General features: G+C 41.2%; 35 protein-coding genes, 5 tRNA genes and 4 pseudogenes. 21 read left to right on the plus strand and 23 right to left on the minus strand.

The window, feature by feature from the left end; translation table 11 throughout:
- The first annotated feature begins 305 nt into the window (after positions 1-305).
- The 3 genes from ubiH to CF596_RS08695 all read left to right on the plus strand — a co-directional run bounded on the left by ubiH (position 306) and on the right by CF596_RS08695 (position 3,186).
- The gene (ubiH, locus tag CF596_RS08685) at positions 306-1,514 is read left to right on the plus strand and encodes a 2-octaprenyl-6-methoxyphenyl hydroxylase (protein WP_096902155.1); all 1,209 of its coding nucleotides are present in this window, start codon (positions 306-308) and stop codon (positions 1,512-1,514) included.
- Positions 1,511-2,761 (plus strand): FAD-dependent monooxygenase, encoded by a 1,251-nt coding sequence (locus tag CF596_RS08690; protein ID WP_096902157.1) that lies wholly within the window; start codon positions 1,511-1,513, stop codon positions 2,759-2,761. Before ubiH ends, CF596_RS08690 begins: the two co-directional genes overlap by 4 nt.
- A 176-nt stretch (positions 2,762-2,937) precedes the next feature.
- Positions 2,938-3,186, plus strand: a complete 249-nt coding sequence (locus CF596_RS08695) for a hypothetical protein (protein ID WP_096902159.1) — start codon at positions 2,938-2,940, stop codon at positions 3,184-3,186.
- Between the two features lie 191 nt (positions 3,187-3,377).
- Here the strand turns inward: CF596_RS08695 and rsmI are convergent, their stop codons facing one another.
- Positions 3,378-4,220, minus strand: coding sequence for a 16S rRNA (cytidine(1402)-2'-O)-methyltransferase (gene rsmI, locus CF596_RS08700; protein WP_096902162.1), 843 nt, complete (start codon positions 4,218-4,220; stop codon positions 3,378-3,380).
- A gap of 202 nt (positions 4,221-4,422) precedes the next feature.
- Here rsmI and CF596_RS08705 point away from each other — a divergent pair, with 202 nt between their 5' ends.
- From CF596_RS08705 to CF596_RS08715, 3 genes are all read left to right on the plus strand, one after another.
- Positions 4,423-4,851 carry a YraN family protein gene (locus CF596_RS08705; RefSeq protein WP_096902164.1) on the plus strand — a complete coding sequence of 143 codons (429 nt, stop codon included), beginning with the start codon at positions 4,423-4,425 and terminating at the stop codon, positions 4,849-4,851.
- Between the two features lie 110 nt (positions 4,852-4,961).
- Positions 4,962-5,639, plus strand: a complete 678-nt coding sequence (locus CF596_RS08710; protein WP_096902166.1) for a BON domain-containing protein — start codon at positions 4,962-4,964, stop codon at positions 5,637-5,639.
- Positions 5,629-6,516 carry an alpha/beta hydrolase gene (locus CF596_RS08715; RefSeq protein ID WP_096902167.1) on the plus strand — a complete coding sequence of 296 codons (888 nt, stop codon included), beginning with the start codon at positions 5,629-5,631 and terminating at the stop codon, positions 6,514-6,516. Before CF596_RS08710 ends, CF596_RS08715 begins: the two co-directional genes overlap by 11 nt.
- A gap of 94 nt (positions 6,517-6,610) precedes the next feature.
- On the opposite strand, the gene nudC is transcribed toward CF596_RS08715, so the two are convergent.
- The 3 genes from nudC to dnaQ form a co-directional block, all read right to left on the minus strand.
- Positions 6,611-7,384: an NAD(+) diphosphatase gene (gene nudC / locus CF596_RS08720; protein ID WP_096902169.1), complete on the minus strand. Its 774-nt coding sequence runs from the start codon at positions 7,382-7,384 to the stop codon at positions 6,611-6,613.
- The gene (locus CF596_RS08725) at positions 7,384-9,027 is read right to left on the minus strand and encodes a chemotaxis protein (protein WP_096902171.1); all 1,644 of its coding nucleotides are present in this window, start codon (positions 9,025-9,027) and stop codon (positions 7,384-7,386) included. Before CF596_RS08725 ends, nudC begins: the two co-directional genes overlap by 1 nt.
- 128 nt (positions 9,028-9,155) lie before the next feature.
- Positions 9,156-10,658, minus strand: coding sequence for a DNA polymerase III subunit epsilon (gene dnaQ / locus CF596_RS08730; protein WP_096902173.1), 1,503 nt, complete (start codon positions 10,656-10,658; stop codon positions 9,156-9,158).
- Positions 10,659-10,870: 212 nt separating this feature from the next.
- Here dnaQ and CF596_RS08735 point away from each other — a divergent pair, with 212 nt between their 5' ends.
- The 6 genes from CF596_RS08735 (at position 10,871) to CF596_RS08760 (ending at position 21,164) form a co-directional block, all read left to right on the plus strand.
- Positions 10,871-14,140: a LysM peptidoglycan-binding domain-containing protein gene (locus CF596_RS08735; protein ID WP_096902174.1), complete on the plus strand. Its 3,270-nt coding sequence runs from the start codon at positions 10,871-10,873 to the stop codon at positions 14,138-14,140.
- Positions 14,141-14,206: 66 nt separating this feature from the next.
- Complete coding sequence (locus CF596_RS08740; protein ID WP_004972660.1) at positions 14,207-16,054, plus strand: extracellular solute-binding protein; 1,848 nt, start codon at positions 14,207-14,209, stop codon at positions 16,052-16,054.
- A gap of 64 nt (positions 16,055-16,118) precedes the next feature.
- Positions 16,119-17,189, plus strand: coding sequence for a microcin C ABC transporter permease YejB (gene yejB / locus CF596_RS08745; protein WP_096902176.1), 1,071 nt, complete (start codon positions 16,119-16,121; stop codon positions 17,187-17,189).
- On the plus strand, positions 17,189-18,199 hold the full coding sequence (locus CF596_RS08750; RefSeq protein ID WP_096902177.1) for an ABC transporter permease: 1,011 nt from the start codon (positions 17,189-17,191) through the stop codon (positions 18,197-18,199). The genes yejB and CF596_RS08750 overlap by 1 nt, the downstream gene beginning before the upstream one ends.
- Complete coding sequence (locus CF596_RS08755; RefSeq protein WP_096902179.1) at positions 18,177-19,778, plus strand: dipeptide ABC transporter ATP-binding protein; 1,602 nt, start codon at positions 18,177-18,179, stop codon at positions 19,776-19,778. Before CF596_RS08750 ends, CF596_RS08755 begins: the two co-directional genes overlap by 23 nt.
- A gap of 141 nt (positions 19,779-19,919) precedes the next feature.
- The gene (locus CF596_RS08760) at positions 19,920-21,164 is read left to right on the plus strand and encodes an NADH:flavin oxidoreductase/NADH oxidase family protein (protein ID WP_004972669.1); all 1,245 of its coding nucleotides are present in this window, start codon (positions 19,920-19,922) and stop codon (positions 21,162-21,164) included.
- Positions 21,165-21,320: 156 nt separating this feature from the next.
- Here the strand turns inward: CF596_RS08760 and CF596_RS08765 are convergent.
- From CF596_RS08765 to pyrC, 8 genes are all read right to left on the minus strand, one after another.
- A tRNA-Glu gene (locus tag CF596_RS08765) sits at positions 21,321-21,396 on the minus strand.
- A 55-nt stretch (positions 21,397-21,451) separates the two neighbouring features.
- A tRNA-Glu gene (locus CF596_RS08770) sits at positions 21,452-21,527 on the minus strand.
- A gap of 25 nt (positions 21,528-21,552) precedes the next feature.
- A tRNA-Glu gene (locus CF596_RS08775) sits at positions 21,553-21,628 on the minus strand.
- Positions 21,629-21,915: 287 nt separating this feature from the next.
- On the minus strand, positions 21,916-23,334 hold the full coding sequence (locus CF596_RS08780; RefSeq protein WP_026438458.1) for an amino acid permease: 1,419 nt from the start codon (positions 23,332-23,334) through the stop codon (positions 21,916-21,918).
- 110 nt (positions 23,335-23,444) lie between these two features.
- A tRNA-Glu gene (locus CF596_RS08785) sits at positions 23,445-23,520 on the minus strand.
- A 149-nt stretch (positions 23,521-23,669) separates the two neighbouring features.
- On the minus strand, positions 23,670-23,828 hold the full coding sequence (locus CF596_RS14740; RefSeq protein ID WP_171324943.1) for a hypothetical protein: 159 nt from the start codon (positions 23,826-23,828) through the stop codon (positions 23,670-23,672).
- A 215-nt stretch (positions 23,829-24,043) separates the two neighbouring features.
- Entirely contained in the window at positions 24,044-24,706 is a 663-nt protein-coding gene (gene rnt, locus CF596_RS08790) for a ribonuclease T (RefSeq protein WP_096902181.1), read from the minus strand.
- Positions 24,691-25,725, minus strand: coding sequence for a dihydroorotase (gene pyrC / locus CF596_RS08795; protein WP_004972678.1), 1,035 nt, complete (start codon positions 25,723-25,725; stop codon positions 24,691-24,693). Before pyrC ends, rnt begins: the two co-directional genes overlap by 16 nt.
- A 197-nt stretch (positions 25,726-25,922) precedes the next feature.
- On the opposite strand from pyrC, the gene CF596_RS08800 reads away from it, so the two are divergent.
- Complete coding sequence (locus CF596_RS08800; protein WP_096902183.1) at positions 25,923-27,182, plus strand: GGDEF domain-containing protein; 1,260 nt, start codon at positions 25,923-25,925, stop codon at positions 27,180-27,182.
- A gap of 67 nt (positions 27,183-27,249) precedes the next feature.
- Here the strand turns inward: CF596_RS08800 and tnpA are convergent, their stop codons facing one another.
- Positions 27,250-27,648 (minus strand): IS200/IS605 family transposase, encoded by a 399-nt coding sequence (tnpA, locus tag CF596_RS08805; RefSeq protein ID WP_004970281.1) that lies wholly within the window; start codon positions 27,646-27,648, stop codon positions 27,250-27,252.
- A 59-nt stretch (positions 27,649-27,707) separates the two neighbouring features.
- Here tnpA and CF596_RS08810 point away from each other — a divergent pair, with 59 nt between their 5' ends.
- Positions 27,708-29,015, plus strand: coding sequence for an RNA-guided endonuclease TnpB family protein (locus tag CF596_RS08810; protein WP_096902184.1), 1,308 nt, complete (start codon positions 27,708-27,710; stop codon positions 29,013-29,015).
- A gap of 165 nt (positions 29,016-29,180) precedes the next feature.
- Here the strand turns inward: CF596_RS08810 and argG are convergent, their stop codons facing one another.
- Positions 29,181-30,524, minus strand: a complete 1,344-nt coding sequence (gene argG / locus CF596_RS08815; protein ID WP_096902186.1) for an argininosuccinate synthase — start codon at positions 30,522-30,524, stop codon at positions 29,181-29,183.
- 675 nt (positions 30,525-31,199) lie between these two features.
- Between argG and CF596_RS08820 the strand changes: the two genes are divergently transcribed.
- From CF596_RS08820 to CF596_RS08830, 3 genes and pseudogenes are all read left to right on the plus strand, one after another.
- Complete coding sequence (locus CF596_RS08820) at positions 31,200-33,233, plus strand: NADPH-dependent 2,4-dienoyl-CoA reductase (protein WP_004972684.1); 2,034 nt, start codon at positions 31,200-31,202, stop codon at positions 33,231-33,233.
- Positions 33,234-33,362: 129 nt separating this feature from the next.
- A tRNA-Ser gene (locus tag CF596_RS08825) sits at positions 33,363-33,452 on the plus strand.
- A gap of 168 nt (positions 33,453-33,620) precedes the next feature.
- Positions 33,621-34,364: pseudogene (locus CF596_RS08830) on the plus strand (integrase arm-type DNA-binding domain-containing protein); the annotation flags it as partial.
- 36 nt (positions 34,365-34,400) lie between these two features.
- Here the strand turns inward: CF596_RS08830 and CF596_RS08835 are convergent.
- A pseudogene (locus tag CF596_RS08835) lies at positions 34,401-34,913 on the minus strand (IS3 family transposase); the annotation flags it as partial.
- A 218-nt stretch (positions 34,914-35,131) separates the two neighbouring features.
- Here CF596_RS08835 and ppk1 point away from each other — a divergent pair.
- Together ppk1 and CF596_RS08845 are read left to right on the plus strand one after the other, a co-directional pair.
- Positions 35,132-37,213 (plus strand): polyphosphate kinase 1, encoded by a 2,082-nt coding sequence (ppk1, locus tag CF596_RS08840; protein WP_096902188.1) that lies wholly within the window; start codon positions 35,132-35,134, stop codon positions 37,211-37,213.
- Between the two features lie 174 nt (positions 37,214-37,387).
- On the plus strand, positions 37,388-37,630 hold the full coding sequence (locus tag CF596_RS08845) for a hypothetical protein (protein WP_096902190.1): 243 nt from the start codon (positions 37,388-37,390) through the stop codon (positions 37,628-37,630).
- A gap of 43 nt (positions 37,631-37,673) precedes the next feature.
- Here CF596_RS08845 and CF596_RS14820 read toward each other — a convergent pair whose 3' ends face one another.
- Entirely contained in the window at positions 37,674-37,907 is a 234-nt protein-coding gene (locus CF596_RS14820) for a hypothetical protein (protein WP_096902192.1), read from the minus strand.
- A gap of 176 nt (positions 37,908-38,083) precedes the next feature.
- On the opposite strand from CF596_RS14820, the pseudogene CF596_RS08855 reads away from it, so the two are divergent.
- Positions 38,084-38,311, plus strand: a pseudogene (locus tag CF596_RS08855) (hydrolase or metal-binding protein); the annotation flags it as partial.
- 89 nt (positions 38,312-38,400) lie between these two features.
- Here the strand turns inward: CF596_RS08855 and CF596_RS08860 are convergent.
- The 6 genes from CF596_RS08860 to CF596_RS08880 are packed head-to-tail and all read right to left on the minus strand — an operon-like array spanning position 38,401 to position 40,839.
- Positions 38,401-38,934: a hypothetical protein gene (locus CF596_RS08860; protein ID WP_096902194.1), complete on the minus strand. Its 534-nt coding sequence runs from the start codon at positions 38,932-38,934 to the stop codon at positions 38,401-38,403.
- A 46-nt stretch (positions 38,935-38,980) separates the two neighbouring features.
- Positions 38,981-39,325: a hypothetical protein gene (locus tag CF596_RS08865; RefSeq protein ID WP_096902196.1), complete on the minus strand. Its 345-nt coding sequence runs from the start codon at positions 39,323-39,325 to the stop codon at positions 38,981-38,983.
- Positions 39,326-39,358: 33 nt separating this feature from the next.
- Positions 39,359-40,210 carry a hypothetical protein gene (locus CF596_RS08870; protein ID WP_096902198.1) on the minus strand — a complete coding sequence of 284 codons (852 nt, stop codon included), beginning with the start codon at positions 40,208-40,210 and terminating at the stop codon, positions 39,359-39,361.
- Between the two features lie 8 nt (positions 40,211-40,218).
- Positions 40,219-40,446 (minus strand): hypothetical protein, encoded by a 228-nt coding sequence (locus tag CF596_RS08875; protein ID WP_096902200.1) that lies wholly within the window; start codon positions 40,444-40,446, stop codon positions 40,219-40,221.
- Between the two features lie 3 nt (positions 40,447-40,449).
- Complete coding sequence (locus tag CF596_RS15010; protein WP_265736132.1) at positions 40,450-40,578, minus strand: hypothetical protein; 129 nt, start codon at positions 40,576-40,578, stop codon at positions 40,450-40,452.
- 3 nt (positions 40,579-40,581) lie between these two features.
- Complete coding sequence (locus CF596_RS08880) at positions 40,582-40,839, minus strand: hypothetical protein (RefSeq protein ID WP_096902202.1); 258 nt, start codon at positions 40,837-40,839, stop codon at positions 40,582-40,584.
- Between the two features lie 705 nt (positions 40,840-41,544).
- On the opposite strand from CF596_RS08880, the gene radA reads away from it, so the two are divergent.
- Positions 41,545-42,936, plus strand: coding sequence for a DNA repair protein RadA (radA, locus tag CF596_RS08885; protein WP_096902204.1), 1,392 nt, complete (start codon positions 41,545-41,547; stop codon positions 42,934-42,936).
- Positions 42,937-43,135: 199 nt separating this feature from the next.
- Here radA and CF596_RS08890 read toward each other — a convergent pair.
- Positions 43,136-43,656: pseudogene (locus CF596_RS08890) on the minus strand (transposase); the annotation flags it as partial.

The raw sequence follows: 43,656 nt of genomic DNA on the forward strand, positions 1-43,656 counted from the left end.
GGTTGTGTCGTAACTTTCTAAATGGCTCTAACTACCTTTTTTTCAAGGGCTTTTCTTATCCGTAATTCGGGTTAAGTATTGAATTTATCTTCTCTTGTGTCATACATGGCTCGGAGCAAGAAGATGAGGGACTAATAATTATAGTTTGAATTGGACATTTGCAAGAAGTCTAATCATCTTCCATAGCTTCAACACTAATTCATTATAAAAATAAATGACTTTGCGGTAAGATAAAATCCATTACAGATTATACGTATTTCGATTGAATCTTTTGAAGTCGAATACCTCATAAAAAGGATCAAGGCATGCAACAAGAAGTGATCATTGTAGGCGGTGGTATGGTCGGGCTAAGCTTAGCCTTGATGTTGGCTAAGTCAAACATTGCAGTAAAGTTGCTAGAAGCGATTCAATACCCCAATTATGACGATGCTAACCTTGCGCCGTATCATTCCAGTTTTGATGCACGTAACAGTGCCTTGTCGCGTCGCAGCGTACAAATTTACCAAGAGCTAGGTTTATGGGATGCCTTGCAAGAACATGCTACGCCTATTTTAGAAGTTCAAATTACCGAACAAGGTAGTTTTGGCAAGGCACGTTTATTGGCCGAACAAGAAAAAGTCGAAAGCTTTGGTCAGGTGATTGAAAATGCATGGTTAGGTCGGGTGTTACTGACCGAAGTGCGTAAACAACCTTTGATTGAATTGATTGATGGTGTGCAGGTCACCAGTCTTAAACAAGATGCAGATTTTGCCTATATTGAAGCGGTACGTGGTCAGGAACAATTACAGCTTGCTGCCAAACTACTGATTGCTGCCGATGGTCGTGATTCTTTCTGCCGTAAAGCCTTGGGCATTGGTGCATCGGAACATGATTATGACCAAGTAGCGATTGTGACCACAGTGCAAACCTCCAAGCCGCATGCGCATGTGGGTTTTGAGCGTTTTAGTCACTTAGGGCCTTTGGCGTTGCTGCCCCTGCCAGGTGAATATCGCCGTTCTGTGGTGTGGCCTGTGCCAAAAGGGACAGAACATGAATGGATTGGTGATGAAAATGATCAACACTTTTTAAATGCCTTGCAACAAGCCTATGGTGACCGTGCAGGGAAGTTTGAAAAAACAGGACGTCGTTTTAGTTTTCCATTGTCACAAGTTCTGGCAGAAAAACAGGCGGTTGGTCGCCTTGTACTGATGGGTAATGCAGCGCATACCATTCACCCAGTCGCAGGGCAGGGCTTTAACTTGTGTATGCGAGATGCTTACGTATTATTGCGTTATCTCACCGAACAGGCGGCACAGTCAGCAGATTTAGGCGATGCTGCAATGCTGCGTGACTATGAACAATCGCGTTTGAAAGATCAACAGCGAGTCATTAAATTCTGTGACAGCGTGGTACGTGGATTTAGCAATCAAAACCCAATCCTGAAATTTATGCGTAATACAGGCTTAGTCGCGTTTGATACCATTCCAGGCATTAAACCTTTGGTCGCCAATTATGCCATGGGGTTAAAAGCATGATCACAGCAAATCAACAAACGCAAGTGTTAGATGTCGTCATTATTGGTGGCGGCTTGGTGGGAGGCTTAACTGCACTTTTATTGGCAGAAGGGGGTGTGCAGGCTACAGTTTTAGATGCCGCACCTATTTTAGATGCAGAGAAAACCCTTGCAGTTGCCAATCCGCGTGTATTGGCTTTAAGTCAGGCCACCATCCACCTGTTAAAAACAGTCAATGTCTGGTCTAAACTGGCGCGACATATGCCGTATAGCGGCATGCAGGTTTGGAATAAAAATGGCTATGGCGAAATTAACTTTGGGGCAAGTAACGAACGTACACCCGCTATTGAGCAGGCTCTGGGTTCAATGGTCGAGCCAAGCATTTTAAATCTAGCGATTCAGCAGCAAATGTTGCAACAAGTGCAAGATTATCGAACGCAAGTCAAAGTGACCCGTTTAGAGCGTGGTGTTGGCGTTTGGCACATTTATTTGGCCGATGGTACACAATTACAGACTAAGCTAGTCATTGGCGCAGATGGTGCTAACTCCTTTGTGCGCGAACAAGCCTTTATTGATTTTGATGTGTTGGATTATCGTCAGGCAGGTCTAACCTGTGCAATTCGTACTGCGCAGCCGCATCAGTATGTTGCACGTCAAATTTTCTTAGAAACTGGCCCTTTGGCCTATTTACCGATGGCAAGTTTACACGCCGAGCAGGAAGGGCATTGGCAGTCGATTGTTTGGACTTTGCCTGATGATTATGCCGAAGAATATGCCAAACTGAATGATGACGACTTTACCCAACTTTTGACTCGTGAAAGTCATCACATGCTCGGGGAAGTCTTAGAGGCAACCCCACGTGCTATTTTCCCACTGAAAGCACGTGCAGCGCAGCGTTATGTGCAAGATGGTTTGGCACTTATTGGTGATGCCGCGCATGTAATTCATCCGCTTGCAGGGCAAGGTGTGAATATTGGTTGTCTCGATGCAGCCGTGCTGTGTGATGTATTGTTGCATGATTTCAAACGTGGCGTTTGGGCGCATGAGCAAACCCTAAAGCGTTACGAGCATCGTCGTAAAGGACAAAATGATGCCATGATGCATAGCATGTCTGCGATTGGCTGGATGGAAACCACCACTTTATTTCCTGTGGTGTGGGCACGTAACTTTGGTTTAAAACAGGTGGAACAACAGCCTGCGTTAAAAGATGCCTTTATGGCACAAGCCAATGGATTAAGCCTGCTTAAAGACACACGCTACGCGGTTTAAAGCAAAACAGTCGTTTTTTGTACGGTCATACATACCTGATTACGAATTTGGTTAAAAAAGATACGTTTTTTTTAATCTAGACTCTATGCGAAAGGCCAAGAGATTGCTAAATTTCATCGTAATTCATAACCAGTTTTCACTTGGACTAAATTGAAGTCATTTGTGGGGAGATTAAGATGACGGACATGAACGATTACGATGATGTAGAAGATTCAACTGTAGACGAAGATGAAGCGAAAGCGGCTGAAAAAGGTGCAGCAGATTCAGAAGAAGGTGCTGTAGATGGCGATCTTGCAGAAGCAGAAACTCTCACTGTAACTGCCAAACTGAAACAGCGTCAGGCATTGGAAGATGAAGTGGCTGCATTTTTGGCACGTGGCGGAAAAATTACCGAAGTACCGCCAGATGAATCTGCACGAGACTAATCTGTTGCATTTGCTTGCCGAACTTGTTGATTGAATTTATTCGTTGAACTGTTGAGTGAGTTGGGGCGGAGCACTTGCTAGGCAGACTGCTCTAATGCTTATACCTTCAACATAAAAAAGCATCATCTTGTATAAAGGGTGATGCTTTTTTCATGCGCGATGATCGTCATCACTGTTATTGCTCAATCGGCTTATTCAGCTGCTTGGCTTAATTCCAACGCACGTTGATAGGCAATTTTCTTTTTAATCCCTGTTAGATCAGCCGCCAATTGTGATGCTGCTTTTACCGATAAATCTTGCAACAAACGCTGCAATAATTGATCTAATTTTTCTTGTTCCATGTTTTTTTCTTCGCTCGCTCCCCCCACCACCAATACAATTTCACCTTTTTGTTGATGATGATCTGCTGCGATAAATTCAGCCAATTCACCTAAAGTCATTTTTTTAATGGTTTCAAAGGTTTTGGTGATTTCACGGGCAAAGCCAACAGGGCGATCTGCACCAAACACGGCAGCCATATCTTTGACTGAATCTAAAATTCGATGTGGTGCTTCATAAAAAATCAGGGTTTGGGTTTCATCTTTTAGCTTTTCAAGTTGTTGTAATCGCTGTGACTGTTTAGAAGCGAGAAATCCCTGAAAACTAAAGCGATCACTTGGTAAGCCAACCGCACTGAGCGCTGCAATGGCTGCACATGCACCCGGCACAGGAATCACACGAATACCATTGGCTTGTGCTGCACGAACCAGTTTAAAACCTGGGTCGCTAATCAGTGGTGTACCTGCATCGCTAATGAGCGCAATATCTTCGCCATTGAGTAATTTTTGGACTAAAATATCAATCTTGTTACTTTCGTTGTGTTCATGGCAGGCTGTAAGCGGAGTTGAAATATTAAAATGTTTCATTAATTGTGCAGAGGTGCGGGTATCTTCAGCAGCAATTAGGCTGACTGATTTGAGCACATCAATTGCACGGTAGCTCATATCATCTAAGTGACCAATTGGGGTAGCAACAACAAATAACTGGGCACTCATTGAGTTTTCTCCGTGGGAAATAACAAACTAAAATAAAAAAATCAAACACGAAACAACGGCAGTATTGGCTTGCGTCTGATGCAAGTTACAGACCAAGCGCTTATTCTACCTGAATTGCAGTCTGACGTGTGAAACTCGCGTCATCTCACCTCAGAGAATAATATGCCTGATCAGCACAACAAAATAAAAAATTGGATATAGCATGAATAAAAAAATACTGCAGCAAAGCATTGGCACATGGGCAGAGCAGACGGCTTGGCAATATTTACATCAACACGGTTGGCGTATGCTGGAGCAGAATTATCACAGTGTTTTTGGTGAAATAGATGGTATTTTTATTCAAGCAGAACAACTGATTTTTGTAGAAGTTAAAGCGCGTTCGCAAACTGGCTATGGCAAAGCCTACGAAGTGGTGTCTGCATCTAAGCAGCGTAAAATTATGAAAACCGCCATGCAGTTTTTAACAGAATATCCACACTATTCAGAATATTATTGTCGTTTTGATGTGATTTGCTTTGATTTTTCTCAGCAATTTGCAAAAACAGTACAGCAAGACTTTTCCAAATTCCCGTATGATTTGCAATGGATTGAAAATGCTTTTACTTTTGATGCAGACTTGATTAATCTTTGAGTGAAATTTAAAGCAAAAGCATCAGTCGGTGTATTGTTGATCGTGCAAATCTAAGGATGAAATGCACAGCACAAGCCAGAATTGAAAGAAAATAATAGGAGTCTTGCTGAGTGTTCAAGCGTATTGCAGTGACCTTGCTGTGTGTAGCAAGTTTATCGGGTTGTGCAAGTTTTATTTCAAGTGGCACAGGCACTGCGCCAGTGGGTACAGAAAGTGGTGCACGCTCACTTGGGCAAGTGTTTATAGATAACTCTATTGAACGTACTGCAAAAATTAATTTATATAAACTGGATTCACGTTTTAAACAATCACGTGTCAATATAGAAAGTTTTCATGGCAATGTGTTGTTGACAGGGCAAGTGCCTGACGCGCATTTAAAACAGTTGGCAGAAGACAATCTGCGTGCCATGAGTGATGTAAAAACCATCCACAATTATATTACAGTGGGTAATCAAATCAGCTATAGCACCATTATGCAGGACACCACGGTTACTGCAAATACCCGTGGTTTGATTATGAAAGCACCTGTGGTGTCAGACAGCAAAGTGCGTATTCATACCGAAGATGGTGTGTTGTATGTGATGGGACGTTTAAACAATGCAGAATTGCAGGATTTAAACCAAGTGCTACAACAAGTGGGCAATGTCACTAAAATTATTACCCTGATTGATAATATTGAGCTACAACCGAGCAACAATGCGAACTTTGTCAGCCCAATGGTTGCTCCAGAAACACAAACGCCAGTCGCGATTGACCCAGATCAGGTTGAACCGACACATGTTCAATAATGTGGAACACTGGTTTAAACAACTGAATAAAACTTTAGAACAGGCGAAACGTATTTATGAAGAATTTCGCCTGTATGATTTGGGCAGCTATGCGCTGAACCGTTTAACGCCACGTCAGGGTTATACCGTTCAAAGCAATATTGCTTATGGTTTACGCGCACGGCATCGTTTGGATTTGTACCGCACCATAACACCACGCCCGCAGCGTCCACTCATGGTGTTTGTGCATGGTGGGGCATGGTCACGTGGCGATAAGCAGGATTATCGTTTTGTGGGCGAAGCTTTTGCAAAAGAAGGCTTTGATGTTGCGGTGATGAACTATCAACTCGCGCCACAGCATATTTTTCCCACCTATATTGATGATTTAACTCTTGCACTGAATTACTTGACTCAGCAGCAACACAAACTGGGTATTTCTACGGCACAGGTGGTATTGATGGGACATTCGGCTGGGGCATTTAATGTGATGTCCTTGTTGTACCATCCCCAGCCCTATGCTTTAAGCTGTAAAGATCACATTCGTGCGATTATTGGTTTGGCAGGGCCTTATCATTTTGATTATAAGGATGATCCGCTATGTGCCGATGCCTTTGATCAAGAGGTGCCGTATCAGGATGTGATGCCGTATTATTTTGTGGAGCCGAATTCAGTCAAACACTATTTATTGGTGGCAGAAAAAGATCAAATTGTGGGGGCAAGTAATGCCACAGACTTCGACCACGTATTAAAGAAATATGGCAATCATAGTGAAATTATTGTCATTCCAAAAACAGGGCATGTCAGTGTTATGGCATCGGTGTCGAGTTTGTTTAGTCGTTTCTTTGCGACCAAACGCCAAATTATGCGTGCTTTAGATCAGGCACTTAAAGATGCGTGATGTTGATTGATCTTCTGTGGAAAATGGTAATTAAAAAAACCGTTGCAGCTTATGGGGTGCAACGGTTTTTTAAATGCAAGATTGCGAATTAGACTTATAGCCAAGCTTTGGTGTCATCTGCCACAGGCGTGCCTTGGGTCACATGCATAATCATGGCATGGGCGATACTGCCTTTAAATGGAATATCAGGCAGTTGATCAAACTTAAAGAACTGTGCATCACGAATTTCTTCTTCCTGTAACTGAATTTCACCGCCTGCATATTCAGCTTTAAAGGCGATCATTAAGTTACTTGGAAAAGGCCACGGCTGGCTGGCAAGATACTGAATATTTTTAAGTTGTACGCCAACTTCTTCAAAAGTTTCACGACGTACTGCTTCTTCGAGTGTTTCACCCACTTCAACAAAGCCTGCGATTAAACCGTAAATGGGCAGTTTATTGCGTGCATTACGCGCCAATAAGACTTCATCTTCACCACGAGTAATCACGGTAATGACACATGGATTTACGCGCGGATATTGGTGATAGCCACAAGCTGGGCAGACCATGGCATATTGAGTCGCATGGACTTCGGTTTTATGACCGCAATGGCTGCAGAATTTGTGGTTGCGACGCCATTCGAGTAACTGAATGGCACGGCTAGCTTGTTCAAACTGTTGGGTGTTCCAGACTTGTAAAAGTTGTCGGATTGGAACCAGTTGAAAGCCTTCAGGGATAGATTCATCTTCAAGTAGATCTCGGGCAATCACTTGATCACCCGAGCTAAAACTTAAATCACTTGCCAACTTTTCCACACGTGGTAATTGGAAGTTTTCATCGACCAAAAGTTGTTGTTGCTGAAAAATATATGCAAGTGAGAGTTCAGTCATTAGGCTACAGTTTTCAATTTTTCACTACTGTCCAATGCTACCTTAAACATGCTTTGTAGAACAGGTTGTTTGTTCTTTAAATTGTCAATCAGCATGTCTGCACTGGCAAGCGTATCTAAGATATTGTTGACTTGTTCAGCAGTTAAGTTTTGTCCTGCTTCGACTTGTGCATGCACAAAATCTGCAGATACTTTCAGTGCTTTTTGACCACTTTCAGCATTCAAGAACAACATTGCCCCTGCAACTTCACGAATTTGCGCTGAAGTATGCTCTAAATCTGCAACACTTTGAGTTTGTAGGTGCTGTGTCAGTGTTTGCGTGATTAAGTCAATCAGTAACTTGGTTTCAGTCAGCAAGGCTTCGTGTGCTTCATCTAAACGATCTAGCGAAATGTTCATGTTATTCACACGTAACTGCAAACGGCTAGAGGTGTGGTGACGTTCAAGCACACCGATTGAGTTCATGGCCGATAAAATCACGTTCATTAATTGCTGGGCAAAGTTTTCATCTTTGAGTAATTCAGGACGGCTTAATGATTCAGCTTGGCGTTGTAAGTCCAAATGCGCTTCATTTAAGTTCAAGACTTTAAACAAGTTTGCTAACTCTGTTAATTTGCCTTGTAATTCCAGCGTTTTTTCAGGACTCATGTTTTGATAGTTGTATTCAATATCATTGCGAATTTGTGTCATTTCTGTGGTGACCAAATCGCTAATGGTATGCATGGTGTCAAAATCTGGACCATATAAATGACGGCTGAATACTTGGAGCTGCATGTCGGTGAGTAAGTCTTCACCAATATTCATTTGACTGCGAATATGTTGAGAAATTTCATCTTCTTGACTAATACACAGGCTCAACACATTCGCAAGATCAGACAAGCTGGCGGTAAAGCTTTCTGGCGTAGCAAAGTATTGACGCATATTGTGCTCAATACTAATAAAAGTACGCAAACGTGGCTCATTCAACAACAAGTTATCAATATGGTTAAAGGCAACGTGTACTAAGCCCCAATATTGCTGACTCGGATGTTGTTCTGCCAAACCTGCCAAATACGTTCCTACCAGTTTAATCGCTTGAAGATCCATGGCAGATTCTTCTTGCTTGAGCAGCTTATGTAATGACAGTTTATATAAGCGATGCACATAAGCCGACTTTTCTAAAGAAGGCACTTGCGGCAATTGGAAACTTGGAGTGATGCAGTCCAATAAAGTTTCAATATGCTGACCTTCTTGAGTCAATGGTTTACCCAATGCCAATTCTAAACGGTTTAAAGTGTCGAGTAGGAATTGTGGAATTTTAACTTCACGTAGGCAAATAAACTCAATATAACGCTTGAGCATGGTGGTGCCTTCGCTAAGTGCAATGACTTCCAGCGTGTTGATATTGCTTGGATTCCCCATAATTTTACGCATCAGCTCTGCTGAGTATTGCGCAATTTTTGCCAAGCTTTCCATATCAATTAAGGCTAAAACCTGAGCACACTGTTCAAACTGATTCAGTGCATCATCAATCCCAAAAGGCAAAGTTTGATCTTCTGCTAAGGTGCTTACTGCGGATTCAACCAGTTTGATAGAATTATCAACCTCATTTTTTATTATCAGTAAGGCAGTTGGATCAAAATGTATAGAGGTTTGGTAAGACATGGATCTGCACCTTTCCTAGTGTTTTATCTGTTTGTTGGTTCTTTGCAAAATACACAAAGTCCTATTTGCTTTAACTATAACTGAACTGGCAAATCTTTAAATACATAAAATTACAAAACTCGTAGATTTTATTTGGCAAAAAAGCAAGGTTTACCGTGTTTTTCTTCAAATTGTTTGACCCAATTCTCATGTGCAGCCAATTCTTCTTCTGATGGCAGAATCACAGCAAGATCAATATCAATACTTAAACGATCACTTTGACGTTGCTGTTCTTCGCTTGCAGACAGAGCATCCATATCAAAGGCGACTTGTCCGCCAGTCATTGCCAAGTAAACATCGGCTAGAATTTCAGCATCTAGTAATGCGCCGTGGAACGTACGGTCACGCGCAGGAATTTCATAGCGTCTGACGAGCGCATCGAGTGAGTTTTTTTGCCCAGGATGCTTACTTTTTGCCATGAGCAGTGAGTCGGTCACTTCGCATACTTCGGACAAATTGCCCAACCCCGCACGACTGAACTCCATATCTAAGAAGTTCATATCGAAGGTGGCGTTATGCGCAATAATTTCTGCACCTTTAAGATATTGATACAGCACATCGGCAATTTCGGCAAACTTGGGTTTGTCTTTTAAGAACTCATCTGAAATACCGTGAATGTTTTCTGATTCACCGACCAGTTTTTCAGGCTGAATATAAATGTGGATGGAACTGCCCGTGAGTTTACGGTTAATCATTTCCAGCGCACCGACTTCAATAATTCGGTCACCATCTTGATAGTAAAAACCTGTGGTTTCAGTATCTAGAATCAATTGGCGTGGACCATGCAAGCTTAGCGTGGCAGGGGTAATCACAATGTGTGGATGATTGGAAAGATCATTTACTGCTGCTGTATCGGCTTCAACGGCATTGATTGCAGTTTCAATTGTTGTTTCTGTTTCTGTTTCTGTTTCTGTTTCTGTTTCTGTTTCTGTGGCTAGGCGTGTGGTTGGCGTCTGCATTATTTCAAGATCGACCTTGACCTGATGATTGTTGTGTACGTCGATTTCTACAGGACGATGCAGCGTACTTGTTTCAATTTCTACATCTTCTTCGATCAAGTCAAAACCGAAAGGATCGTCGAGCAACCAATCAGATTCCGCTTTTTTTTTATCATTTGGGGTAAGCTCGAGCGCAGGGCGAATGTGTTGAGCCGTATTTGTAGTTAAGGTTTTCTGAATTTGATCTGCACCTAAATTGGCAAGCTGATCTGCCATTTCATTGCCTACATGTCCTGCATGACCTTTAATCCAGTGCCATTCAATTTCACGCCCTTGACAGGTGGCATCTAATTTTTGCCAAAGGTCAGGGTTTTTGACATCTTTCCAGTTTTTCTTTTTCCAGCCGTGAATCCACTCGGTAATGCCTTGTTTGACGTAATTGGAGTCAGTCCAAATAATCAGCTTGGCATCCATTGGGCAAAATAAAATGCCTTCAATCGCTGCAGTCAATTCCATACGGTTATTGGTGGTTTGAGCTTCGCCACCATATAATTTATGTTCTTCTTGTTCAGTAACAATATACGCACCCCAGCCACCCAAGCCAGGATTACCACGACAAGCACCATCAACATATAAAGTGATTGTTTGAGACATAAATCAGATCCGCAGGTTGTGCAAAATAAATCAAAATGAAAAGCTATTGTATATCGCAAATTCGGTTTAGACGTGTAAATCCTGTCTATTTTTTAATTTCTTGTAACATTTATAGACGAAACGCGCTAAATTAATGCCTTGTGTCGTTGTCTAGCTCTACTACAATGGCAAGTCTAAAAAATAATTTATATACGAGTTGTTTGGATTTTTTTATGTATAAACCAACCACGCGCATGTGGCAGCCGACTTTACCTTCATTTTTAAAAATTACAGTTTTAGGTTCAGCATTGGCTGCCCTTGGCTTGATGACGGGCTGTAGCTCGACGCAGGGTGCGAGCAAGCCACTCACTTCAAGTCAGGTCGGTTCGGGTTATTTAGATGCCAGTACTTTAGATGGTCTGGAAGATTTACTCTCTGCAACCGATATGCGCGCGGTAGAAGGTGACCGTTTATTAATTTTAAAACACGGTGATGTCTGGAAGCGTATGACCGTTGGTTTCAAAATGGATTTAAACCATTGGAACCCACGTATTGAAGCGCAGCGAGGCTGGTTTATTTCACGTCAACCGTATTTGGATCGTTTAAGTGCGCGTGCGTCACGTTATTTGTATCACACGGTTAAAGAAGCTGAACGTCGTGGTATGCCAACTGAATTGGCGTTGTTACCTGTGATTGAAAGTTCCTATGACCCTGCAGCAACCAGTAGCGCAGCTGCCGCAGGTTTATGGCAGTTCATTCCAAGTACAGGGCGTATTTACGGCTTAAAACAAACTTCGATGTACGATGGTCGCCGAGATGTCGTGGAGTCGACTCGTGCTGCCTATGAGTTTTTGGGCAGTTTGTATAATCAGTTTGGTTCTTGGGAATTGGCATTGGCGGCTTATAACGCAGGCCCGGGTCGTATTCAACAAGCCATTAACCGCAATAAAGCTGCAGGTTTACCAACCGATTATTGGTCTTTAAAACTGCCGCAAGAAACCATGAACTATGTGCCGCGTTTCTTGGCGGTAGCACAAATTATTAAAAGCCCGCATGCTTATGGCGTGTCTTTACCCCCAATTGCCAACCGTCCACACTTCCGTGAAATTAATGTGGGCGCGGTGAATTTAAATGATGTGGCCAATATTACCGGTCTCAGCCGTGCCGAACTGTATTCGCTCAACCCTGGACATCGTGGGGATCGGATTGACACCCAAAGTCCAATGCGTATTTTGATTCCTGCAGATTTAAGCCCAACAGTCGATGCACGATTGAAAAAACTACAAGGTGGTGGCGGTTTATGGGCAAGCAATAGCAGCAACACACCATCGTTTTCATCTTCTGGTGTGACCATTACACCATCTAAATCTGAGCCACCTGCGTTAACGACCAGTACAACAACCAGAACGACTACAGGCAAGCCTGCTGCCTCTACGGCAGTCACAACTACCACTACACCAAGCACAGCATCGACTACAGCCAGTGTTTCAAAACCAGCAACGACTACGCCTACACGTTTGTCACGTACGCCACAAGGTTCGGACGCTTTGGCAGCATTTGCTGCGGGTAGCGATATTCCAAGTGCGCCGCGTATTCCTGTTGCTGTTACACCTGCTGCCAATATTCAGCCTGTGCGGATTGAACCACCAATTTCCAATACTGAGCGTGAGCAAATTCTTGCAGCAGTGCAGGCAGAAGGTAGCAATAAAACTGTAGAAGAAGTGTTGCAGCCTGTGGCTTCTAAAGCAGAACAAGAACAACTTGTGGCTGAGTTAAAACAAATTGCGCCTCAAGGCACTGAAATTGTTGATCCATACGATGGAAAAATTAAGCTGACCGCTATTCAGACCAGTCTGTCTGTTGCAGAGCAGCAAGGTAAAGAATTAACCAAAGGTTTTGCTTACCCGAAAAGTGTGGCAGAAAATACGCGCCTAGATTCAGAAGAAGCAAAGCGTAACCAAGGTAAGAATTATGTGCGTACGGAGTCTGAAGTGGTGGTCGTACCACCAAAAGGCAAACGTACCACGTACACCGTGTTAGCGGGGGACACCTTGGCCAGTATTGCCATGAAAAATGGCTTGAACTGGCGTGATATTGCCAAGTGGAACCAAATTGCTCCAGATGCAACTTTGTATGTGGGCACCAGTATTTATTTATACGACGCCAAGCCACAAGTACAGGCAGAGCCTGCTAAGCCAAAAACCATGCCTGAGCAATACGTGGTGCAAGCCAATGATACCTTAACAGGTGTCGCCAGTCAGTTTGGTTTAACTGTAAAACAATTGGCAGATTTTAATAACTTAAGCACCACCAGTGGCTTATTTGTAGGGCAGCGTCTAAGTTTAAAAGAAACGGCTGCATCTAAAGCCAAAGCAGAAGCCGACAAAAAAGCCGCAGAACAGGCTGCAAAAATCGCAACCAAAACTTACGTAGTGAAGCGTGGCGAATACTTAAAACTGATTGCAGACCGTTATGCCTTGTCAAATCAGGAATTGGCTGATTTAACTCCAGGTTTAAACGCGAACAGTAGCTTATTGGTTGGGCAACGCATTAATGTGCCTGTAAATGAAGTGACTGCACAAAAAACGGAAGCGAGCAAAGCTGAAGCCAGTAAGTCAGAAACAAAAGCAGCAGAGCCAAACTATCCGACTGAAAACTACCAAGTACAGCGTGGTGATACTTTATCGAGCATTGCCAACCAAGCCAAAATTTCTTTGGCAGAACTCGCCAGTTTAAATAATATAAGCACGCAAAGCGGTGTGCGCATTGGTCAAACCCTCAAAGTGCCTGCAGGTGTCAATGTGCCTGAGCGTTATACGGTACAACGTGGCGATACCTTATCGGCGATTTCGACAAAATATAATCTCAGCCAAGACTATATTGCAGACTTAAACAATCTAAGCCGTAACAGTGGTTTAAGAGCAGGACAAATTCTTAAACTCACGGGTGATGTTCCTGAGAAAAAAGCCCAAGTTGAAGCGGTGGCTGAAACCACCAATGATATTCACGTGGTCAAAGCAGGGGAAACTTTAAGCAGTATTGCGCGCCAATATAAATTGCAATTGAATTATTTGGCAGAGCTGAATGACCTTTCACGTACTGCCAATGTCCGCATTGGACAACGCTTAAAAGTCGATGCCAGCGCTGCAAAAAATGAAGTAAAAACAGAGGTCGTAAGTGCTGCGAAAAGCAGCAGTAGTAAAGCCACCGAAACTTATACCGTTAAAAGTGGTGAGTCTTTAAATTCGATTGCCAGCCGTGTGGGTGTGTCGGTTGCAGAATTGGCGAGTTTAAATAACTTAACGCCACGTTCAGGTTTACGCATTGGACAAAATATTCAAGTTCCCAAAACCGTAACTGAATATAAAGTGAAACGTGGGGATACGCTGATTGGCTTATCCAGTCGTTATGGCATCGACACCAAAGCATTGGCAGATTTAAATGATATGCAGCCAAATACTCAATTGCGTATTGGCGATGTGATTAAAGTCCCGAAACTGTAAAGTTTAATCCTGAGGATGTCATGTTTTGACGGCATCCTCAGGAATACTGCACAAGGAGCTGTGTGCATGTCATTTGCCATAAAAAAGACACATCAATATCTGGGCTGTATTTTAGGTTGTGTGGTCTTGCCGCAGTTTGGATGGGCTGCGTTACAAACCACGCCCTATATTGCCGTACATAGCCAGCCTCAGTATGTGGGGCGCTCGGCTATGCCTTATGCCAACCCGCAAGCGCCCAAAGGTGGCGATTTAATTCGTGCCAGTAATGGCACTTTTGATAATTTAAATGACATGAATGGCAAGGGCAGCTCAACCGATGGGGTGAGTTTTATATTCGATTCACTCATGAGCAGTTCTTTAGATGAGCCGGGGGTGATGTATCCCTTATTGGCAGAAAAAGTCAGCTATGACCCCAAGCAAACTGCATTTGTCATTTTTCATTTAAATCCTAAAGCTAAATTTAGTGATGGCAGCCCAGTTACAGCAGATGATGTGAAATTCAGTTTTGATGCTTTTCAGACCAAGTCTAATCCAGGTTTGCAAATGTATTTATCCGATTTAGATAAAACCACGGTCTTGTCTAAGCATCAGGTTAAAGTCAGTTTTAAATCCACTAACAATGCAGAAATGCCGCTGATTTTGTCGCAAATGCCAATCTATTCTAAAAAAGACTGGCAAAAGCGTGACTTTACCCGCATCACACTAGAACCGATTTTAGGTTCAGGGCCGTATCTTATTGAGCGGATTGATGCAGGGCGCAGCATTACTTATAAGCGTAATCCAAATTATTGGGGCAAAGATTTACCCGTAAATAAAGGGCGCTATAATTTTGACCGCCTGAAGTATGTTTATTATCGCAATCTGGATATTGCCTTCGAAGGGTTTAAGTCGGGGCAATACACGTTGCATGAAGAATATACCGCACGAAAATGGGTCACTGAATATCGTTTTCCTGCTGTGAATGCGGGCATGGTGGTCAAGCATAAATTTCAGCACCAAAACCCAATTCCGACCCAAAGTTTTGTTTTTAATACCCGCAGACATGCGTTTCAGGATATTCGTTTTAGGCAGGCTTTAACCTACGCTTATGATTTTGAATGGCAAAACAAAGCCTTGTTTTATGGGCAATATCGCCGTTTGCAAAGTTATTTTTCTAACAGTGAATTAGAAGCCAAAGGCACACCTTCAGCCGCAGAATTGTCTGTTTTAAAACCCTATTTGGCCAAGCTGCATCCTATTCAACGCCAAGGCGTATTGCAAAATTGGCAGTATCCTGTGACTGATGCCAGTGGCTTTAACCGTAACGGCTTGCTTAAAGCCCGTGAATTGCTTTTGAAAGCGGGTTATCGTTTTCAGCAAGGTAAATTGGTCGATGCCAAAGGCAAAGCCATTCAAATTGAATTTTTAATTCATCAGGATGGTTTGCAACGCACATTAGTGCCTTTTGTGCGCAATATGAAACGTCTGGGCGTTACGGTAAATATTCGGCATGTCGATGTGCCGCAATATATTGAACGCATGCGCCGTGCCGATTTTGATATGACCACCAGTGTCATGCCGCAATCTTTAAGTCCAGGCAATGAGCAAGCACAGCTTTGGAGTAGTGCTGCCGCAGATCAACCAGGAAACTATAATTACGCAGGCATTAAAAACCCAGTAATTGATGAAGTGGTACAACAGTTGATTCGTGCGCCTAATCGTGAACAATTGATTGTGCGTACCAAAGTTTTGGATCGTTTATTGCGTGCGGGGTATTATCAAATTCCAACCTATGGCAAAGGTGAAAACTGGTATGCCTATTGGAATATGTATCGTCAGCCCGCCATCAAACCTAAACTATCGGCAGGAATTGATTATTGGTGGAGTGATGCTGCCCAAGCCAAGAAAGTTGCACATTATTTACGTCAACAATAACGATTTTAAAACTCAAGCATGACAGTGTTTGCGATAAACCAGAACATTGCCAAAAGGTAAGTACATGGGCACATACATACTCAAAAGATTGCTCCTGATTATTCCAACCTTGTTTTTCATTTTATTGATTAACTTTGTGGTGATTCAAATTGCACCGGGCGGTCCAGTCGAACAGGCGATTCAGCAAGCCGAAGCCTTTCAGGGCATGGGGGCGACAGGCGGTGAAACTGCTGCAACCTCCAATAGCAGCAATTATCAAGGTGCTAAAGGTTTAAGTGATGAAATGGTCGCAAAAATCGAAGCGCAATATGGATTCGATAAACCTGCACATGAACGCTTTTGGCAAATGCTCACCAGCTATGTGCAGTTCGATTTTGGCACCAGCTTTTTTAAAGATAAACCTGTGACCCAATTGTTATGGGAAAAATTACCTGTATCGCTATCTTTAGGTTTATGGAGCACCTTGCTGATTTATTTAATTTCTATTCCTTTAGGCATTAAAAAAGCCCGTCAGCATGGCTTGTTGTTTGATAAAGCCACTTCTATTTTGTTGGCAGTCGGTTATGCCATTCCTGCGTTTGCCTTTGCTATTTTGCTGATTGTATTTTTTGCGGGTGGTTCATATTTTCAGTGGTTCCCCTTACAGGGTTTGGTGTCTGAGAACTTTGCACAATTAAGTCTGTGGGGAAAAATTACCGATTATTTTTGGCACATAACTTTGCCTTTATTGGCGATGGTGATTGGTGGTTTTGCAGGGCTGACTTATCTCACCAAATACTCGTTTATGGAAGAATTAAACAAGCAGTATGTGTTGGCGGCACGTTCTAAAGGTCTAACCGAATCGCGTGTGTTATATGGGCATGTGTTTCGTAATGCCATGCTAATTGTAATTGCAGGTTTGCCCGAAGCGTTGGTGGGTATTTTCTTTGTCGGGAACTTGTTCATCGAAATTATTTTTAATTTGGATGGATTAGGCCTGCTTGGTTTTGAGGCGATTGTGCAGCGTGATTATCCTGTAATTTTTGGTACTTTGTTTATTTTTACCTTATTGGGCTTAATTCTGCGCTTAATCAGTGATGTGTTATATCAGGTGATTGACCCACGTATTAGTTTTGAGTCGCGAGGGGCAAAATAATGTCACCGATCATGCAGGCACGTGTGCAGCGTTTTAAACAGAATAAATTGGGTTTTGGTTGTTTCATTGTCTTTATCATTATTTTTGTATTGTCCTTGGCTGCAGAATTGATTGCCAATGACAAACCGTTATTGGTCAAATATGAGCAATCTTTATATCTGCCAGTGTTAAAGGCTTATCCTGAAACGACTTTTGGGGGCGTATTTGAAACCGAAGCCGATTATAAAGACCCTGTGGTGCAACAACTGATTGCAGACCGAGGATGGGCAGTTTGGCCGCTCATTGAGTTTTCTTACCAGACTCCGAATTTAGATTTGACCGTGCCTGTACCTTCACCACCAACTGCACAAAACTGGCTAGGTACAGATGACCAAGGACGTGATGTGTTGGCGCGAATTTTATATGGCTTGCGTGTATCGCTGTTATTTGGCTTTGCATTGACTTTTGCATCGGCAGCTCTAGGTATTTTGGTCGGGGCAATACAGGGCTACTACGGTGGTTGGGTTGATTTAATTGGTCAGCGTGTTTTAGAAGTGTGGGGTGGTTTACCGATGCTGTTCATGGTGATGATTTTGGTCAGCATGTTTACCCCAAGTGTGTATTGGTTATTTGTAATTATGCTGCTGTTTGGCTGGACGACACTGGTCGGCTTAGTTCGGGCAGAGTTTTTACGCGCCCGAAATTTTGATTATGTCCTTGCAGCGCGAAGTTTAGGCGTAACCGATCGTACCATTATGTTTCGGCATATTTTACCCAATGCCATGAGTTCGAGTTTGTCGCAGTTGCCATTTATGCTAACCGCCAATATTACAGCTTTAACTGCACTGGATTTTTTAGGTTATGGCTTACCGCCCGATGCAGCATCTTTAGGTGAGTTGCTGTTACAAGGCAAAAATAATTTAAATGCACCGTGGTTAGCGTTGTCAGGCTTTTTTACCTTAGCGATTGTGCTGTCCTTGTTGATTTATATTGGAGAAGCGACCCGTGATGCATTCGATCCAAGACGTTAAACCTTCAAATGCGTCACAGCCTGCAGTATTGCTAACAGTCAGTCATCTGCATATTCGGCAGCAGGAACAGGTTTTGCTGCACGATTTAAACTTTGAGCTGCATGCAGGCGAAACTATTGCGTTAGTCGGTGAAAGTGGTTCTGGAAAATCTATTAGCAGTTTGGCGTTGCTAGGTTTATTGCCCGAACATTTACAGGTGCAAGGTCAGGCAATCTTTGCAGAACAGGATTTACTTCGCCTTAAACCGCAACAATTGCGGCAAGTTCGTGGTCAAAAAATTGCCATGATTTTTCAGGAACCGATGACGGCTTTAAATCCGTTGCATCGCGTGGAAAAAATTATTGGTGAAAGTTTGTTGCTCCAAGGTTGGAGCAAGGAAAAAACGCGTGCTCGGGTATTGCAATTACTTGAGGATGTTGGCATTCCTCAGCCTGAAGAAAAACTAAAGCGTTACCCACATGAATTATCTGGGGGGCAACGTCAGCGAGTGATGATCGCAATGGCGTTGGCACTTGATCCCGATATTTTAATTGCCGATGAACCAACCACTGCTTTAGATGTCACTTTGCAGGCGCAGATTTTGGATTTATTAAAAAGCCTGCAAGTGCGTCATAATATGGCCATGATTTTGATCAGCCACGATTTGAACTTGGTCAAACAATATGCAGATCAGGTCATTGTCATGAATCATGGACGGGTCGAAGAACAGGGCAGTGTGGCAGATATTTTTAATAGACCGCAGCAAGCCTATACTCAAAATTTGTTAAACCATGATTTTGGCGAAGCTTTGCAAATTGATGAGTTGCCGACTGTTTTGGCGTTAGATCAGGTTGCTGTGAAATTCCCGATTAAACAAGGCTTGCTGAATCGGGTTAAAGATTATGTGGTTGCGGTTGAACCGTTAAGCTTCGAACTTCCGCAAGGTCAATCGATTGGTATTGTTGGTGAAAGCGGTTCGGGTAAAAGTTCATTGGCACTTTCCATTGCAAGACTGATTGAAAGTGAGGGAAAAATTGAACTACTTGGGCAAGATCTGAATCAACTGAATGAACGCCAATTGCGTCCCTTACGTCAGCAGTTTCAAATTGTATTTCAAGACCCGTTTAGCAGCTTAAATCCACGTTTAAATGTGGAGCAAACCATTGGTGAGGGTTTGGCATTGCAACAATTGTCCAAGCCTGAAATCATCCAGCGCATTGATGAAGCTCTAAGCAAAGTGGAATTGCCTGTGAGTTTTAAACAACGCTATCCGCATGAATTGTCGGGTGGGCAACGTCAACGGATTGCATTAGCACGCGCGTTGGTGCTGCGTCCTAAACTGTTAATTATGGATGAGCCGACTTCTGCCTTAGACCGTACCACGCAACGTGCTGTCGTGCAGCTGTTACGCCGTTTGCAGCAGCAAGAACAGATGAGCTATTTGTTTATTAGCCACGATTTGCAAGTGGTGAAAGCACTGTGTCAAAAAGTGTTGGTGCTGCATCAAGCGAAAGTCATGGAATTTCAAGATACTGTACAGTTATTTAGCCATCCGCAAACAGAATATACCCGTCAATTGATTGCTGCCAGTGAGTATTAAACCTTCAATATTTTTAAACAGCTATTTCGGCTGGCTGACTTGTTCACCATTTTGACAATAAGATTTGTCAAAATGGCATTGACCTGTTCCGAAAAATCTTTAGAGTAAAAAAGACCAATAAAACACAATACGGAACAGTGTATGAGCCATCTTGCCGAAACAATTCAGATTCGTAATACCATGTTTAAAAATCGCATCATTAAAGGCGCGATGAGTGAGGCGCTTGCCAACACGGCAGGGCAGCCGAATAGCCTGCATTTAGGTCTATATGAAGCATGGGCAAAAGGTGGTTTGGGCTGTGCCATCACTGGCAACGTAATGGTCGATTTACGTGCCAAAAATGAACCGGGTGTTGTGGGAATTGAATCAGACCGAGATATAGAAAAGCTCAAACAGTGGGCAGAAGTTGGTAAACGTTATGGCATGGTGCAATTGGTACAGTTGTCACATCCTGGGCGGCAATGTCCGAAAGGTTTGAATAAAGAAACGGTTGCACCTTCGGCTGTGCCTTTTAGTCCAAGTTTAGCTTTGAGTTTTGGTACACCACGTGAACTACATGAAGATGAAATCCTCGATATTATTCAGCGTTTTGCCAAAGCTGCACAGATTTGTGAGCAAGCGGGCTTTGAAGGGATTCAACTGCATGGTGCGCATGGCTATTTGATCAGCCAGTTTTTATCGCCACTGACCAATAAACGCCAAGACCAATGGGGCGGCAATATTGAAAACCGTATGCGCTTTTTGATGCAAATTTATCAAGCGGTACGTGCAGCGACCTCAGACAATTTTATTGTATCAGTCAAACTAAACTCTGCAGATTTTCAACGTGGCGGCATCACTGAAGAAGAAGTGATTAGCGTGTTTAAAGCCATGGATGAAGCAGGTATAGATATGATTGAAATTTCAGGTGGTACTTATGAAGCACCCGCGATGGCAGGCTCTAAAGCTGATAAACGTAAACCAAGTACCATTGCCCGTGAAGCCTATTTTTTATCTTTTGCGGAATTGATTCGCAGTCAGGTGAAATGCCACTTAATGGTGACAGGTGGTTTTAGAACGGTAGTTGCCATGAATGCTGCTTTGGACAGTGGTGCATGTGACTTTATTGGGATCGCCCGACCATTTGCGGTAGAAACCGATTTAGCCAACCGTTTGTTGGCGGGTCAAGATGTACGTTACGGGGTCGATAAAATTAAAACTGGTATCCCGATGATTGATAAAATGGCAATTATGGAAATTATTTGGTATGCCGCGCAGTTCAAAGCAATTGCACAAGGCAAGCGTCCAAACCCGAAACTCTCGCCTTTAAAAGTCTTTTTCAAATATTTAAAAGGCAATTTAACTGCGGTGATTAAAGGACAGGTCAACTCACGTAAATCAGCTTGATTCGTATTTTTCAAACCTCAGTGGACGGATTCAAAGCTTAAACTATGGTTTTTGAATCAGTCCGCACAGATTGAAATATAAAACTAATGCGTTAGATAGCAAAAAGCCCAAGTCATATTGATTGGGCTTTTTGTTGAGATGTAAACATCTCGAATATGGCGTCCCTACGGGGATTCGAACCCCGGTTACCGCCGTGAAAGGGCGATGTCCTAGGCCTCTAGACGATAGGGACAAATAGAAGTTTATATTTTTAAACCATGTAACAACCAATGCAGTTGTTGAGAATATGGCGTCCCTACGGGGATTCGAACCCCGGTTACCGCCGTGAAAGGGCGATGTCCTAGGCCTCTAGACGATAGGGACTTAAAAAAATATCTACTTCTGAAATTGGCGTCCCTACGGGGATTCGAACCCCGGTTACCGCCGTGAAAGGGCGATGTCCTAGGCCTCTAGACGATAGGGACGTTTCAGAGGTGGGCGTATAATAGGGCGTATAAGGGGGGGTGTCAAACGCTTTTCTGCAATAATTCTGAAAAAAATGTTCAACTGAATAAAATTAAAACTATTCTGCTGTCGTGATACGTTTGAAGCGGTAAAAACATGCTTTTCAAGTTATTTTTAAATGGACACATTTATTAGAGCAGCATGATTTTCTTTGTATTTTGCAGTATTCATTGCTAATCAACACAACTCAAAAAACAAGGCAATCCGAAGATCGCCCCTATTGTTTTACATCATCGCTAAAAAAGCATTATGATTTTTTGTGATAAATCATGTAATAACTGAGATAGCACAACACAATAAAAATCATACAGCCAATAAAACCTGCCAGCATTTCAGGGTCAAACACCATACTTAAGCAAGTAATAAAACAGAACACAAAACCTAAAATAGGCACTATTGGAAATAGCGGTGCAGCAAAACCTAAGTCCTGCACGGTTTTACCTTGTTTATACCATTGGCGACGGAAGTTAAACTGGCTTAAACAAATGCTCATCCAGACCACGACCATGGTAAATGCAGCCACACCCAAGAGGTTTTTAAAGATGGTTTCAGGCGCAAATTGTTCAGACAATAAACCTGGCATTGCACCGAGCATGGTGACCATGACTGCAATATAAGGAATACCACGCGCATTCACCTTAGAAAAAATCTGTGGTAATTGCTTTTGGTGTGAGAGCGACCACATCATTCGTGAAGCTGCAAATAAACCTGAGTTCGCTGCAGAGAGTAACGCTGTGATAATCACAAAACGAATAATATCTTCCGCATAAGGAATACCAATCTGATTAAACACCGTTACAAAAGGACTGCTGCTTACACCTTCTGCAGCCAAACCTGCAGCCTGATGTGGTAGCAAGGCACTAATCACCACAATGGTACCTACAAAGAAAATCAACAGACGGAAAATTGCGGTATTGATTGCTTTAGGCACGTTTTTGGCAGGGTCTTTGGTTTCACCTGCGGCAACACCAATCAACTCTGTACCTGAAAAGGCGAAATTAACAATTAACATGGTGGCAAAAATAGGGAATAGCCCTTCAGGAAACCAACCTTGTGCGGTTAAATTGCTAAATAAAGGTGCAGAGGTATAACCTTGATAAGACACAGCACCTAAAATTGCCATTAAACCCAAAACGATAAAGGCAATGACAGTCACGACTTTGACCAAAGATAGCCAAAACTCAGATTCTGCAAACAAGCGCGTGGAAATCATATTCAAACCAAATACAACGCCACCAAAAATCAGTGTCCAAATCCACATGGAAATATGCGGGAACCATTCCTGCATTAGCAACGCAGCGGCGGTAAATTCTGTGCCTAAAGTGACCGACCACGTGAGCCAATATAACCAAGTGATGGTATAGCCCGTGCCAGGTCCAATATATTGTTTGGCGTATGCCCCAAATGAACCTGAAACAGGCATGTGTACGGCAAGCTCGCCCAAACACAGCATCACCATATAGGCAATTAAACCACCAAAAATATAAGCGATGATGGCGCCAACGGGGCCTGTTTGTGCAATGACTTCACCTGAGCCTAAAAATAGACCTGTGCCAATAGCACCGCCCAGTGAAATCATAACCAAATGTCGAGTGCTCATCGCACGTTTTAAAGGCATAGTATTGCCTTGATGCACAGCATCATTTTGATGATTCGATGACGGCATAAGTGATAGGAGAAAAAATGAAATGAAGCGAAGTATTGTAGAGAAAAACTACAAATCTGCAATCTTGAAATAATAAATTTGGATTAGAAATGATCGTATAGCACGATAAATGGCGTCCCTACGGGGATTCGAACCCCGGTTACCGCCGTGAAAGGGCGATGTCCTAGGCCTCTAGACGATAGGGACGTTGCGAGGTGATGCGTATATTATGAATTTTTAGCGACAGTGTCAAACCTGAATCTAAAAAAACTGCCGCACTATTTGTTATTTGCTTAAAAAATAATACATCTTTAAAAATAAATCAGTGCATGTAAATTTGAATACGGTGCATCATTTTAATGATCAGGGGTTTGATATTGCTTTTCAGTGGTTGTTGTTTGTGTGGCTGTGGGTTGAGTGCTTGGTTTAGGTTGAGCAGGCTCACGATTCACAATATAAAGATACAACGCAGAAGGCGCGAGAATGACCAAAACCAAGACAATTTTTTTCAACATGGCAGAATCAATAACACAAATTGGAATATTGCCATTATAACCAAAGCCAGCTCAAAAGACTGCATGCATAAAAGCTGATTCGCAGTAAAAATCATTTTGATGCTCAGTCTTGTGGTTGAAAAGCACGAATCAAAACCACAACACTAAAAAGAAAACAGGACGACAAACGCAGTCTGTCATCCTGTAAACATCTCAATGTTCGAGTACAAATCGTATTATTGATCTGTGTTGAGTAAGTTCTCTACCATGTGCGGCGCAAGTTTATTTAGAATAAAACAAAACAGCTCTGCAGTTTTTTGCGTATCGTATAAAGCTGAATGAGCTTCTTTGCCATCAAACTCAATACCTGCCTGAATGCATGATTTTGCCAGCACCGTTTGACCAAACATCACCGCACTTAAAGTCACTGTATCAAACACTGAAAAGCTGTGGAATGGGTTTTGGTTTTTCGTGCCTGTGCGGGCAATGGCTGCTTGTACAAAGCCTAAATCGAAATGCGCATTGTGACCGACCAAAATGGCATGGGTACAATTCTGTTGGCGACGCACTTCATTGACTGATTTGAAAATCCGTTTTAATGCGGTTTTTTCATCTTCAGCCATAGCCATACGCATAGGGTTGAAAGGATCAATCCCAATAAAGTCCAACGAACGACGGTCTAAATTTGCCCCTTCAAACGGGTTGATATGCGCATGATACGCTTCACCTGGTACAAATTTGCCATCCGCATCATAAATAATTGGAATGGCAGCAATTTCCAACAAAGCATCGGTTTGGGCATTAAAGCCTGCGGTTTCCACATCGACCACCACAGGCAAAAAACCACGAAAACGTTGCCCCATCACGGGCAAAGTTGTATCTGTCACACTTTTCTCCATTGAATGGTTTTACCCGCATATAACGGAATAATTTGTTCACCATCCAAGTAGTCTAAACTGGTTGGAATGATTTGCTCTTCTTTCACCAAAGTAATGGTGTTGGTATTACGCGGCAAACCATAAAAATCTGCACCAAAGAAGCTTGCAAAGCCTTCTAAGCGGTCAATACGTCCAACTTGATCAAAAGCTTGTGCATAAAGCTCAATTGCCGTAGGCGCACTATAGCAGCCTGCACAGCCACATGCATTTTCTTTGGCATTTTTTGAGTGCGGTGCGCTATCTGTCCCTAAGAAAAATTTAGGATTTCCGCTAGTTGCGACTTCTAATAAGGTTTGTTGATGGGTTTGACGCTTTAAAATAGGCAAACAATAGAAATGCGGTTTTACGCCACCTACTAACATATCATTACGGTTAAATAATAAATGTTGTGGGGTAATGGTTGCTGCGACATTACGGCCTTGTTCTAAAACAAATTGCGCTGCTTCAGAGGTCGTAATGTGTTCAAGCACCAATTTTAAGTTTGGAAATTGTTGTAATAATGGTGAAAGCACTTCATCTAAGAAACGTTTTTCACGGTCAAAAATATCGACATGATTGTGCGTGACTTCGCCGTGCAGTAATAATGGCACTTGTTGTTCTTCAAGTTGCTCAATCACCGCATATACTTTACGAATGTCGCTCACCCCATTGTCTGAATTGGTGGTCGCGCCAGCAGGGTAAAGTTTAATGGCATTCACATGCGCAGAGGCTTTAATTTTCTTGACTTCTTCGGGAGAGGTTTGATCGGTAAAATACAACACCATACGCGGATCAAAATTTACACCTTCAGGGACGTGTGCCATGATGCGTTCACGATACGCTTCCGCTTCTTCTACCGTTTTTACTGGTGGAACAAGGTTAGGCATACAAATTGCGCGTGAAAATTGCTTGGCAAGATCGGGAACAGTACGTTGTAGTGCTAAACCATCACGTAAATGAGCATGCCAGTCATCTGGCTGGATAAGAGTAATCGTATTCAAGGCGCTGCCAGTCTGAAAAATAAAACAGATGATAATCTATAAATGTTAAAATGGTAACGTCGAAAGCCATAAAAAATAGAAATGCCTGAATTAATTGTTTCGACATTGTGTTATTTTTAAACCACTAAAAAAATTATATTCAGGTTGTTACAGTTTTGCTGTGCAACAATCGTGATTAAATGGAATTTAAAGCATCCATGGAATACAAATATAAGTTAGCCAAGCTACAGTACGACAAAGAAAAAAATGAAGAGTTGATTAAACGTCAACGTAAACGTGCGGGGCAGGTTTTTCCGAAACAACTGGAAGTTGAGTTTTGGCAACAGCATCTTGAACAAGCTCGGCACAACATTAACCAATATTTTTGGTCGGGCGTACTCATCTACTTTATTATCACCGTGCTGATGATTACTGGGGATTATTGGATTATTGATCGTAATTTTTTTAAACACGATTTTATCCACTCTTTACTAGGCTTGGTCAATGGCGCGTTTTGCTTACTGACCCTGTTCTTTTTTGCCCATTATAAAATTTTGCGCCCGTATTATGCCTATGCCGCCATGGCTATGATTTTTTGGGCCATTGTGTCGATGACCTGGCTGACCATGACGGTGCATACCGAAGTGTTTAGACACCAAGCCATGATGATCATCAGCATGATTTATATTATGGGTTTTGTACTGACGGGGGTGAAGCCGTTTCACATGCTGCTGACTGGGTTAATGGCGGCTGTGGTTGCCATGATTATGCTATTAACCTTGTATATTCCAATTGATGTGATGGTGATGGGGCGGGTGTTGGTTGGCAGTACGGTAGTGGGTTTTTTAATCAGTAAAATGCTGTGTACCCGTGAGCGGATGATTTTTTTGGTCATGCACCAAGCCCGACTTAGTGAAAAAATTAACCGTATTCATGCTGAAGAATTGTTGCATTTAAGTCAGCATGACGCGCTGACTAAAGTATCCAACAGACGTACTTTTGATGAAATGCTGGACAGCTATTTCGAACAGGCACGGCATGATGAAGTGCCATTGTCTTTACTCTTTATCGATGTCGATTTTTTTAAAAAATATAACGATCATTATGGGCATCAAAAGGGAGATGAAGTCATTTCAGCGATTGCCAAATCCATTAAAGACTCAATTCGTCACATGGATTTTGTTGCGCGTTATGGTGGTGAAGAATTTGTGGTGTTATTGCCAGAAACCGATGCGCATGGTGCGTATGCTGTGGCTTCCAATATTTTTAAAGCGGTTGAGCGTTTAGCGATTCCACATAGTCAATCTTTGGTTGACAGTAATGTCACCATCAGTTTGGGCTTTACCGTCTATAAAGGTGAGGCGGACATTTTTAAAAGCGATTTCTTACAACGTGCAGACCAAGCCTTGTACCGTGCGAAACAGTTGGGACGTAATCAAATTTATTACCACACTTTGCAGGTGGAAGAAGTGCTGTAAATTTTTCTATCTCCAAGTGAAAGAGGACTCCACCCGTCAGTCAGGGTGGAGGTGAATTTCACAAATTTCAACCTTGTTGATTCTGAATATATTGTTTGATTATTTCCAAAGGCGCACCACCACAAGACCCTGCAAAATATGATCTTGACCATAAAACAGGTTTTGTATAATTCCCTCTCAAGTCTAAAAACTCATTTCGCATTCTTCTACTTGTTACAGACTTTAAATTATTAACCAATTTGCTTAACTGTACCGTTGGTGGATACTGAATAAGCATGTGAACATGGTCGGATTCACCATTACATTCCTTTAATTCAGCATCAAAATCTTTACATATTTCAGTTGCACACTCATTGAAATATTTATGATGCAACTCACCTAGTATTTTTTTTCGATATTTCGTTATAAAAACTAAATGAACATGAAGATTAAAGGCTGAATGTCGGTTTTTATATATCTCACTCATTGAAAAAATATACCTAAAATGTTAGAATCAGCACCATATTAACAGATACACACTCATTAATGAAAATCAACAAAGCGTATAAATTTAGGCTTGAGCCTAATGTCGAGCAAGAGGTTATTTTAAATAATCTCGTTGGCTCTGCACGCTTTGTTTGGAATCAAATATTAGCAATTTCATTTGAAATGTTTGCTCAAAATAAACACATTAATGCGGTGAATCTAGTAAAAAAGATAACAGCACTGAAAAAGAATCCTCAGTTTAGCTTTTTAGATGGAAATTCAAATGCTGTGTCACTTCAACAAAAAGTTCGTGATCTTGCATCAGCATGGGGGAAGTTTTTCAACCCTAAAGAACATGCTCGACTAAAAGAAAAAAAGCGCAAACCTAAGAAACCTAAATTTTTTCAATTGGCTGATGGTACTGAGGTTCAGTTGCGCCCACTTATGCCTAGATTTAAGAAAAAATCAGACGGTTATGATTCCATTCGCCTTGTACAATTCGATAAATACTGTTGGGTTAAAGGAAATAAACTCAAACTCCCTAATGGCGTAGGTGTTATTAAATTCAGGAAGTCGCAAGAGATTCTAGGCACAATAAAAAATGTGACGATCAGTAAGGTGTCAGGACGTTGGTACGTTTCATTCTGTACTGAAACAGAACTTACTGAAATGCCGATCCACCCATCAAAATCAGCGATTGGTGTTGATCTTGGTGTTAAGAAATTAATCACTACCTCAAATGGTCAGGTCTTTGACCCGATCAATAGCTTTAAAACCAATCAGATTAAATTAGCTAGACTTCAACGGAAGCAGAGAAAGAAAGTTAAATTTAGTCAAAATTGGAAAAAACTGAATTTTAAAATCAATAAACTACATCATCACATTGCCAATATTCGTCATGACTACTTGCAAAAAATCACTACAACGCTCAGCAAAAACCACGCAATGATTGCTGTTGAGGATTTAAAAGTAGCAAATATGTCGAAGTCAGCAAGTGGCACAATCGAAAATCAAGGAAAGAATGTAAAAGCTAAGTCAGGCTTAAACAAATCAATCCTAGATCAAGGTTGGGGCATGCTCGTTAGTATGTTGGAATATAAGCAACAATGGCGAGGTGGATTACTTGTAAAAGTTGATCCGAAGTACACAAGTCAAACCTGCTGTGAATGTGGTCATGTAGCAAAAGAAAACCGACAAACTCAAGCTAAATTTGAGTGTGTCGGATGCGGTTATGTTGCGAATGCGGATTTAAACGCATCTCGTAATATATTGTCGGCAGGACATGCCGTTTTGTCTGTGGAGGGTGGATGCGGTAAAGGTCGCCCTAAGAAGCAGAAAGCAAGCGAAATCCGTGAGGAAGTCGCCTAAGAGCTTTGCTTTTAGAATCCCCCACTTGAGTGAAAACGAAAGTGGTGGGAGTATGTCAATGCAGCTTTCATTTAGTATGAATTGTTTAGTCCTCATGTTTAAACAAACATAAAAAAGCCGCTCAATTTGAGCGGCTTTCGATTTCACAAAATCATCACCAAGTGATTATTTGTTTTTGTCTTTCAATTGTGGCACTGCAGAACCTGAACCAATCGACAATAAGCCAGAATTGGTATAAAGACCCAATTTAGCGCGTGTATCGGTAATGTCTAGGTTACGCATAGTTAACTGACCAATACGATCCATTGGCGTAAACATTGAATCACCTTTCTCCATAGTTAAACGCTCAGCTTCATAAGTGAGGTTCGGAGATTCAGTGTTGATAATGGTATAGTCATTACCACGACGTAATTCTAAAGTCACTGTACCAGTAATTGCTTTAGCCACCCAACGCTGCGCAGTTTCACGTAACATTAACGCTTGAGAATCGAACCAACGACCTTGATACAATAAACGACCTAAACGTAAACCGTTAATGCGGTATTGTTCAATCGTATCTTCGTTGTGAATACCCGTAACCAAACGCTCATAAGCAATGTGCAATAACGCCATGCCTGGTGCTTCATAAATACCGCGAGATTTTGCTTCAATAATACGGTTTTCGATTTGGTCAGACATCCCCAAACCATGACGACCACCAATACGGTTCGCTTCAAGAATCAACTCAACAGGGTTTTCAAAACGCTGACCGTTTAATGCAACTGGCATACCTTCTTCAAAGGTAACCGACACTTCTTCGGCTTTAACTTCAACGTCATCTTTCCAGAACGCCACGCCCATGATTGGATCAACGATTTTGATGCCAGCATCTAGGTACTCAAGGTCTTTCGCTTCGTGTGTTGCACCTAGCATGTTTGAGTCAGTTGAATAAGCTTTTTCTTTTGACATTTTATAGTCAAAACCATTGTCGATAAGGAATTGTGACATTTCCGCACGACCGCCTAATTCATCAATAAAGGTTTGGTCTAACCACGGCTTATAAATTTTAAGCGCAGGATTAGTCAATAAACCATAACGATAGAAACGCTCAATATCGTTACCTTTATAGGTTGAACCATCACCCCAGATGTTTACGTCATCTTCTTTCATGGCAGTCACTAGCATTGTACCTGTTACTGCACGACCAAGCGGGGTGGTGTTAAAGTAAGGCATACCGCCTGTGCTGATATGGAATGCACCACATTGAATGGCAGCAATACCTTCCAAAGCCAACTGCATACGGCAGTCAACCAAGACTGCTTTTACCGCACCGTATTCTTCGGCTTTCTTTGGAATGGCATCATAGTCATCTTCATCTGGCTGACCCAAGTTTGCGGTATACGCATATGGTTCAGCGCCTTTTTGCTTCATCCACAATAAAGCAGCTGAAGTATCTAGACCACCAGAAAAGGCGATACCGACTTTTTTGCCTACTGGTACATTCTGCAAGATAGTTGCATTATCAGTCATTGCTAGTCCTAACTTTTTTAAAATAGGCACCACATTTGGTGGCCAAGGAGAATTCTAAACTGCAAATTATAGCACTCTTTAAAATGCTTGTTTTCGTTAAAAAAGCGCATTTGATAAAAAAATCAGGTTCAGGCTTAAATTTTCATTTAGAAATGGCAAACTTGGTATAGAAGTTGAAGATCAAAACCTGCAATTGGGATGGTGCAGAATAAAATCACTTTTACTTTTGGGCGGTTTTATATCAAGTTTATATCAAGAATAGTTAGGGTCTATTGACATTTCATAAATGGTTTGCGCTGTAGGCTAAAACTGAGCAGATCAGGCATGAAACGCAGGGAATAGTAGGTCTATTTCCAAGTTTCATAACGCAATCTGAGAAAGTTTTAGCCACATGAGCAAGAACAAAGCACTGCTTTGTTTGCTGCGCAAGGGGACAAGCATATTTTTTGCTGCTATTGCGTTATGAGTCAGTCATTTAGAATGACTAAATTTCTTGCCTCATGCCTTATATCAGCTAAAAAATATGCGTCGTCGCAAACATAAAAGAAGTGTCAACAGACCCTATAAATTGACGTTTGCGCCACACAGTCGAACTTTAGAGTCATAAACAGTTTATAAAAATCGGTTAAAGTATTCATGCAACAAGTTGCAAAGCTCATTATATAAGGACTCATCATGACAACTCGCTATGCAAATATTCTAAAACCATTACATTTAGGATTTACCACCATTAAAAACCGTGTCGTGATGGGTTCAATGCACACGGGTTTGGAAGATCGTTTTTATAATTATCCAAAACTGGCTGCTTATTTTGGCGAACGTGCCAAAGGTGGCGTGGGTTTAATTATTACAGGTGGTATTTCACCTAACCGTCAAGGCTGGTTATTGCCTGCGGGCGGTACTATGAATACATTGGGCGATGTTGCACCACATCGATTAGTGACACATGCCGTACATAAGCATGGTGCGAAAATTTTAATGCAAATTCTGCATTCAGGACGCTATGGTTATCAACCATTTGTGGTGTCTGCAAGTCCGATTAAATCTCCAATTTCACCATTTAAACCACGTAAAATGAGTGAAAGACAAATTTTAAATACCATTGAAGATTATGCGAAAACAGCTAGTTTAGCCAAAATGGCAGGCTACGATGGTGTCGAAATTATGGGTTCGGAAGGCTATTTACTGAATCAGTTTTTAAGCCGTCATGTGAATCAGCGTGAAGACCAATGGGGCGGTACGATTGAAAACCGTATGCGTTTTGCTTTAGAAGTAGTCAAAGCCATTCGCGCCGAAGTGGGTGAAAAATTTATTATCTGCTTCCGCTTGTCGATGCTGGATTTAGTCCACGATGGCAATACAATGCACGAAGTGATTACCGTTGCCAAAGCCTTAGAGCATGCGGGTGTGAACTTGCTCAATACAGGGATTGGCTGGCATGAAGCGCGCATTCCAACCATCGTGACTTCTGTGCCACGCGCAGCTTTTGTTGATTACACCGCAGAAGTGAAAAAACACGTTGAGATTCCTGTAATTGCATCCAACCGTATTAATATGCCTGATACTGCAGAAGAAATATTGGCAGCGGGTAAAGCTGATATGATTCAAATGGCACGACCATTGTTGGCAGATGCGTTTTGGGTCAATAAAACTGCGACCAATCGTGTCAATGAAATTAACACCTGTATTGCCTGTAACCAAGCGTGTTTAGATCATACCTTTAAAAATCAGCGTGCGACTTGTTTGGTCAATCCGCGTGCAGCCTATGAAACTGAATTGGTCTATGAAAAAACCAAGCAACCGAAGCGTATTGCAGTTGTCGGTGGTGGTGTTGCGGGAATGTCTGCTGCTACAGTTGCTGCTAGTCGTGGGCACCATGTGACTTTATTTGAAGCCAGCAACGAAGTGGGCGGTCAATTCAACTTGGCAAAAGTCGTGCCAGGCAAAGAAGAATTTCACGAAACCATTCGCTACTTTAAAGTGCAAATTGAAAAAACTGGGGTCGATTTGCGTTTAAATACCAAAGTCAACCGCGAGCAACTCGAACGTGAAGGTTTTGATGAAGTGGTCATTGCAACAGGTGTAGTACCACGTGCTTTAAAAATTGAAGGCAGCGATGCACCGCAAGTATTGTCTTATGCAGAAGTATTACGTGGTGCACCTGTTGGACAAAAAGTCGCTGTGATTGGTGCAGGCGGTATCGGTTTTGATGTGTCGGAGTTTTTACTGAAACCTGAACATCAGCCACAACCGCAGCCTTTGGCAGATTGGCAGCGTGAGTGGGGAGTCGATCCGAATCCTAACTATGTGACTGAAGGTGGTATGCTTGCTCCAGAAGTTCATCCCCCAGTCCGTGAAATTTATTTATTGCAACGTAAGACGACAGCTTTAGGTGCAGGTTTGGGTAAAACTTCAGGATGGGTACATCGTGCACAGTTGAAAAAACATGCGGTGCGTATGCTACGTGGTGTGCAATATAAAGCCATCAGCAATGAAGGCTTGTGGATTGAAATGGCAGGTCAAGACCAATTGTTACGTGTAGATAGCATTGTAGTCTGTGCAGGGCAGGAGTCGGTTAAAGATTTAATGCCTGCGGCAGATGAAAATACTTTGGCTAACTATCATATTATTGGTGGTGCAAAGCTTGCTGCAGAGTTAGATGCAAAACGTGCGATTCGTGAAGGGGCTGAATTGGCTGCTAAACTTTAAAAAGTGAGGTGGCTATGCTGTTGTTTTGATGAACTTTAGCGCTGATTTGGTGAAACAATATTCACTTGAGTGCTTGAGTGGTATTTTTTACTTGTCATCAAATCAAAAGCTTCGTATCATGGCCCACATGGAAGCGTGGCAGAGCGGTTTAATGCACCGGTCTTGAAAACCGACGAGGGCGCGAGTCCTCCGTGAGTTCGAATCTCACCGCTTCCGCCAAATTCAAGTTTTTGACACTGTTTAACACTATATAAGTTTATGATTTATATAGTTAAAGTTAGAAACATGCGATATAACAGGCCGTGACGCACTACGCCAATCGGTAGTTATAAAGTAGTAAAAAATGCAGTAAGATTATTTCTTACTGCATTTTTTTATGTCTGAATTATGGCAACTCGTGGAATCAATAAACTTAGTGCTTTACAAGTTAAAAAAGCCAAACCTGATCCTGACAAGATGTATAAGCTGTCAGATGGGGGAAATCTGTATCTGCGTATTGACCAAAGCGGTAGCAAGTACTGGATATTCAATTACACACGTCCATTCTTTGGCAAGCGTAATGATTTATCTTTGGGGACTTACCCTGAAGTTTCGTTAGATGATGCTCGTACTATTCGTGATGAATATAAGAAACTTATCAAGCAGGGTATTGATCCAGCAATGGAGCGGATTGAAACCAAGTCTCAGAAACAGAAAGAAGCAGAAAACACCTTTCGTATCGTTGCTGAAGCATGGCTGTATAAACGTGAGCTAGAGCAAAAACAAGATGAAGAGACGATCCGTCGTTTAAAGCATGATGTCTATCCCTACGTTGGTGATTTAACCTTTCCACAGCTTACCCTAGAAATCCTTGAGATTAAGGTCTTTAAGCGCATCATTGAGCGTGGTGCTCTGTCTGTTGCCAAACGCCTTAAATCAGACCTGAACCAAATCTTTAAATCAGCACGTAAGAAAAAGCTGATCCAATATAATCCAATTGAAGATATTGAATTACCAAAACCACAAGGTGGAAACTTTGCAGCCGTGACAGAAGAGCAAGACCTAGCTCCAATGCTAAATAAGATTTGGAACTACTCTAAGCTTTATACACGCTGTTTACTGACCACGCAGGTGGCGTTAAAAATCTCTGTGAACCGTACCGGGTTTGTCGGAGACTTTTTATTTAAGTTAGGCCACTTGACCTAACGGTTTAATCTTATCATAGTACATTGCTTCAAACTCAAAAGGCGATACATAACCCAGTGCACTGTGTACACGCTTTTTATTGAACCAATCTACCCAGTTTAGTGTCGCAAGTTGTACATCCGCTAAACCTTGCCAATCTGCTTTTAGATATTCAATCACCTCTGTTTTGTATAAGCCATTCACCGTTTCAGCCAAAGCATTATCGTATGAATCACCAGTTGTACCGACTGATGCTCGTAAATTTGCAGCTTCTAAACGATTGGTATAGCGAATAGAAAGATATTACACACCTCTATCGGAATGATGAATCACATTCTTTGGCATACCTCGATCGTGCAATGCTTGCTCCAATGCATCGAGCACCATATCTGTATTCATTCGTGTAGATACTTTCCATCCAACAATTGCTCGTGAAAACACATCAATCATAAAGGCGGTATAGACCCAGCCTGAATTGGTTTGAATATACGTAAAGTCACTCACCTGAGAAGCATTGCTTCGCAAGATAGCCATTTCTTGAATCTCCAAAGATTAAAGTTACGTTATCTTTAGAGGGACGTGCTGTCCATTATTTTGGCTAGGATCAAACATCAAAAAAAATCTCTTATGTACAGAAAGTCATTAATTTGCAACACAGTTTTTAGAGAATAAGAATAGGGGCAAGTACGCATTGGAAAACCCTAGTAAATTTTATATAGGGATAATCATACATCATGACATCATTGCAGGCACTCACAAACGATCAGGAACATAGCTTAGAAACTTATATTAATCGAGAATTATCATTATTAGAGTTCCATAAACGTGTGCTTGCACAGGCAAAAGATGTTGAACATCCTCTACTTGAACGATTGAATTTCCTAATTATTTTTTCGCGCAATTTGGATGAATTTTTTGAAATTCGAGTTGCTAGCCTAATTCAGCAAATGAATATTTCTGGAAATATGGCGACTACAGGGCCAGAAGGAATGCCTTTAGGCGAAGTGCTAGAGCAAATATCTAAGGTTGTACATGAGGCGATAGAAGAACAATATAAAATACTAAATCATTCTATTCTTCCTCAATTACAGGGTCATGGAGTTCACTACATCCAACATGCAGATATTCTTGAAAAGCATAAGGAGTGGATTAAGAACTACTTTTTTAATGAGGTGCAACCCGTCGTCACACCGATCAGTTTAGATCCAGCGCATCCATTTCCAAGACTGGCGAACAAAAGTTTGAATTTCATTGTGACTTTGGAAGGGAAAGATGCATTTGGCCGAGAAATTGATTTAGCCATTGTACCTGCGCCAAGATCTTTACCACGACTGGTAAAACTCCCAAAAGAAATTTCAGGGAATGCAGAACACTACATTTTGCTTTCGGCTATTATGCAAGAGCATATTTCAGATCTATTTCCTGGCATGAAAGCAACAGGATGTCATCAATTTCGAGTAACTCGAAATGCGGACTTGACGGTTTCAGAAGATGTTGAGGATTTAGCGATCGCATTAAAAGGTGAACTTTCTGCAAGACGTTTTGGACGTGCAGTCAGACTTGAAGTCAATAAAAACTGTCCTAGCCATATTGCTGATTATTTATTAGAACAATTTGAATTGGAAAAAGATAGTCTCTATTTTGTAGATGGTCCTGTTAATCTAGCTCGTTTTATTTCTAATTTTGATTTGCCAGAATTACGTTTTCAGCCATACCAACAAAAAATTCCAAAAGCTTTATACAGTAAAAAACCCATCTTTGAAGTGTTAAAAGCGGGGGATGTGTTGCTACATCATCCATTTGATAGTTTTAAGCCTGTGACCAAATTGCTGAGGGATGCAGCACATGATCCTAATGTACTCGCAATTAAACAAACGCTCTATCGTAGTGGTGCAGATTCTGAGATTGTAAAGATTCTTGCTGAAGCAGCGAGAAATGGTAAGGAAGTCACGGCGGTGATTGAATTACGCGCTCGTTTTGATGAAGAGTCAAATATAGAAGTGGCGAACGTATTACAGGAAGCAGGAGCGGTCGTTGTATACGGTATAGTCGGCTATAAAACACATGCCAAAATGATCTTAGTGGTACGCCGAGAACAAGATAAAATTAAACGTTATGTGCATTTAGGAACGGGCAATTATCACGCAACCAATGCCAAAATTTATACGGATTATGGTTTACTTACCAGTGATGAGGAAATTTGTGAAGATGTGCATAAAATCTTCCAAGAATTAACAGGTATGGGAAAAATGGCGAAGTTAAAGAAACTTTTCCATGCTCCCTTTACTTTGCATTCCCAACTCATGGAACTGATACAACAGGAAATTGCACAAAGTAAAGCGGGTAAAAAAGCGCATATCATGATTAAGGTCAATGCATTGACCGAACCACAATTAATAAATGCATTATATAAAGCATCACAAGCTGGTGTTCAAATTGATCTGATTATTCGTTCAATTTGTTGTCTGAGACCGCAGGTCAAAGGACTTTCAGAAAACATTCGAGTGCGTTCAATTGTAGGTCGTTATTTAGAACATACACGTGTGTATTATTTCCATAATGATGGTGACACCAAACTCTATTGTGCAAGTGCAGACTGGATGGGGCGTAATCTATTTTCTCGTATAGAAACATGTTTTCCAATTGAGGATAAGAAATTAAGAAAGCTAATTGTAGAGGATGGCTTGAATAATTATCTGAAAGACAATCGCCGAGCATGGGAACTTCAAGCTGATGGTACATGGGTGCAATGCCAGCCTAAGCAGGATCAACCTGTTCATATTGCTCAAAGATACTTAATGAATCGAGAAGCTTAACTGTGAGCATCATGTGGTCATTAAACTGTCACAAGGAATGAATAAGCTAAGATTAGAAAAACTAGAAAGTAAACATTGAAGCATAAAAATAATAACTTCATATTTTCTAGATAAAAATCAAAATGATAAACCCACGATAGTGGGTTTTTCTTTTATACACCGGAGGAGAAAGTAGTGGACGGTCGAGTTGAACAGCAAGGTAACTTAAAAAGAAATACACGGAGCAGTTATCGATTATTAGTAGACTATAAATTGTTTCTTAAAGAAAAAAACCGTCATAATGATTACAACAGTCGGCTGATTTTTATTACAAATTACCTTGATGCAATAAATTTTGAACTATATGGCGTAGAAGGGCGAGAGCAACTGATTGCCGCATTAGAAAAGTCTTTTGATGAAGACAAAGCAAATGATTGAAAAGCAGCTTGATTAGGCTCACTGCTTTTCTCTATAACAATTGTTAATCTAGTTCAAGTTGATAGTCATCTTTAGTAATTTTGATTTTAATTTTTTGGTATTTCCTTTTATTGGGATCTAATGCCGAGTTTGTAACTTCCTCTGCAAAACTCGTGTTTCCCATCAAATCATAATAAGCTTTGTAACCAATAAGGATTTTTTGTGGGCTTTCTTTATGTTCTTGGATGTATGATTCGATGAGTTGGGTCAATCTATCGAAGATAGGAGAATTTGTCATAGCCATAACCAAATTTATAGTGTAAATGGATAGTAAATTTAAATTACTTGATGTATGTTAAAAATTAAAGACAATTGTTTTTAAAATTTGAATATTTAAAAGAATTTAACAATATTCACAAGTCCAATTACTTGAATGATAGTGACTTTTTCCTTAACTACTTGAGCTTCATTTCGGCAGCAGGGTTTTATCAGGAAGCTCTGGATCATGTGGCACGGCAGGGCTATGGTAATGCCAGCTTTGAGGTGGGTGGTGAGGAGGGACTGGATATAGTGGAGGAGTTTTATAGTGATCAGCAAAATGCTGTTGAGGTACAGTCTGATTCACCATCTGTTCATCAGGTGATGGAAGATGCCACAGGCATAAAACAGGGGCTTAGGCAAAGTGTTAAGGCAATAAGTTGATTCAACTTATTGAAATATAAAAACAAGGGAATTAGCTTCCCTTGTTTTTTTGTCTGTAAGAGTAACCTTTATTGATGACTCATTTATCATCAATGATTACATTTTGGTGAAGAAAAATCTGCGAGGGGGTCGTCATAACCAAGACCAATAGATTCGATTGGTTTACTCATCAAAGTTTTATTACTGGTATTCCCATCACCATAAGTACCAAATGAAATATAGATTTCACCTTCTGCTCCTACACGAGTGGATTGATTATATTGTCGGAAGCTATTCCCACCATCAAATCCCTCACAATAATGTTGTACTTTAGGCTTACTGGTATTCGGAGTATCTTTACCGATAGTAATCGTTTTACCATTAATAATGACAGAGCCTTTACTTGTAGATAAGGTATTCAGTCCATATTGGTTAAAAGAAGCTGTAATTTCAGGGTCATCGTAATTATTGCCCCAATTAAGATTACCGCCACCATCTACAAATTTAGGTTTACCTAGCTTGGCAATTACAGATTTTTGGCTTTCCTGTAATCCAATCTTTTTGCCATTAATCAGGAAATAATCTTCTGCAAAAACAGAAGTTGTACAGACAGTAACTAAAGCAGCGATAATAAACTTTTTCATTTAATATTCCTTTAAAATTTAAATAATTATGAAAATAGAGACAATACTATTTTGCCCATGTACAGATTTTAAAACCATTGCCAACCCAGCAGGCTTTATCTTTCTGTGAGCGAGTTACCTCACCCCACATGTATGACCCACCTTCCAATTTTGAGATTTGAGCATAAACCTCATTTTTACTTTCAATCCAAACCATGACACCTGCAAAATTTAATTTTTTTGCAAAGCTAGGATGGCTAATAAAGAAGCTGCCGTTACCTTGTGGATCGAAATCACATTTACCTTTATATAGCGTTTTGCCATCCTCTTCGAGTAAACAGGTCGCTGGTTTAGCTTGTGCAATGGCTGGAACTGCAACACTTAAAAGTATTGCCATGATTAATTTTTTCATAAGTCTTTCCTTGAATATAAGTGATGGTGAAAGTTACCCACCACATACCGATTTTTTGAACTCTTTATAATCAGGGATAGGTTGTTTACTACATGCCTGATAGCAAGCTTCTGCTACGGATTGTTCATTGAAATTAGGATTTAGTCTGATTTGTCCCAAACCTCTTGTGATCGCCATAGACATAGAAGATTCAGGAATCACATTTTCATTGCAGTCTTCGGGAGGCTGTTGTTCACAATTAGGCAATAGTTCATCATGCAACCATTTACAGTCGTTATTAGGAAGTCCACCTTTGGCTGTCTCTAATAAGTTGGTTAATAACTGCCCATTTTCTAACACGATGCTTTTATTTAAGCCCTTATCATTGATTCCCAAGCCAATCGTAACGACATCACCTTTTTGTGCATAAGTAATATCGCCAGTCTCGCTATAAAAATCATCTTTAGTCAGCCATTTAGGTGCTTGACCTTTGAGTAGCAACAAAATTGAATAAGATGGTAAAGTGCCTGAACCACCAGCATCTGTACTCACCAAGATCGCTTCTCCCTGAGTGAGCTTAAAGCGACGGACTAAACTGATACGATCATCATTAACATCTTTGGAAGCGAGTATAATTTTATCGCCTAGATATAAGTCAGGTCGCTCAAAATCCTCATTGCCAATTTTCTTTAATGATAAAAGTCCCTGTGATGTTGGTAACTGGTCATTGAATTTTTCCAAATCCTCCCCTTGACCTACAGTGACGATAGGAACTTCTACTTTTTTATTGCTTTCATTCTTATCAGTAGTTGGTGGATTGTCTGTCGGTGATTTTTGATTGCAACCTGAATTTAAGCTTAAGACAACAGATAACGCACCAATACAAAATAATTTTATATTTGCCATAAGTCGTCCTATTTTCTTGAGTTGAGCGTTATCAATGCAATAATTATCAGGATAATTACGCCACCAATAAACTTGCCTACAGATGGGAACATGACCGCAGGCCAGACGATCCCCCGACCAATGTGATAAGCGAATGACTTGTAGCTGTATTGACCCCAGAAGTTCTGGTAAACCGTAAAAAAGAAGCCAATAATAAAATAGCCACCGATTACCCATGCCTTAATGTTTTCTTTCATTGTTTATTTCCCCCCAGTTGCAAAGTTCACAAGTAGCATGAACAGCCCTAGCAAAATCATAAATCCAATAAAAGGTAAGCCCAGAAATGCAATCGCAATGATGACAACGATGATTCCTGCAATTGCTCGCATGGCTTACTCCTTCATACATTGCATACCGTAACGCACAATTTCTTCCTGAAATTCCTGCGTTTGGCTGATGATATAAAATTTTTCTTCCAGTCGATCTGCACCATATTGATCTTCAATTTTTTCAAAGACACATTCACAGGTAGAGCTATCAGCACCGCCCATTTTGCAGCCCTTAACAAATTCACGTTCAGATTTGCTGGCACAGCCTGATACCACACCAGTAAGGAAGAGGATAGATAGGATTGCGAGATAATTTTTCATGATGACCCCCGTCATTTAAATTTTTGGAATTGTTTTAATGTTTTTGATTCAGCGAATTTGTGCAGCCATTAAACAGGCATGTGTAATAACCTCAATACGGATGGGTATTAAGATGACATGATAAAATTGGCTGAATAAAAATCAGATAGCTAATTTAAAAGCCTGAATTCAATCAAAAAATGAATGGGGATTTGGTGTAACAGAGAATGATAAGTCATAGTGACTACTCCTAGATGTACTTAGAAGTTCTACCAAATCACTGTCAAATGATGGTGGCAGAACGAAAGGGGGTTGACAGACTGGACATCTAGTAACCAGCACGCACGAAGCGTCCCCCTCCCGTTCTACCGCAAAGGGGGTACGAGAAGGTTTCGCACAAAATCCATATTTAGAAAATATGAACCTGATACGCTAGATGAACGGTCTGTCAAAACCGACTGACCATGTGGGTCAGCAGAGGAATGATAAATTTATGTGGGAATTGAGTCAATTGATATCAGTATGTTTTATCGAATTAAATTTTGAATTGTCTTAAATATATTGGTTATTCCATTTAACATTATTTTAGTTATACATTCACTTGGAATATTTTTTTACTTTTTTCCCTCTATTCTCAACGAATTACTCTTATTTCACCGCCTTGCTTGAGATTGAAAATTCAACTTGATAAGGTGCTTTTAATGATGAAAAAGTAGAGTTTTTACGATGGCTAAAATTACAGTTTATGTATGTCGTGAATGTGGCAAGGAGGAGGATACGTGGATTGGAGAATGTCTTCAATGTGGAGAATACAATAGTTTCAGCAAAACAACAGTTGAACGAAAGGCTCAACATCGGGCTACGGCAGGTTTAAGTCATTCTGGCTATGCAGGACAACAACATCATATTACCAAATTAAATATGGTGAAGATGAGTCAGGAACTTAGGTGTTCAACAGGTATAGGAGAATTTGATCGTGTATTAGGTGGTGGTCTGGTCACTGGATCAGTGGTATTAATTGGCGGTGATCCTGGCATTGGTAAATCAACTTTACTTTTACAAACAGCAACCCATATTGCAAAAAATCAATCGGTTTTATATATCACAGGGGAGGAATCACTGTCACAAGTTGCCATGCGAGCTAAACGATTGGGCTTGCCACAGGACAGCTTAGATGTCATGGCAGAAACGAAAGTAGAACGCATTTGTGAGATATTAGCGGAACAAAAAACATCTATGGTGATTTTGGATTCCATTCAAACCTTATATACGGAGGCTATTCCTGCGGCCTCTGGAAGTACATCACAAATTAAAGAATCAGCCTCAATTTTAACCCGATTTGCCAAGTATGCAGGAATATCTTTACTGATTGTTGGGCATGTCACCAAAGAGAAAGAATTGGCAGGGCCAAAAGTATTTGAGCATATGGTTGATTGTGTCTTGCATTTTGAGGGACAAAGCGACTTACAGTATCGAATGCTCAGGGTGGTTAAAAACCGTTTTGGTGCGGTGAATGAGCTAAGTGTATTTGACATGACAGATCAAGGGTTAAAGGAAGTCATCAACCCAGCCACGATTTTCTTGGATCGCTATGGTGAGGCAGTAGCTGGTTCTGTTGTCATGGTGAGTCGAAATGGCGTACGGCCATTTTTAGTCGAAGTACAGGCTTTGGTGAGTGAAACAAAAACTACACCTAGACAACTTATTTTAGGTCTGGAGCATAATCGCCTTACTTTGCTGTTGACCATTATGAAAGAACAAGCCAACGTGGATATTCTTGAACATAATGTCTATGTCAATATTGTGGGTGGATTGAAAATTACAGAAACAGCGTCAGATTTAGCCGTGCTATTGGCTTGTGTATCGAGCCTAAAAAATCAACCCTTACCTCACGATATGGCTGTGTTTGGTGAAGTAGGCTTGTCTGGTGAGATTCGGTCTGTACCCAATGCACAGGAACGTATAAAGGAAGCCCAAAAGAACGGATTTAAAACTGTAGTTATCCCTAAAGTGAATCAGCCCAAACAGCCGATAGAGTCTATGAACGTGATTGCTGTGGAATATTTGTACCAAGTATTACAGGCAGTTTTTGAAAATGATGCTTTGGTTGTAAATTGAGCAGCAGTAAAAATCCTTTAGTTCAACTTATGCTATGCTTTCATGTCGTCATGGATAAAGCAATGAATCAAGTTGTTATGCCAAATTTACCAAGATAGATGCTGATCTGATTAGGTTCTTTTATGAGTAATGAAATAGCAATTGAAACATACCAATCATTGTTAGATGATATAAAAAATACCTCTGTACACGACAAATTTCACAGAACCCTTATCCTATCAGGATTCTGCTTTCTTAAAATTGCCAAAATTTCCTTAAACTCTTCTTTTTTCCCAAAACCAATTAAACGCTGAATCGCCATTTGAACATAGTCTAAACCATAGCGAAATAAACTCATTGAGAGTCGTCCATGCTTCTTTATTATTATCGCTTTTTTTTTGATTATGTTGCCATTCTCCCGTTAAGTAACACCAACAGAAGCTTATAGCTAACACCGCAATCAATTTTTTCACTCGTCTAGGGTCTGTCAAGCGCGTATTTTCAAGATTAAACCCGCGTCCTTTGAGACAACTGAATAAGGTTTCAATTTCCCAGCGTAATGCATAATCCTGAATAGCATTGGCATTAAACTGAGGAGAAACGACGAGTAAAAGCTTTCCATTTTCTAACTGTAGTGCACTTATATATAGTTTCACCCGACCAACCTAAATCCGTCGTTTACGACATTCAATTTGACCAACTTTAAGATGGCGAAATAAATCACTAATTTTATGATTCTTT

Origin of the sequence: Acinetobacter sp. YT-02, from assembly GCF_002412355.1 — a bacterium.
Lineage (GTDB): Bacteria > Pseudomonadota > Gammaproteobacteria > Pseudomonadales > Moraxellaceae > Acinetobacter > Acinetobacter towneri.

Coding starts and splice junctions, on each gene's coding strand:
- CF596_RS08800 (WP_096902183.1), top strand. CDS start 25,923: ATGGAATACAAATATAAGTTAGCCAAGCTACAGTACGACAAAGAAAAA.
- CF596_RS08705 (WP_096902164.1), top strand. CDS start 4,423: ATGAATAAAAAAATACTGCAGCAAAGCATTGGCACATGGGCAGAGCAG.
- rnt (WP_096902181.1), bottom strand. CDS start 24,706: ATGGAGAAAAGTGTGACAGATACAACTTTGCCCGTGATGGGGCAACGT.
- CF596_RS08755 (WP_096902179.1), top strand. CDS start 18,177: ATGCATTCGATCCAAGACGTTAAACCTTCAAATGCGTCACAGCCTGCA.
- dnaQ (WP_096902173.1), bottom strand. CDS start 10,658: ATGTCTCAAACAATCACTTTATATGTTGATGGTGCTTGTCGTGGTAAT.
- CF596_RS14820 (WP_096902192.1), bottom strand. CDS start 37,907: ATGACAAATTCTCCTATCTTCGATAGATTGACCCAACTCATCGAATCA.
- CF596_RS14740 (WP_171324943.1), bottom strand. CDS start 23,828: ATGTTGAAAAAAATTGTCTTGGTTTTGGTCATTCTCGCGCCTTCTGCG.
- nudC (WP_096902169.1), bottom strand. CDS start 7,384: ATGACTGAACTCTCACTTGCATATATTTTTCAGCAACAACAACTTTTG.
- CF596_RS08740 (WP_004972660.1), top strand. CDS start 14,207: ATGTCATTTGCCATAAAAAAGACACATCAATATCTGGGCTGTATTTTA.
- yejB (WP_096902176.1), top strand. CDS start 16,119: ATGGGCACATACATACTCAAAAGATTGCTCCTGATTATTCCAACCTTG.
- CF596_RS08750 (WP_096902177.1), top strand. CDS start 17,189: ATGTCACCGATCATGCAGGCACGTGTGCAGCGTTTTAAACAGAATAAA.
- ppk1 (WP_096902188.1), top strand. CDS start 35,132: ATGACATCATTGCAGGCACTCACAAACGATCAGGAACATAGCTTAGAA.
- CF596_RS08780 (WP_026438458.1), bottom strand. CDS start 23,334: ATGCCGTCATCGAATCATCAAAATGATGCTGTGCATCAAGGCAATACT.
- CF596_RS08690 (WP_096902157.1), top strand. CDS start 1,511: ATGATCACAGCAAATCAACAAACGCAAGTGTTAGATGTCGTCATTATT.
- ubiH (WP_096902155.1), top strand. CDS start 306: ATGCAACAAGAAGTGATCATTGTAGGCGGTGGTATGGTCGGGCTAAGC.
- CF596_RS08760 (WP_004972669.1), top strand. CDS start 19,920: ATGAGCCATCTTGCCGAAACAATTCAGATTCGTAATACCATGTTTAAA.
- CF596_RS08870 (WP_096902198.1), bottom strand. CDS start 40,210: ATGGCAAATATAAAATTATTTTGTATTGGTGCGTTATCTGTTGTCTTA.
- CF596_RS08725 (WP_096902171.1), bottom strand. CDS start 9,027: ATGTCTTACCAAACCTCTATACATTTTGATCCAACTGCCTTACTGATA.
- CF596_RS15010 (WP_265736132.1), bottom strand. CDS start 40,578: ATGCGAGCAATTGCAGGAATCATCGTTGTCATCATTGCGATTGCATTT.
- CF596_RS08880 (WP_096902202.1), bottom strand. CDS start 40,839: ATGAAAAATTATCTCGCAATCCTATCTATCCTCTTCCTTACTGGTGTG.
- radA (WP_096902204.1), top strand. CDS start 41,545: ATGGCTAAAATTACAGTTTATGTATGTCGTGAATGTGGCAAGGAGGAG.
- tnpA (WP_004970281.1), bottom strand. CDS start 27,648: ATGAGTGAGATATATAAAAACCGACATTCAGCCTTTAATCTTCATGTT.
- CF596_RS08715 (WP_096902167.1), top strand. CDS start 5,629: ATGTTCAATAATGTGGAACACTGGTTTAAACAACTGAATAAAACTTTA.
- CF596_RS08820 (WP_004972684.1), top strand. CDS start 31,200: ATGACAACTCGCTATGCAAATATTCTAAAACCATTACATTTAGGATTT.
- argG (WP_096902186.1), bottom strand. CDS start 30,524: ATGACTGATAATGCAACTATCTTGCAGAATGTACCAGTAGGCAAAAAA.
- CF596_RS08860 (WP_096902194.1), bottom strand. CDS start 38,934: ATGAAAAAGTTTATTATCGCTGCTTTAGTTACTGTCTGTACAACTTCT.
- CF596_RS08865 (WP_096902196.1), bottom strand. CDS start 39,325: ATGAAAAAATTAATCATGGCAATACTTTTAAGTGTTGCAGTTCCAGCC.
- rsmI (WP_096902162.1), bottom strand. CDS start 4,220: ATGAGTGCCCAGTTATTTGTTGTTGCTACCCCAATTGGTCACTTAGAT.
- CF596_RS08810 (WP_096902184.1), top strand. CDS start 27,708: ATGAAAATCAACAAAGCGTATAAATTTAGGCTTGAGCCTAATGTCGAG.
- CF596_RS08695 (WP_096902159.1), top strand. CDS start 2,938: ATGACGGACATGAACGATTACGATGATGTAGAAGATTCAACTGTAGAC.
- CF596_RS08875 (WP_096902200.1), bottom strand. CDS start 40,446: ATGAAAGAAAACATTAAGGCATGGGTAATCGGTGGCTATTTTATTATT.
- CF596_RS08735 (WP_096902174.1), top strand. CDS start 10,871: ATGTATAAACCAACCACGCGCATGTGGCAGCCGACTTTACCTTCATTT.